Source organism: Devosia sp. P3_B2 (assembly GCF_056402875.1).
Genome location: NZ_JBFUGO010000006.1, coordinates 220519 through 276083 on the forward strand (window position 1 = coordinate 220519; position 55565 = coordinate 276083).

47 protein-coding genes and 3 tRNA genes (1 of these 50 running past the window's edge) are annotated in these 55565 nt (G+C 65.4%); 26 read left to right on the forward strand and 24 right to left on the reverse strand.

Features of this window, described 5'->3' with window-relative positions; translation table 11 throughout:
- Window positions 1–70, forward strand: partial view of a sugar phosphate isomerase/epimerase family protein gene (locus AC1DV8_RS11345; protein ID WP_477157536.1) — the 3' end only. The gene continues 986 nt to the left of window position 1, outside the view; only the last 70 of its 1056 coding nucleotides appear in the window; its start codon lies off the left edge, out of view; it ends in the stop codon at window positions 68–70.
- Window positions 71–80: 10 nt separating this feature from the next.
- Window positions 81–1232, forward strand: a complete 1152-nt coding sequence (locus AC1DV8_RS11350; RefSeq protein WP_477157537.1) for a Gfo/Idh/MocA family protein — start codon at window positions 81–83, stop codon at window positions 1230–1232.
- A 31-nt stretch (window positions 1233–1263) separates the two neighbouring features.
- Here AC1DV8_RS11350 and AC1DV8_RS11355 read toward each other — a convergent pair whose 3' ends face one another.
- The 4 genes from AC1DV8_RS11355 to AC1DV8_RS11370 all read right to left on the reverse strand — a co-directional run bounded on the left by AC1DV8_RS11355 (window position 1264) and on the right by AC1DV8_RS11370 (window position 3342).
- A complete protein-coding gene (locus AC1DV8_RS11355; protein WP_477157538.1) occupies window positions 1264–2007 on the reverse strand; it encodes a sulfite exporter TauE/SafE family protein in 744 nt (247 codons plus the stop codon).
- A 5-nt stretch (window positions 2008–2012) separates the two neighbouring features.
- On the reverse strand, window positions 2013–2933 hold the full coding sequence (locus tag AC1DV8_RS11360) for a TraB/GumN family protein (protein ID WP_477157539.1): 921 nt from the start codon (window positions 2931–2933) through the stop codon (window positions 2013–2015).
- Between the two features lie 11 nt (window positions 2934–2944).
- A complete protein-coding gene (locus tag AC1DV8_RS11365) occupies window positions 2945–3250 on the reverse strand; it encodes an ETC complex I subunit (protein WP_477157540.1) in 306 nt (101 codons plus the stop codon).
- Window positions 3251–3265: 15 nt separating this feature from the next.
- Window positions 3266–3342: transfer RNA gene (locus AC1DV8_RS11370), tRNA-Pro, on the reverse strand.
- A 103-nt stretch (window positions 3343–3445) separates the two neighbouring features.
- Between AC1DV8_RS11370 and AC1DV8_RS11375 the strand changes: the two genes are divergently transcribed.
- Window positions 3446–4180 (forward strand): phosphatase PAP2 family protein, encoded by a 735-nt coding sequence (locus AC1DV8_RS11375; RefSeq protein WP_477157541.1) that lies wholly within the window; start codon window positions 3446–3448, stop codon window positions 4178–4180.
- Here AC1DV8_RS11375 and metC read toward each other — a convergent pair.
- Window positions 4170–5360 (reverse strand): cystathionine beta-lyase, encoded by a 1191-nt coding sequence (metC, locus tag AC1DV8_RS11380; protein WP_477157542.1) that lies wholly within the window; start codon window positions 5358–5360, stop codon window positions 4170–4172. The genes AC1DV8_RS11375 and metC overlap by 11 nt on opposite strands.
- A 215-nt stretch (window positions 5361–5575) precedes the next feature.
- On the opposite strand from metC, the gene AC1DV8_RS11385 reads away from it, so the two are divergent.
- The 5 genes from AC1DV8_RS11385 (at window position 5576) to AC1DV8_RS11405 (ending at window position 11319) form a co-directional block, all read left to right on the forward strand.
- Window positions 5576–6607: an amino acid ABC transporter substrate-binding protein gene (locus AC1DV8_RS11385; RefSeq protein ID WP_477151093.1), complete on the forward strand. Its 1032-nt coding sequence runs from the start codon at window positions 5576–5578 to the stop codon at window positions 6605–6607.
- A gap of 119 nt (window positions 6608–6726) precedes the next feature.
- Window positions 6727–7914, forward strand: a complete 1188-nt coding sequence (locus AC1DV8_RS11390) for an amino acid ABC transporter permease (RefSeq protein ID WP_477151092.1) — start codon at window positions 6727–6729, stop codon at window positions 7912–7914.
- Window positions 7915–7923: 9 nt separating this feature from the next.
- The gene (locus tag AC1DV8_RS11395) at window positions 7924–9048 is read left to right on the forward strand and encodes an amino acid ABC transporter permease (RefSeq protein WP_477157543.1); all 1125 of its coding nucleotides are present in this window, start codon (window positions 7924–7926) and stop codon (window positions 9046–9048) included.
- Window positions 9049–9051: 3 nt separating this feature from the next.
- Window positions 9052–9852, forward strand: coding sequence for an amino acid ABC transporter ATP-binding protein (locus AC1DV8_RS11400; RefSeq protein ID WP_477151090.1), 801 nt, complete (start codon window positions 9052–9054; stop codon window positions 9850–9852).
- 411 nt (window positions 9853–10263) lie between these two features.
- The gene (locus AC1DV8_RS11405) at window positions 10264–11319 is read left to right on the forward strand and encodes an amino acid ABC transporter substrate-binding protein (protein ID WP_477151209.1); all 1056 of its coding nucleotides are present in this window, start codon (window positions 10264–10266) and stop codon (window positions 11317–11319) included.
- A 3-nt stretch (window positions 11320–11322) separates the two neighbouring features.
- Here the strand turns inward: AC1DV8_RS11405 and AC1DV8_RS11410 are convergent, their stop codons facing one another.
- Genes AC1DV8_RS11410 through AC1DV8_RS11420 form a run of 3 tightly spaced genes read right to left on the reverse strand, consistent with a single transcriptional unit; the run spans window position 11323 to window position 14143 of the window.
- A complete protein-coding gene (locus AC1DV8_RS11410; protein ID WP_477157544.1) occupies window positions 11323–12339 on the reverse strand; it encodes a WD40 repeat domain-containing protein in 1017 nt (338 codons plus the stop codon).
- A gap of 32 nt (window positions 12340–12371) precedes the next feature.
- Complete coding sequence (locus AC1DV8_RS11415; RefSeq protein ID WP_477157545.1) at window positions 12372–13094, reverse strand: alanyl-tRNA editing protein; 723 nt, start codon at window positions 13092–13094, stop codon at window positions 12372–12374.
- Window positions 13091–14143: a cysteine synthase A gene (locus tag AC1DV8_RS11420; protein WP_477151087.1), complete on the reverse strand. Its 1053-nt coding sequence runs from the start codon at window positions 14141–14143 to the stop codon at window positions 13091–13093. Before AC1DV8_RS11420 ends, AC1DV8_RS11415 begins: the two co-directional genes overlap by 4 nt.
- A gap of 395 nt (window positions 14144–14538) precedes the next feature.
- Here AC1DV8_RS11420 and cysD point away from each other — a divergent pair, with 395 nt between their 5' ends.
- From cysD to AC1DV8_RS11435, 3 genes are all read left to right on the forward strand, one after another.
- Window positions 14539–15456 (forward strand): sulfate adenylyltransferase subunit CysD, encoded by a 918-nt coding sequence (cysD, locus tag AC1DV8_RS11425; protein WP_477151086.1) that lies wholly within the window; start codon window positions 14539–14541, stop codon window positions 15454–15456.
- Window positions 15456–17372, forward strand: a complete 1917-nt coding sequence (gene cysN / locus AC1DV8_RS11430) for a sulfate adenylyltransferase subunit CysN (protein WP_477151085.1) — start codon at window positions 15456–15458, stop codon at window positions 17370–17372. Before cysD ends, cysN begins: the two co-directional genes overlap by 1 nt.
- Before the next feature lie 221 nt (window positions 17373–17593).
- Window positions 17594–19123 carry a peptidoglycan-binding protein gene (locus AC1DV8_RS11435; RefSeq protein WP_477157546.1) on the forward strand — a complete coding sequence of 510 codons (1530 nt, stop codon included), beginning with the start codon at window positions 17594–17596 and terminating at the stop codon, window positions 19121–19123.
- Between the two features lie 5 nt (window positions 19124–19128).
- Here the strand turns inward: AC1DV8_RS11435 and AC1DV8_RS11440 are convergent, their stop codons facing one another.
- The 13 genes from AC1DV8_RS11440 to AC1DV8_RS11500 all read right to left on the reverse strand — a co-directional run bounded on the left by AC1DV8_RS11440 (window position 19129) and on the right by AC1DV8_RS11500 (window position 35516).
- On the reverse strand, window positions 19129–19335 hold the full coding sequence (locus AC1DV8_RS11440; RefSeq protein ID WP_477157547.1) for a hypothetical protein: 207 nt from the start codon (window positions 19333–19335) through the stop codon (window positions 19129–19131).
- 220 nt (window positions 19336–19555) lie between these two features.
- Window positions 19556–20548 (reverse strand): alginate lyase family protein, encoded by a 993-nt coding sequence (locus tag AC1DV8_RS11445; RefSeq protein WP_477157548.1) that lies wholly within the window; start codon window positions 20546–20548, stop codon window positions 19556–19558.
- Between the two features lies 1 nt (window position 20549).
- Window positions 20550–23282, reverse strand: a complete 2733-nt coding sequence (locus AC1DV8_RS11450) for a tetratricopeptide repeat protein (RefSeq protein ID WP_477157549.1) — start codon at window positions 23280–23282, stop codon at window positions 20550–20552.
- A 20-nt stretch (window positions 23283–23302) separates the two neighbouring features.
- Window positions 23303–23944: an alginate O-acetyltransferase AlgF gene (locus AC1DV8_RS11455; RefSeq protein ID WP_477151080.1), complete on the reverse strand. Its 642-nt coding sequence runs from the start codon at window positions 23942–23944 to the stop codon at window positions 23303–23305.
- A gap of 15 nt (window positions 23945–23959) precedes the next feature.
- Window positions 23960–25282, reverse strand: a complete 1323-nt coding sequence (locus AC1DV8_RS11460; protein WP_477157550.1) for an alginate O-acetyltransferase AlgX-related protein — start codon at window positions 25280–25282, stop codon at window positions 23960–23962.
- A complete protein-coding gene (locus tag AC1DV8_RS11465; protein WP_477157551.1) occupies window positions 25279–26082 on the reverse strand; it encodes an SEL1-like repeat protein in 804 nt (267 codons plus the stop codon). Before AC1DV8_RS11465 ends, AC1DV8_RS11460 begins: the two co-directional genes overlap by 4 nt.
- On the reverse strand, window positions 26079–27182 hold the full coding sequence (locus AC1DV8_RS11470) for an alginate O-acetyltransferase AlgX-related protein (protein ID WP_477151077.1): 1104 nt from the start codon (window positions 27180–27182) through the stop codon (window positions 26079–26081). The genes AC1DV8_RS11465 and AC1DV8_RS11470 overlap by 4 nt, the downstream gene beginning before the upstream one ends.
- A gap of 10 nt (window positions 27183–27192) precedes the next feature.
- Complete coding sequence (locus AC1DV8_RS11475; protein WP_477157552.1) at window positions 27193–28623, reverse strand: MBOAT family O-acyltransferase; 1431 nt, start codon at window positions 28621–28623, stop codon at window positions 27193–27195.
- Complete coding sequence (locus AC1DV8_RS11480; protein WP_477157553.1) at window positions 28623–30143, reverse strand: right-handed parallel beta-helix repeat-containing protein; 1521 nt, start codon at window positions 30141–30143, stop codon at window positions 28623–28625. Before AC1DV8_RS11480 ends, AC1DV8_RS11475 begins: the two co-directional genes overlap by 1 nt.
- Entirely contained in the window at window positions 30136–31572 is a 1437-nt protein-coding gene (locus AC1DV8_RS11485) for a mannose-1-phosphate guanylyltransferase/mannose-6-phosphate isomerase (RefSeq protein WP_477157554.1), read from the reverse strand. Before AC1DV8_RS11485 ends, AC1DV8_RS11480 begins: the two co-directional genes overlap by 8 nt.
- 2 nt (window positions 31573–31574) lie before the next feature.
- Complete coding sequence (locus AC1DV8_RS11490) at window positions 31575–32591, reverse strand: hypothetical protein (RefSeq protein WP_477151073.1); 1017 nt, start codon at window positions 32589–32591, stop codon at window positions 31575–31577.
- 114 nt (window positions 32592–32705) lie between these two features.
- A complete protein-coding gene (locus AC1DV8_RS11495; protein WP_477157555.1) occupies window positions 32706–34193 on the reverse strand; it encodes a glycosyltransferase in 1488 nt (495 codons plus the stop codon).
- 3 nt (window positions 34194–34196) lie between these two features.
- On the reverse strand, window positions 34197–35516 hold the full coding sequence (locus AC1DV8_RS11500) for a nucleotide sugar dehydrogenase (protein WP_477157556.1): 1320 nt from the start codon (window positions 35514–35516) through the stop codon (window positions 34197–34199).
- An 801-nt stretch (window positions 35517–36317) separates the two neighbouring features.
- Here AC1DV8_RS11500 and AC1DV8_RS11505 point away from each other — a divergent pair.
- From AC1DV8_RS11505 to AC1DV8_RS11515, 3 genes are all read left to right on the forward strand, one after another.
- Window positions 36318–36737 carry a response regulator gene (locus AC1DV8_RS11505; protein WP_477151070.1) on the forward strand — a complete coding sequence of 140 codons (420 nt, stop codon included), beginning with the start codon at window positions 36318–36320 and terminating at the stop codon, window positions 36735–36737.
- Between the two features lie 99 nt (window positions 36738–36836).
- Entirely contained in the window at window positions 36837–37832 is a 996-nt protein-coding gene (locus tag AC1DV8_RS11510; protein ID WP_477157557.1) for an amino acid ABC transporter substrate-binding protein, read from the forward strand.
- Between the two features lie 13 nt (window positions 37833–37845).
- Window positions 37846–39459 (forward strand): L,D-transpeptidase family protein, encoded by a 1614-nt coding sequence (locus AC1DV8_RS11515; protein WP_477157558.1) that lies wholly within the window; start codon window positions 37846–37848, stop codon window positions 39457–39459.
- A gap of 21 nt (window positions 39460–39480) precedes the next feature.
- On the opposite strand, the gene AC1DV8_RS11520 is transcribed toward AC1DV8_RS11515, so the two are convergent.
- Entirely contained in the window at window positions 39481–39885 is a 405-nt protein-coding gene (locus tag AC1DV8_RS11520) for a DUF6165 family protein (RefSeq protein ID WP_477157559.1), read from the reverse strand.
- A 216-nt stretch (window positions 39886–40101) separates the two neighbouring features.
- Between AC1DV8_RS11520 and AC1DV8_RS11525 the strand changes: the two genes are divergently transcribed.
- Genes AC1DV8_RS11525 through AC1DV8_RS11535 form a run of 3 tightly spaced genes read left to right on the forward strand, consistent with a single transcriptional unit; the run spans window position 40102 to window position 44735 of the window.
- On the forward strand, window positions 40102–40530 hold the full coding sequence (locus tag AC1DV8_RS11525) for a hypothetical protein (RefSeq protein ID WP_477151066.1): 429 nt from the start codon (window positions 40102–40104) through the stop codon (window positions 40528–40530).
- A gap of 21 nt (window positions 40531–40551) precedes the next feature.
- Window positions 40552–43875: a glycosyltransferase family 9 protein gene (locus AC1DV8_RS11530; RefSeq protein ID WP_477157560.1), complete on the forward strand. Its 3324-nt coding sequence runs from the start codon at window positions 40552–40554 to the stop codon at window positions 43873–43875.
- A gap of 11 nt (window positions 43876–43886) precedes the next feature.
- The gene (locus tag AC1DV8_RS11535; protein ID WP_477151064.1) at window positions 43887–44735 is read left to right on the forward strand and encodes an FkbM family methyltransferase; all 849 of its coding nucleotides are present in this window, start codon (window positions 43887–43889) and stop codon (window positions 44733–44735) included.
- 61 nt (window positions 44736–44796) lie between these two features.
- Here AC1DV8_RS11535 and AC1DV8_RS11540 read toward each other — a convergent pair.
- Both AC1DV8_RS11540 and mobA read right to left on the reverse strand, forming a co-directional pair.
- Window positions 44797–44872, reverse strand: a tRNA-Asn gene (locus AC1DV8_RS11540).
- A gap of 81 nt (window positions 44873–44953) precedes the next feature.
- Entirely contained in the window at window positions 44954–45595 is a 642-nt protein-coding gene (mobA, locus tag AC1DV8_RS11545; RefSeq protein ID WP_477157561.1) for a molybdenum cofactor guanylyltransferase, read from the reverse strand.
- Between the two features lie 89 nt (window positions 45596–45684).
- Between mobA and AC1DV8_RS11550 the strand changes: the two genes are divergently transcribed.
- The 9 genes from AC1DV8_RS11550 (at window position 45685) to AC1DV8_RS11590 (ending at window position 55064) form a co-directional block, all read left to right on the forward strand.
- Window positions 45685–46314, forward strand: a complete 630-nt coding sequence (locus AC1DV8_RS11550) for an outer membrane protein (protein WP_477157562.1) — start codon at window positions 45685–45687, stop codon at window positions 46312–46314.
- 115 nt (window positions 46315–46429) lie between these two features.
- A tRNA-Cys gene (locus AC1DV8_RS11555) sits at window positions 46430–46503 on the forward strand.
- 109 nt (window positions 46504–46612) lie between these two features.
- Window positions 46613–47350 (forward strand): hypothetical protein, encoded by a 738-nt coding sequence (locus AC1DV8_RS11560; RefSeq protein WP_477151023.1) that lies wholly within the window; start codon window positions 46613–46615, stop codon window positions 47348–47350.
- Between the two features lie 112 nt (window positions 47351–47462).
- The gene (locus tag AC1DV8_RS11565; RefSeq protein WP_477151022.1) at window positions 47463–48116 is read left to right on the forward strand and encodes a protein-L-isoaspartate O-methyltransferase family protein; all 654 of its coding nucleotides are present in this window, start codon (window positions 47463–47465) and stop codon (window positions 48114–48116) included.
- Between the two features lie 207 nt (window positions 48117–48323).
- Window positions 48324–49655 carry a TolC family outer membrane protein gene (locus AC1DV8_RS11570; RefSeq protein WP_477151021.1) on the forward strand — a complete coding sequence of 444 codons (1332 nt, stop codon included), beginning with the start codon at window positions 48324–48326 and terminating at the stop codon, window positions 49653–49655.
- A 132-nt stretch (window positions 49656–49787) separates the two neighbouring features.
- Complete coding sequence (locus tag AC1DV8_RS11575; protein WP_477151020.1) at window positions 49788–50162, forward strand: hypothetical protein; 375 nt, start codon at window positions 49788–49790, stop codon at window positions 50160–50162.
- Window positions 50163–50340: 178 nt separating this feature from the next.
- Window positions 50341–51030: a PopZ family protein gene (locus tag AC1DV8_RS11580; protein ID WP_477151019.1), complete on the forward strand. Its 690-nt coding sequence runs from the start codon at window positions 50341–50343 to the stop codon at window positions 51028–51030.
- Between the two features lie 175 nt (window positions 51031–51205).
- The gene (locus tag AC1DV8_RS11585; protein WP_477157563.1) at window positions 51206–54052 is read left to right on the forward strand and encodes a valine--tRNA ligase; all 2847 of its coding nucleotides are present in this window, start codon (window positions 51206–51208) and stop codon (window positions 54050–54052) included.
- A gap of 10 nt (window positions 54053–54062) precedes the next feature.
- The gene (locus tag AC1DV8_RS11590) at window positions 54063–55064 is read left to right on the forward strand and encodes a CorA family divalent cation transporter (protein ID WP_477151017.1); all 1002 of its coding nucleotides are present in this window, start codon (window positions 54063–54065) and stop codon (window positions 55062–55064) included.
- Window positions 55065–55565: the final 501 nt, after the last annotated feature.

The window sequence follows — 55565 nt, forward strand, 5'->3', positions numbered from 1 at the left end:
GGCCTTTGACGACTTCGCGGCGTCGGGCACCGACAAGGCGGCCAACCGCAAGATTCTCGGTCTGAGCTAAGGGGGAAGAAATGGCAGAAAACGGCGCTCCGCGCATTCGCCTGGGCATGGTCGGTGGCGGCACCGGTGCTTTCATCGGCTACGTCCATCGTGTCGCCGCCCGCATCGACGGCGACTACGACCTCGTCGCGGGAGCCTTGTCATCCAACGCGGCGACGGCCAAGGAAAGCGGCAAGAACCTCGGCCTCGCCGAGGACCGCATCTACACCTCGTACGAGGAAATGGCAGCCAAGGAATCCGCCCGCAAAGACGGCATCCAGGCCGTCTCGATCGTCACCCCGAACCACGTCCACTTCGGCCCGGCAAAGGCCTTCCTCGAGGCCGGCATCCACGTCATCTGCGACAAGCCGATCACCTCGACGCTCGAGGACGCGCGCGCACTGGCGGCGATCAAGCCAAAGAAGGGCGCGAAGTTCCTCCTCACCCACAACTACACCGGCTACCCGCTGGTGCGGCAGGCCCGTGAGCTGGTGAAGTCGGGCGCCCTAGGCAAGATCCGCATCGTGCAGGTCGAGTACCCGCAGGATTGGCTGACCAATGCCGCCGACCCGGACAACAAGCAGGCCTCGTGGCGCACCGATCCCAAGCGCTCCGGCGCCGGCGGCGCCATCGGCGACATCGGCACCCACGCCTACAACCTCGCGCGCTTCGTCACCGGGCTGAAGACAGAGGCCGTCAGCGCCGAGCTCACCAGCTTCGTCAAGGGCCGCAAGCTCGACGACGACGTGCAGATCAAGCTGCGCTTTTCGGGCGGCGCCAAGGGCATGCTGTGGGCGAGCCAGGTGGCAGTGGGCAACGAGAACGGCCTGCAGCTGCGCGTCTACGGCGAGAAGGCCGGGCTCGAGTGGCGGCAGGACAACCCGAACTACATGTGGTTCACCGAGTTCGGCAAACCCAAGCAACTCCTGACCCGCGGCGGCGCCATCTCGGCCCCGCCCGCCGCCTCGATGAATGTCCGCATCCCGGGCGGCCATCCCGAGGGCTACCTCGAGGCCTTCGCCACGCTCTACAGCCAGTTCGCCCAGGTGATCCGCGGCGAAGGCAAAGATGTCGCCGGGCTCCTGCCCAGCCTCGCCGATGGCGTCGAAGGCATGGAGTTCATCATGGCCTCCGTCGCCTCGTCGAAGGCCGACGGCAAGTGGACCAAGCTCAGCGAAGTTTGAGCCAACTTAGGCCCTCGCCATCGGCGGGGGCCTACACCCAGGCCGCCACCGCGCCCCAGATCAGCACCAGCCCGGACGCGGTCAGCCCGACCAGCACGACGCGGCGGAAGCCGATCGTGGTCAGGCGCTTGAACACCAGCACGCCGAGGATCGCGAACGGCACCAGCACCACGCCGGTCAGCGCCAGCGCGCCGATCATCTCGGGCTGCAGCGTCCCCGCGATCAGGTAGACCGTCAGTGTCGCCGTGTGCATGGCGATGTTGAAGCCCTGCAGCACGCCGCGTTGCTCGTCCTTGCTCCAGCCGCGCAGTGTTGTCCACAGCGTCGGCACCGGCCCCGAGATGCCGGCCATGCCCCCGAGGAAGCCGCCGATCCAGCCCGAGAACGCATCGGCGACCCGCCCGCCCCATTGAAAGTTGAGATCGGGCCGCAACAGCAGCATCAGCGGGCAATAGGCGACAAGGAACAGCCCGAGCCCGAACTTGAAGGCGTTCGGATCGGCCGCGCCGACCAGTTGCGCTCCGATCGGGATGCCAACCAATCCGCCCGCAATGAAGGGCAGGGCCCGTCGCAGGTCGAAGCCGCGCCACACGAACGGCAACGTCACCAGTTGCCCCACCAGCGATCCGAACACCGTCAGCACCACAGCGAGCTTCGGATCGACACCCCAGGCCCAGATCGATAGTGACACCAGCGCGAAGGCGAAGCCCGACACGCCCTGCGCGAACCCCGACAGGGCCGCGCCCACCCCGATCAACAGCAGTGTTTGGTCCAAATCGGCTACCGGCGCTGCGGTGTCTTGGGATGCTGCTGTCCCGTCGGCGGACCCGCCGGCGGCGGCTCGTCCACCCGCTCGACCGTGTACCCCCGCTGCTCGAGCAGTTTTGGTACCCCACCGGACCCAACGAGATGTGCCGCACCGACGATGATCAGCGACTCATCGTTGTCGGCCAGGAGTTGCTCGATCGGCGTCAGCCAACGCTCGTTGCGCTTGGTGATCAGGGTGTCGTACGCCGCCTTGTCGCTAGCCTTGACCTGATCGTTGACGAGGGTGGCGAGCGCAACCGTATCCCCGCGTTCCCAGGCGTCGATCAGCGTATCCAGCGTATCGATCTCGCCCCTTTCGATGGCCTCGACTGCCGACATCAACCCCTCGATCTGCTCGTCGAGCGGCGTATCGGCGAGAAAGCCCATCTGCTCGGCCGCAGTCTCAAGGCTCCGCTTGCGCTCGGGAGCGATCTCGGCGTCCACCAGCGTTTCCACTCCGGCCATCTTCTTGGGCCCGATACCGCCCGCCAGCGTCATCGCCGCCAGCCACGGTTGCATGCGCTCCAGCACGACAATGTCCGATCCAACGGCGGCTGCGGCGCTGGTGAGGCGCTCGAACTCCTCAGGCTCCAGCAGGTCGGCTAGGGTCTTGCCGCCGCCCACCATGCCCCGGGTCAACGTGAACTGGGTGATCGCGCTGTAGGCCTCGAGGTCCATCACCACCTCGAAATAGACGTGCTCGGCCGAGTTCAGGATGCTGTCGAACTCGGGTGTGCGCCAGTCGACGTCGCGCGTGAACAGGTGAACCGAGCCGAACAGATAGATGTCGCTGTCGGCGTCGCTGACCTTCCAGATCGCGGGGTCGGCCAGCGCCGGGCCGCTGAGCGCAATGCCCGCGGCGAAGGTGAGCAGCAGGCGGCGGAGCTGTCTCACGCCGCCGACCCTCAGTGCGTCCAGGGCGTCTTGCGGTCGGAGCGGAAATTGTCCGAGTAGCTGGTGCGCTTCACCGTCGGGCTATGGTCCGGCAGCACCTGGTAGGCGATGCCATTCTTGTGCGCGTAGGCCTCGGCTTCCTCGAGCGTGTCGAAGGTGAGGCGGATCTGCGCCCGCGTGTCGGTGGACGAGGTGTACCCCATCAGCGGCTCGATCTCGCGAGGAGTGGCTGGCTCATGCACCAGGACCCACTCCTTGGACTTGCCGCGGCCGGACTGCATGGCGTTAGGCGCAGGCCGGAAGATACGTGCCGTCATCGCTTCCTCGTCAGATGGTCGGGGCAGAGTGATTCGAACACTCGACCCCCGGTTCCCAAAACCGGTGCTCTACCAGACTGAGCTATACCCCGAACTGTCGCCCTTCCGTTATCGGGAGTTGCCCAAAAGAGCAAGCTGGCCACCGCAGATGACACGAGGTTGACGGCGCTATCCCAATCCGCTGACAAGGACACGATGATCGATCTGAGCAAACCCTGGCCTTTCGGCTTGTCGCGCCGCAACGCGCTGTACTTTGTCCTCGGCTTTGCCGTGCTGATCGTCGCGCTTTATTGGCTGGATCGGCCGCTGTCGGTGTGGGGGCAGGGCCTGCCGGAAGGCGTCAGGGCCTTCTTCGAGTGGGTGACCCAGTGGGGCGAGTCCGACTGGATCCTGATTCCGACGTTCATCGCCTGGCTGGTTGCGTGGCTGCTCTCGCTCCTCACCCGTGACGCCATCAGGCAAGCGCTCGGCGAACTGGCTGCGCTCGCCGGTTTCATCTTCGTCGGTGTCGGGCTGCCGAGCCTCATCTCGACGCTGCTGAAACGCCTCATCGGCCGCGGCCGGCCCGAGACCTGGGTCGCGGAAACGCCGCTGAGCTTCCAGTGGCTCAACTGGAGCGCCTTCGAATACCAGAGCTTCCCTTCGGGCCACGCCACCACGGCGTTCTCGCTCGCGGCCGTCGTCGCCTTCATCTGGCCGAAAGTCTTCTGGCCGGCGATGGCCTTCGCCGCCCTCGTCGCCATTTCCCGCATCGTGGTGGGCGCGCACTATCCGACCGACATCACCGCCGGCGCGGTGCTGGGCGTGCTTGGCGCCTACGCGGTGCGCCAGTTCTTCGTCGCCCGGGGCTGGCTGTTCGCCGCCAACGACAAAGGTGGTACGGAGCGCCGGAAGTTCGCGGCGCTCCACGGCCTGTTCGTCAGGCGCTAACCGCGTGGTAGCGGCCCAGCGCCGCGCCCATGTCCGCCTGCAGGTCAGCGAGGCTCTCCAGCCCCACATGCACCCGGAACATCTGACCCGGGGCGTCCCACGGCACCGCCGTGCGGATATTGGTCGGGTCGAACGGGATGCAGAGGCTCTCGTAGCCGCCCCACGAATAGCCCATGCCGAACAGCCCGAATCCATTGACCATCGCCGCCAGCGCCTCGCGCGACCGCTTGTTCACCCGGAACGCGAACAGGCTGCCCGAACCCTTGAAATCACGCTTGAAGATGGCGTGGTCCGGATGGCTGGCAAGTCCGGGATGATAGACCTCCTCCACCCCTGGCTGGCCCTGCAGCCAGGCGGCAAAGGCCAGCGTCTGCTCGTTGTGATGCTTCATCCGCACCGCCAGCGTCCTGAGCCCGCGCAGCGTCAGGTACGAATCGTCGGGCGACACTGCGACGCCGAGGATCCGGTGCGTCCGCTTGAGCCGGTTCCAGTGCGTCTCGTTGGCTGAAACCGTGCCCACCATCGCATCGGAATGACCCACGAACATCTTCGTGGCAGCGTGCATCACCACGTCGGCGCCCAGCTCGAGCGGGCGGTGGAACAGCGGCGTCGCCCACGAGTTGTCGACGATCACGGTAATGCCGCGGGCGTGTGCCGCCGCCGCGATCGCCGGCAGGTCCTGCATCTCGAAGGTCAGCGAGCCCGGGCTCTCGACGAACACCGCCTTGGTCTTGTCCGTGAACAACTGCGCAATGCCCGCGCCGATCCGGGGATCGTAGAATCGCGTTGTTATGCCAAACCGCGTCAGGCCCTCGGTGGCGAACGTACGTGTCGGTTCGTACGCGGAATCGGTCATCAACAGCTCGTCGCCCGCCGAAACCGCTGCGAGCAGTGCGGTGGACAGCGCTGAAAGCCCCGATGGCGCGATGATCGTCCCCGCCGCCCCCTCGAGCTCGCTCACCAGGTCGCAAAGCGCCCGAGTCGTAGGGTTGTCGTTCCGCCCGTAGCGATACGGCGCCTTGTAATCCTCCAGTTCGTCCAGCGTCTTGAACAGGATGGTCGAACCGCGGAACACCGGCATGTTCACAAAGCCGAAATGATCGTCCGAAGCGCGTCCGCTATGCGTGAGAACGGTTTCCATGGACACGGTTTCGCCGGTTTTCCCGAGGTTTTTAGTCATTGCAAGTCCTGCTCAAATTGCAGTCACGGTGGGATTCTGAACAAAAAACAGTCAGGTCTGCTGCCCCATTTTGGCCATGGAGCTTGACGCAACCGGCAATTGCCGCTTCGATGCTTACCAGCATCACTCCCGCCCTCCAAGGCGGAGGTGCCGCCAGGCAGTAGGCTGGGGCCACGCTGCCTGGACGAACAGGGTCAGGAAACAAGGTAAAAACAATGATCAAATCGCTTCTTACCGTCGCGCTCGCGGCAGGCCTCGGCCTTTCCGCATCAGCTGCGTACGCTCAGACGACGACGTCCGCGACGCTTGATGCCGTGAAAGCCAAGGGCTACGTCCAGTGCGGCGTGACCGGCGGCGTCCCGGGCTTCTCCGCTCCGGATGCGAACAACAACTGGACCGGTCTCGAAGTCGACTACTGCCGCGCCATCGCGGCGGCTGTTTTCAACAATGCCGACGCCGTACGCTACACGCCGCTCACCTCGCAGGAGCGCTTCACGGCTCTCTCCGCCGGTGAAATCGACGTGCTGTCGCGTACCACCACCTGGACCATGAGCCGCGACACCCAGCTCGGCATCAAGTTCGTCGGCACCATGTTCTATGACGGCCAGGGCTTCATGGTCCGCAAGGCCGACAACATCAAATCGGCGCTCGACTTGAGCGGCGCCGCCATCTGCATCGAGTCCGGCACCACCACCGAGCTGAACGCGGCGGATTACTTCGCTGCCAACAAGCTCGAGTTCAACACCGTGGTGTTCGTCGATCAGGACGAAGTCGTGAAGGCCTACGAAGATGGCCGCTGCGACGTCTACACCACTGACTCGTCGGCTCTCGCCGCCGAACGTTCGAAGTTCGCCAACCCGGCTGACCACATCATCCTGCCCGAGATCATCTCCAAGGAGCCCCTCGGCCCGGTCGTGCGTCAGGGTGACGATGGCTGGTTCAACATTGCCCGCTGGACCTACTACGCACTGCTCGAAGCTGAAGAACTCGGCGTCAGCTCGGCCAACGTCGACGAGATGCTGGCTTCCGACAACCCGGCGATCAAGCGCCTGCTCGGCGTCGAAGGCGACTTCGGCACCCCGATCGGCCTGACCAAGGACTGGGCCTACCAGATCGTCAAGCTGGTCGGTAACTACGGCGAGGTCTACGACAAGCACGTCGGCCCGAACACGCCGATCGGTCTGGCCCGCGGCCTGAACGCGCTGTGGAAGGATGGCGGCATCCAGTACTCGCCGCCGATCCGCTAAGCCTTTCTGCAGCCCGGCGCTGATCTCCAGCGCCGGGCTGACCACTTCCTGGCGACGGCTTGGCGGAGCTATTGTTGCCACGATTATTCGTTCTCCTGGGCAGGGGAGATGCGCGACCCATGGCATCCTTAGACACGGCGCAAGCACCGCCGCGGAATTTCTCCTTCAATGACCCCGTGGTACGCGGCGTCATCTACCAGGTCGTTGTCGCGGTGCTGGTCGTCACGTTCGTGGTCTGGATCGTCAACAACACGGCGATCAACCTCAAGGCGCAGAACAAGACCTCCGGCTTCGACTTCCTCTGGAAGACGGCCGGCTTCGATATCAGCTTCGCGCTGTTCCCCTTCGATCGCACGTCCTACTACTGGCAGGCCTTCCTCGTCGGCCTCACCAACACCATTCTCGTCGCCGTCATCGGCATCTTCTTTGCGACGGTCATCGGCTTTACCATCGGCATCGCGCGCTTGAGTTCGAACTACCTCGTCTCGCGGCTGGCCACGGTCTACGTCGAAACCATCCGCAACATCCCGCTGCTGCTGCAGCTGTTCTTCTGGTACTTCGCGGTGCTGAAGACCATGCCGGCGGTGCGCGACTCGCTCGCCCTGCCGCTGAACACCTTCATCAACCAGCGCGGCCTCTTCGTGCCGCGTCCCGTGCCGTCCGAGCAGTTCGTCTGGGTCTGGGTGGCACTGCTCGTCGCCGCCGTGCTGTGGTTCGCGCTATCCCGCTGGGCCAAGGCGCGGCTCGAACGAACTGGCCGGCGCTTCCCCGTGTTCTTCGGCGGCTTGCTGCTCACCGCCGTGATCGTCGCCGTCATCTGGCTGGCAAGCGGTGCGTCCGTCACCTTCGATCCGCCAGTGCTCAACCGCTTCAACTTCAAGGGCGGGCTCGAGCTGCCGCCGGAGTTCGTGGCGCTGCTGTTCGGGCTCTCCATCTACACCGCCTCGTTCATTGCCGAGACGGTGCGCGGCGGCATCCAGTCGGTCAGCCATGGCCAGACCGAGGCGGCGCAGGCCCTCGGCCTGCAGGAAGGCGACCGGCTGCGGCTGGTCATCGTCCCGCAGGCCATGCGCGTCATCATTCCGCCGCTGACCAGCCAGTATCTCAACCTGACCAAGAACTCGTCGCTCGGCGCCGCCATCGGCTACCCCGAACTGGTGAACGTCTTCACCGGCACGACGCTCAACCAGACCGGCCGCGCCATCGAGGTGATCGCGCTGACCATGCTGGTCTATCTCATCCTGTCGCTGGGCACTTCAGCGCTCATGAACTGGTACAATGCCCGCGTGGCATTGGTTGAGCGGTAGGAGCACCCGATGACCGATATCGCCTTCGTCCGCTCCGAGATTGCCACCGCTCAACCCGCTCCGCGCCGCGAGAGCGGAGCGGTCGCGTGGCTGCGCAAGAACCTGTTCGCCAGCGTTTCGGACAGCATCCTCACCATCGTTGCCGCGCTGTTCCTGTTGTGGATCATCCCGCAACTCTACGGCTTCTTCATCGGCCGCGCCGTGCCGCCGGGCGGCACCGTCGAGCAGTGCCGCGTCGAGAATGTCGGTGCCTGCTGGGCTTACATCTCCAGCGAGATCGAGTTCTTCATCTACGGCTTCTACCCGATGGCCGAGTACTGGCGCCCCAACATCGTGTTCGCGATGCTGGCGCTCATCGGCCTGCCGCTGCTCTGGCCGTCCGCACCGTTCAAGATCGCCAACGCGGCGCTGTTCTTCGTCGTCTTCCCGATCGTCTCGGTAATCCTCTTGTCCGGCGGCATGTTCGGCCTGCGCTACGTGCCGACCGAGCAGTGGGGCGGCCTCCTCGTCACCCTGATCATCTCGGTGGTGGGCATCTGCCTGTCGCTGCCGCTCGGCGTCCTGCTGGCGCTCGGCCGGCAGTCCAAGCTCCCGATCATCAAGACGCTCTGCATTGCCTTCATCGAGCTGATCCGCGCGGTACCGCTGATCACCATCCTGTTCATGGCCTCGATCATGCTGCCGCTGTTCATGCCGCAGGGCACGACAGTCGACAAACTGGTTCGCGCCCTCGTCGGCGTGACGCTCTTCGCCTCTGCCTATATGGCCGAGGTGGTGCGCGGCGGCATGCAGGCGATCGGCCGTGGGCAGTACGAGGCGGCACAAGCCCTTGGGCTCGGCTACTGGAAACGCACCGGTTTCATCATCCTCCCGCAGGCGCTCAAGCACGTCATCCCCGGCATCGTCGGCAACTTCATCTCGCTGCTGAAGGACACTTCGTTGGTCTATATCGTCGGCATGAAGGACCTGCTCGAGGCCGTGAAGACCAAGAACGACGCCATCGAGTGGGCGTCCCCAACCCAGTCCATCACCGGCTACATCTTCGCAGCGGCGGTGTTCTGGGTGCTCTGTTTCTCCATCTCCCGTTACTCCCGATACTGGGAGCGCCGGCTCAACACCGGCCACAAGAGGTAGCTCATGTCAGACGTTTCCCCGGTAGTCGTTGATCGCGACATCGACACCTCGAACATGCAGGTGTCGAAGACCGAAGTGGCGGTCGAAATCATCGGCATGAACAAGTGGTTCGGCGACTTCCACGTGCTGCGCGACATCAATCTCAAGGTGATGAAGGGCGAGCGCATCGTCATTGCCGGGCCGTCGGGCTCCGGCAAGTCGACGCTGATCCGCTGCATCAACCGCCTCGAGGAGCACCAGAAAGGCCAGGTCATCGTCAATGGCGTCGAGCTGACCTCGGACCTGCGTCGCGTCGACGAAGTGCGCCGCGAAGTCGGCATGGTGTTTCAGCACTTCAACCTGTTCCCGCACCTCACGATCCTGCAGAACCTGACGCTGGCGCCGATCTGGGTGCGCGGCATCCCCAAGGCGCAGGCCGAAGAGACGGCGATGAAGTACCTCGAACGGGTGCGCATTCCCGAGCAGGCGTCGAAGTTCCCCGGCCAGTTGTCCGGCGGCCAGCAGCAGCGTGTCGCCATCGCCCGCTCGCTCTGCATGAACCCGCGCATCATGCTGTTCGACGAGCCCACCTCCGCCCTCGACCCGGAAATGGTCAAGGAAGTGCTCGAGGTGATGATCAGCCTCGCCGAAGAAGGCATGACGATGCTCTGCGTCACCCACGAAATGGGCTTCGCCCGCCAGGTCGCCAATCGTGTGATCTTCATGGATCAGGGCCAGATCATCGAGCAGAACGAGCCTGAAGCGTTCTTCTCCAACCCCCAGCACGAACGCACCAAGTTGTTCCTCAGCCAGATCCTGCACTGAAGCCTCTTGGTCCTCCCCCGCGTGGCGGGGGGGGACCATGCGAAGCATGGTGGGGGCGGCCAAACGCGCAGAAAGCGCCAAAACTCCGTTCATCTACCGTTCACGTCGATGGCAAACCGGCGGCCGGGCAGGGCAGCAACGCTGCCATACGCCACGTACCGGCCGGCCTCCTCCGTCGCCGCCACTCGCCAAAACCGTCCGCTTTGCCGGCCGTTCCCCACACTTGTCCCCGCCACTCACCGCCGGGCGATAATGTCTCGCGTCGAACAACAGCAGCGAGACACATCGGCACATGCACCAATTGAACGATCTTACCCGTAAGCGTTCAGCGACAGCGGCGCAGTGCCGCCTTGACCCGGCCACCCTCGATCGGGATATTGCGCCCGGGCGAGTTGGAGCAACGTTTTGACCATGACGGTTTCGGCCGTTTGGCGTGGCCTCGTCCGCGTCATCCTTTGTGTAGCGATCATGATGCCGGCCTTCGCCACGGCGCAGACCGCGCCGCCTGCTGCGGCCGGCCCGACGCTGCAGGCGATCCGTGACCGCGGTCACCTGATCTGCGCCACCTCCGATCCGCTGCCCGGCTTCGCCCAGCCCGGCACCGACGGCCGCTGGACCGGCTTCGACGTCGACTTCTGCCGCGCCGTCGCAGTCGCCGTGTTCAACGACGCCAGCAAGATGGAATTCGTCCCGCTCTCGGGCGATAGCCGCTTCGCGCAGCTACAGACCGGCAGCATCGACCTCATCGCCCGTAACGCTCCGTGGACCATGCGCCGCGATACCGGCTACGGCGCCAGCTACGTCGCCACCTCGTTCTACGACGGCCAGGCGATCATGGTGCCGCAGTCGCTCGGTTTCGTTTCCGCCTACGAACTCGACAACGTGCGGGTCTGCATCGTCGATGCGCCGGAGGAACTGGCCAACCTGCGCGAGTTCTTCTTCGGCACGCAGGCGACCTATACCGAAGTGCTCTACGAGGACCGCGAGGACCTGACCGTCGCCTACCGCGAGGGCCTCTGCAACGCCGTGTCGGCCTCGGCCAGCTTCCTCAACGCTATGCGCCGCAGCCTGCCCGAACCCGCGACACATCGCATCCTGCCCGAGCGCATCTCGAAAGATGCCTTCGGCCCCGTGGTCCGCGCCGGCGACGACCAGTGGTTCGATATCGTCGAGTGGACGCTGTTCGCACTGATCGATGCCGAGGAGGCCGGCGTCACCTCGCTGAACATCGGCTCGCTGGCGGCCGCCAAGACCCACCGCATCCGCCGCCTGCTCGGGCTCGAGGGCGACTTCGGCCCTACCATCGGCCTCGATCACATGTTCATTGCAAATGTCATCAAGGCTGTCGGCAATTACGGCGAGATCTTCGAGCGAAACTTCGGCCCCGCGACAGGTGCTGCCGTGGTGCGCGGGCAGAATGCGCTGTGGACCAATGGTGGGCTGATCTACGCCCCGCCGATCGAGTAGGCGTCAGGGCCCATAGCTGATCAGCGCGATCTCGCCAACGCGCGTATCGAGGTTGAAGCGCGTCGCCGCAACAGCCGGCCGGTCGGCAAGCCACGCGATGTGCCGCCACTCGGCGTTCCAGCTCGGCACGCGGGCGACGATGGCCCGATCATCGAGCCGCCACACGATCAGTGCCGAGTTATCCCGGCCCCATTCTCGCGGCGCGTCGAATGAAGCCGCGAGATAGCGGCCGTCCGGGCTGAAGGACAGTTCCGGTAACTGCTGATCGCCGAGCCGCCAGCCCTGAAGCGGGGCGACCAGCAATTGCCCGGCCCAGGAGGCGAAGGCAGCGTCCGCGATACGGACGCCGACAACGCCGCTGTCGTCGCGGGTCTCGAGATGCTGCGCGATGCGCGCACCGTCCGCCGACATGGCCGACGCAATGCCGTTGACGAAGATCGGCGCTGCGGCAGGCCCACTGATCTCTCCGGACTGTGTCCCGTCGAAGCCGTACACCTGCGCGACGCCCGATGCGGGCCGCTCGAAACTGCCGATACCGGGGTCGACGAGGAGACGCCTGTCGCCATCGAACCCAATGAAGCTCGGCCCGAACTGCTGGACGCTGCCCAGGCTTTCGCCGGTGCTCCTGTCGATGATGGTGGTGGGCAAATCCAGCGACGACACCGCCAGCAACCTGCCGTCGGCAGACACAGCAGCCTTGAGCCACGAGATCGCGGGCGGCAGCGCGGGCAGGGCGGTTTCGCCCACGTTTCGGCCGTTCGCATCGAGCTCTATCAGGCGTTGCGGCGCCGTGGGCTCAGGCCCATCACCCCGCGCGGCGGTCAGCAGCGTGCCGTCGGGCAGGGCAGCCAGCATCTGGAGTTGTGTCGCAGGGAAACTTGCGATGACCCGGCAGGTACTACCACCCAGCAGCCTGTCGATCGGGCCGCACGGGTAGAATGCACCCTGGCCCCAGGCGAAGACGGCCAAGCCGACGGCGCACACAACGACCAGGCTGCTGATGACGACCTTCCAGCTCATCGGCCCCGCTCCGCCGTTATCTGCCTGAGACGCTAGGCCGATTCTGTGTCGAACAGGACACTGACGCGCCGGTTGATGGCGCCCTTCTTCTCGATCTTGCCGAGCTTCAGGCGGCCGATCTCGCTGGTGTTCCTGACATGAGTGCCGCCGCAGGGCTGCAGGTCCACATCGCCGATGCGCACCAGCCGCACGCGGCCCTGGCCCATAGGTGGCTTGACGTTCATCGACTTGATCAGGCCGGGGTTGGCTTCGAGCTCCGCATCGGTGATCCACTCGGCCGATACCGGCAGCGCTGCTTCCACTAACGCATTGAGTTTGCGCTCGATTTCGGCAGCGTCCGGGACATCCGGCAGGTTGAAATCGACCCGCCCCTTGTCCTCGCCCACCGCCGCGCCGGTGATTGGGTAGGGCAGCACCACGGTTACGAGGTGCAGCGCCGTATGCATCCGCATCAGCTTGTGCCGGCGCTCCCAATCGAGGTGGGCGATAACCTCTTCGCCCTGCTGAAGCCCAGCTTGATCCGCCGCAGGCACGTGAAAGATTACCGTCTTATCGCCGTCAGGATGGATTGTTCCAGCGATCGACACGAACGAGCCATCGGCGCGTTCGAGCTTCCCGGTGTCGCCAGGTTGCCCGCCCGAAGTCGCATAGAAGATGGTCCGGTCGAGCACGATCCCGCCCTCGGGCGTGATCGCCGTCACCAGCGTCGGCAGCGAGCGGACATAGCTGTCCTCTCGAAAGATGAATTCAGTCACGCAACCGGCTCCGCCTCGACGACCGAATGCCAGTCTATGGGCGTCTTGGCCTCAAGCCAATGCGGCACCGGCAGGTTCTTCGAGCGGAGGAATTCCGGGTTGAACAGCTTGCTCTGATAGCGGTTGCCATAGTCGGCGAGGATCGTGACGATGGTCTTGCCCGGCCCGAGATCACGCGCCAGCCGCACCGCACCGGCAATGTTGATCCCGGAAGAGCCGCCGAGGCAGAGCCCCTCATATTCGAGCAGGTCGAAGACGTAGGGCAGGGCCTCGCTGTCGGGAATCTGGTAGGCCCGGTCCACCACGATGTCTTTGAGATTGGCGGTGATCCGGCCCTGGCCGATGCCCTCGGTGATCGAGTTGCCGGAGCTCTTGAGTTCGCCCGTCGTGTAATAGCTGTAGAGCGCCGCGCCCTCGGGGTCGGCGAGGCCGATCTGGATGTTCGGGTTCTTCGCCTTCAGCGCCATCGAGATGCCGCCAAGCGTGCCGCCCGAGCCGACGGCACAGATGAAGCCATCCACCTTGCCGCCGGTCTGCTCCCAGATCTCCGGGCCGGTGGTCTCGATATGCGCCTGCCGGTTGGCGACATTGTCGAACTGGTTGGCCCAGATGGCCCCGCCCGGCAGTTCCTTCGCCAGCTTCTCGGCCAGCCGGCCGCTCAGCTTCACGTAGTTGTTGGGGTTCTTGTAGGGCTTGGCCGGCACCTGGATCAGTTCGGCACCGAGCAGCGTCAGCGCGTCCTTCTTCTCCTGGCTCTGCGTCTCGGGGATCACGATCACCGATTTGTAGCCCAGCGCATTGGCGACCATGGAAAGGCCGATGCCGGTATTGCCGGCCGTGCCCTCGACGATCGTCCCGCCCGGCCGCAGCAGCCCCTTCTTCTCGGCGTCGCGCACGATGTAGAGCGCCGCTCGATCCTTCACCGATTGCCCCGGATTGAGGAACTCCGCCTTGCCCCAGATATCGCAGCCCGTCGCGTCGGAGACGCGGTTGAGCCGGATCAGGGGCGTATTGCCGATGGCGGAGATGACGTCGCGGTGGTTGGTCATGGGGTACGGGAGCTGGTGAAGGTGGCCCGAAACTAGGGGGCAGGCGGACCGCTGCCAAGGCTTAAGGCACGGAATGGTATGGGATTTCGAACCGGAGCGGATTGGTGGCAGGATTTCGCGGGGCGCGGTCGAAGCAGGGCAGGCCATTCCCGCCGTGCGCCCGGACGACATCGTCGCCTGCGACGAGAACAGTGACTTGGAATAGATTTTCCTTTCCTCGATGTCCCCGACGCAGCCGTTCTTGTCATGACGGTCATGCGACAAGCTCCACCTTTACAATGTCAGATACGCGCAAACAGGCGGAATAGTTCACTTTTTTGGTAGTCTAGTAGCGCTTGCCGCTCCCCTTCTGACCGCGTATTTGACTGCCGTTGCAACATGGTTCCCCAGCGCCAATGAGTTCAATCGGCCCGCGTGGCCTCAGCCACCTGAAGTCCCTCGAGTCCGAGAGCATCGAAATCTTCCGCGAAGTTGCGGCGAGCTTCGAGCGGCCGGTGATGATGTATTCGATCGGCAAGGACTCCTCCGTCCTGCTGCATCTGGCGCGCAAGGCCTTCTATCCCAGCCGCATTCCGTTCCCGCTGCTCCACATCGATACGAAGTGGAAGTTCCGCGAGATGATCGCCTTCCGCGACCGGATGGCGAAAGAGCACGGCTTCGAGCTGCTGGTGCACACCAACCCCGAAGGCCTCGCCAACAACATCAATCCGTTCGACCACGGCTCGGCGCGCTTCACCGACATCATGAAGACCCAGGCGCTGCGCCAGGCGCTGAACGCCGGCGGCTACGATGCAGCGATCGGCGGTGCCCGCCGCGACGAGGAGAAGTCCCGCGCCAAGGAGCGCATCTTCTCGCACCGGAACGCCCAGCACGCTTGGGACCCCAAGAACCAGCGCCCCGAACTCTGGCGCATCTTCAACACGCGGCTGGCGCCCGGCGAAAGCATGCGCGTGTTCCCGATCTCGAACTGGACCGAGCTCGACATCTGGACCTACATCTATTCCGAAGGCATCGAGATCCCGCCGCTCTACTTCGCCCGGCCGCGCCCGGTGGTCGAACGCCTCGGCACGTTGATCATGATCGACGACGACCGCTACCGGTTCGAACCCGGCGAGACGCCGCGCGAGGAAGTCGTCCGCTTCCGCACCCTCGGTGATTACCCGCTGACCGGCGGCATCCGGTCCGACGCGGCTGATCTTCCCTCGATCATCATGGAAATGCAGGCCTCCCGCACCTCCGAGCGCGAAGGCCGCCTGATCGACAGCGACCAGGCCGGCTCGATGGAAAAAAAGAAGCAGGAAGGGTACTTCTGATGGCCAGCGTACCCATGACCGCACCCTCGGCCGAAGTGGCGCTCGATCTCTGGCTTGCCGAGCAGACCGAAAAGGGCCTGCTGCGCTTCCTCACCTGCGGCTCCGTCGACGACGGCAAATCCACACTGATCGGCCGCCTGCTCTATGACAGCCAGCTGATCCTCGACGACCAGCTCGCGAGCCTCCGCAAGGAAAGCCGCAACCGCACCACCGGCGACGAAGGCATCGATTTCTCGCTGCTGGTCGACGGCCTCACCGCCGAGCGCGAGCAGGGCATCACCATCGACGTCGCCTACCGGTTCTTCTCCACCGACAAGCGCAAGTTCATCGTCGCCGATACCCCGGGCCACGAGCAGTACACCCGCAACATGGCGACCGGCGCCTCCAACGCCGACCTCGGCATCGTGCTGATCGATGCCCGCAAGGGGGTGCTGACCCAGACCCGCCGCCACAGCTTCATCCTGAGCCTCATCGGCGTGAAGCACGTGGTGCTGGCGGTCAACAAGATCGACCTCGTCGGCTACGATGCCGATGTGTTCAACGCCATCGAGACCGAATACCGCGCGTTTGCCAAGGATCTCGGCTTCGAGACCCTGCAGGCGATCCCCGTGTCGGCGCTGAAGGGCGACAACATTCTGAAGCCGAGTCCGCAGATGCCCTGGTACCAGGGCCCGCAGCTCGTGCCCTACCTCGAGACCATCGAGGTCGCGACCGACCGCGTCGAGCAGCCGCTGCGCTTCCCGGTGCAGTGGGTGAACCGCCCCAATCTCGACTTCCGCGGCTTCTCCGGCACGGTTGCCTCGGGCGCGGTGAAGGTCGGCGACGACATCCTCATCGCGGCTTCGCGGAAGCCCGCGAAAGTCACCCGCATTGTCACCATGGATGGCGACCAGCAGCGCGCCATCGCCGGCGAGGCCGTGACGCTGGTGCTTGACCGCGAGGTCGACATCTCGCGCGGCGACGTGCTGGTGCACCCCGGCGAGACGCCCGACTATTCCAACCAGTTCCAGGCCCGTCTCGTCTGGATGAGCGACGAGCAGGCCATTCCCGGCCGCTCGTATCTGCTGAAGCTCGGCTCCCAGTTGGTCCCGGCGTCGATCACCTCCCTCAAGTTCAGAACCAACGTCAACACGCTCGAAGAAAGCGCTGCCAAGACTCTGGAATTGAACGAGGTGGGCACCGTCACTATCGCCACCGACAAGCCGATCGCCTTCGACAGCTACCGCGACAACTCCCTCTCCGGCAGCTTCATTCTGATCGACCGCATCACCAACGCCACGCTCGGCGCCGGCGTCATCGAGTACGGGCTGCAGCGCGGCAAGAACCTGAGCTACCAGTCGTTCGACGTGAACCGGAAGGTGCGCGCCGAAATGAAGGGCCAGACGCCCCAGATCGTCTGGTTCACCGGTCTCTCCGGTTCGGGCAAATCCACGGTTGCCAACCTCATCGAGAAGCGGCTCACCGCCGAAGGCCGCCACGCCTACATCCTCGACGGCGACAATGTCCGCCACGGCCTCAACAAGGATCTCGGCTTTACCGACGAGGCGCGCGTCGAGAACATCCGCCGGGTCGCCGAGGTCGCGCGGCTGATGGCCGATGCCGGCCTGATCGTCATCGTCTCGTTCATCTCGCCGTTCCGCAACGAGCGCCGCCTGGCGCGCGAAGTGGCTGGTGACGTGAAGTTCACCGAGGTCTTCGTCAACACCCCGCTCGAAGTCTGCGAGGCCCGCGATCCCAAGGGTCTTTACGCCAAGGCGCGGCGCGGCGAGATCAAGAACTTCACCGGCATATCGAGTCCCTACGAAGCCCCGGAAAAGCCCGACATCGTCCTGCATGGCGCGCTCCAGGACCCGGTTCAGATGGCCGATGACCTGTACGCCCGCGTCTTCGAGTGGGACACCGGGTACTCGATCTAGGATCGATCCCTGCCTCGGTCTCACCTTCCGCAGGTGATGCGAACTGCCTTCTCCCCTTGTGGGAGAAGGCGGAACGGTGGTTGCCATCGGCACATACGAAGGCTCGCCGCAAGCAGACGACCGATGGGCTGCGGCAACACACTCTGTGAACACCTCGCCACCTTCTGGCGCCTCACCCAATTCGATGCGACAATGCCGATGGGTTGATTGGCTAGTTCATCATGCGCAACGCGTTCCGGCTTCTGTTCTGGCTGCTGCTGCTTTGGGCGCCGGCTGTTGCTGCGCACGCCTCCTTCGATGATTCGAAGGTGTGGTTCGAGCGGCTGAGCAACGACGAGCGCTCCTCGACCCAGACCGACCTGATCCTCCTCGGCCACTATCAATACCTGGTCGACGGTCAGTTCGGCCGCGGCACGTTCGATGCGATCGCCGCCTTCCAGAAGAGCCAGGGCCGCGCCACCACCGGTGTCCTCACCGATTTCGAACGCCGCTCGCTGCGCGACCTGGCGGGGCAGGTGGACAGCAAGCTCGGCATCGAGCTGGTCAGCGATACGCCCGCTCACGTGGCGATGATGATCCCGCTGCGCCTGCTCTCGATCCGAAACCCCACAGACGCCGGCACGTCCTATGTCAGCGAGGACGGCGAGTTCTCGCTCGAGACCATGCACGTCTCGCTCACCGACCAGTCGTTCGAGGCGCTGTTCGACTTGATGACCAGCCCCGATCCCGAGCGCACCGTCACCTATCGCAGCTTCGGCGCCGGCCGCTTCGTGGTCTCCGGCCAGATCGGCGACTACTCGTTCTACACCATGTTCGTAAGCGCCGCCGGCGAGGCCATCGGCTACTCGCTGGCCTGGGGCAAGACCTACGAGAACGAGGGCGCCATCACCTCGGTCTACCTCGCTTCGCACTTCACCCCGCTCGGCAGCCTGCCGCCGCCCGATGAACTGAAGAAGGCGGAGGGGACTGGCGGGGCTCCGCCGCGCGGCGCCTTCAGCCTGCCCGAGGACCAGCCCGACCTGATCGTCCTCAACGCCGACATCACCGAGAGCACTCCCGACGAGTTCGACCGTGCACTGGCGGCCCGTCCGGACGTCCGGATTGTCGCCCTCAACAGCCCGGGCGGCTCGGTCGATTCCGCCCTGCGCATGGCCTACGAGATCAAGAAGCGCGGCCTGACCACGTTTGTGCCGCGCGACATGGGCTGCTACTCGGCCTGCGCCTACATCTTCTTCGCCGGCGCCAACCGGCAGGCCGAAGGCGAGCTCGGCGTGCACCAGATCTCCGCCGAGGTTGCCGACCTGGTGCTGGCGCAGACGACCCTCGGCGATGTGCTGGATGCGCTGCAGGATTTCGGCGTCCACCAGCAGGTGGTCTCGCACATGCTGCGCACGCCTCCCGACGACATGTACGTTTTCACCCGAGCCGAGCTGGCCGATCTCGGCATCGACCGCGGCGATCCGCTGTCGATCACCGTTGCCCTCGAGCAGCCGGCGGAGCCCGCGAACAGCGGCGGCACCGCCTTCGTGCATCTTTCGAGCCAGTCGAGCGCAGCCGAGGCGGAACGCTCACGCAGCTATATCGAGGGGCGTTGGAGTTCGCTGTTCGGCGAAGCAAAGCCCGAGATCGCAACCTCGGGCGACGTCTATCGCGTGCAACTGCCGACCCCCTCGCTCGAACGCGCCAACGCCATTTGCGCGGCCATCAAGGCGGACGGCGGCGGCTGCTACGTTACCGCTGCCGGGAGCTGAGTGAACTAGTGGTCGCCTGCCGTGACGGGCTTTTCGTCGGCGTCGACCAGTTTGGTCTCGACGTCGTGGTCGATGCCCCAGTCCAGCGCCTCGAGCTTCAAGGTCTCGAACAGCGCATCGGCGCTGACCCTGCGGCCATCAAGCTTAGCGAGGACAGATGAAAAACGCGCACCGAGATCAGACGGTGCATCAACAGCTGTTGCAGGGACCACGGCCACACTTTCCACGAGCGAGCGACGAAGTCGGACGAGCCCCCGACTGTTCGGGCGCGGGCCTACTGCAGAATCCTTTAAGGAATGTCTCTTGGACAAAGTACAATTTCGCTTTCATTCGGAAAGCGCGCTGTGGGCCAAGCAACAGAGCTTTAAGCGCAGTTTTCTACCGCGCTCTAACGGTATCCACCTGAACTGGGAATGAAAAGCGCCGCCTGCCTCATATTGGGCCGTGAGCCAGCGGTCGCAGGTTTTCGACGAAGGCGTCGGTCGCCGCATCGGGGGCGTGACGCAGCAATGGCTCCACCCAGGCCAGCATGAACGGCTCCAGCGCCTGCTTGCCGGTCTGGAACGTCTGCTCCTTGCCGTTGATCTTCTGGACGATCGACGGGTCCTCGATTGCCTTGAGGCTGAACGCGGCGATGGTGCTGAGCTTGCCGTCGCAGGCGGCATAGCCATCGTAGCCGGTGGCCTTCAGCAGGTCGGCGGTGACGATCAGCGGCGCGGTCGCGTGCAGTTGGTAGTTCAGTGCCTTGTCGGCCCGCCCCATCTCGAGCGGCAGGCTGCCATCCGGCGAGGCCTGGCAGGTCACCAGCTCGAAGCTGCCTTTGGCCCAGTCAAGCATCGCCTTGTCGCCGTTCAGCCGTCCGATCGCCGCCGCAGCCAGCCCCGCCCAGGCGCGCAGGTTCGCCTTCTTGGCATTGCGCGGTGCATCGTTGTCGAAGAACTGCTCCATCGAAGTGGCCACACCGGTGAGCCACGTGACCACGCGCTGCCGCTTGTCCGGGTCGAGGGGGCCGGCGGTCTCGGCCTGCAGCAGGGCGATTGCCAGCCCCGCGTAGCGGGCCCCGATCGCCAGCTTGACGTTCAGCGTCTCGAGTTCGGTCAGCGCCCCCGCGGCCGCCCACTGGTCGAGCCAGTCCAGCACGCATCCGGCTCGCGCCGTGTCACCGTCCATCAACGCCGTGTTGGCCATCTTCATCAGCTCGCCGATGAACTTCTCAACCGGCTGCAGTGCGCGGTCGACTTCGGCGTTCGATGCCTCGTCGATATCCGAGCGGGTCTTGCTGTCATCGGTGTAGCGGCTGCCGAAGGTCAGGCTGACCACCGGGGCAGGGGCTACGGGGCAGGCAAAGGGCTTATCCTCGGCGCGAGGAGCCGTCGCACCGAGGAGGAGGGTCATCGCGGTCGCGATGCCGAAAGCAGTCCGCATCTCAGTTCTCCACCGCCATCGAGGCGAGTAGCCGCTGCGCCTCGGGGTTGCCGAGCCCCGCGGCATCCTTGAGCAGCACCGTCGCCTGCTGGATCGAAGGCTCGATACCGATGCCCATGGCATAGGCCTTGGCCAGTTCGACCATCGCCACGGCATCGCCTGCCTCGGCTGCGCGCTTCAGCCACGAACTGGCATCGCGCGCTTCGGCAACAGTCGTGCCGGTCGAGCGAAGATAGAGCGCCAACTCGCGCATGGCCACCGCATCGCCCGACGCCGCCGCAGCAGCATAGCGTGCCGACCAGTCGACCTCATCCATGACCGCGGTCTGGATCGCCGGCGGCGCCTTCAGCACCTTCTCGCGGATCTTGCCGAGGTCAGCCACCGGGGCATCGTCGATCATCCGCTTGAACATCGCCACTGCCTTGGTCGGCGCGAAGTCCTCGCTGTCCGGATCGGCATAGATCTTCACCAGCCGGCTCACCGCCGTGTCGTCGCCGAGCGCCACCGCCTGGTCGAACAGCTCGATTGCGGTCTTGGCCCGCTCTTCGCCGCCCATCGCCATGTAGCGGTCGGCGATCGCGGTGTGGCGCCAGCCGTCCTCGCCGGCGAGTCGGAGGCTCACCTGCAGCCAGTGCTCGGTTTCGGCATCATCCGCCGTCGCGACGAACGCACCGGCCAGCTTGATGGTGTTCTCGAACGTGCAGTCGACAACGCTGGCCGCGCGATAGAGATAGTCGTGCCGCTGCGCCTCGTCGTTGGTGTTCGCAGCCGCAAAGATCAGCGCATCGGCATCGCCACGATCCTCGATCGCCTGGTGGTATTGCTGGAGCAGTTGGGTGTCGCTGACGCCCTGCGCCTGCATGATCGGCAGCAGCCGCAGGATAGCGTCGCCCTGGCCCTGCTGGGCGGCCTCGGTCAGATAGCCGATTGCCTCCTTCTGCTTTTCCGCATCGTTGGGGAAATAGTCGAGCAGCACGGAGCCGAGATCGACCGCCGCCCGCGGCAGGCCATCGGCGCGCGCCTTCTTGAGCGCGGCGATTGTCTCCTCGATCACCGTCGGCGTTGGCGCCACGGTGAGCCGATGCCGCGCCAGCGCGTCGACGGTCGCCGGCACCGGGTCGATGCGCGACTGCCAGAACTCCAGCATCTCCGGCGAAGCGCCGTTGCGGCTCAGATAGTCGACGTAATAGGCGACGGAATTGGGCCGGCCATACAGCGCGTGCGTCTGCAGCTTGGCGAGCGCGATCGGATCGGCGGCAGGGTCGAGGGCACCGATTTCGTCGGAGTCCATGAACTCGGTCGAGTTGCCGGCCGCGTCTTCCGTGCGCTGCCAGAAGCTGGCGAGGCGCATGTCGGCACCCTTCGGCGCACGGCAGAGATAGGCCTGTCGCAGATCGGTCATCGGGTCGATCTTGCCGGCGTAGGTCACGGCGAACCCGAGCAGCTCGGTTGCCCGTTCGAACACGCCGGGCTCGTCCCGGTGGCGCAGCAGGATGAATGCCAGTTCCTGCGCCGAATCAGCGTCTTCGAGCGTCACGCCCTTTTCGAGCAGAGCCTTTGCCTCGGCTTCACCGGCCCAGCGCCCCTTTTCCTTGAGCACGAGCTTGGCAAGCTTGGAGAACGCCCAACCCGGCGGCTGCGGCATGCTGACCAGCTGCGTCAGCGTCGCCTTGAAGTCCTGGCGCTTCTCGGGGATCGCCTCTTCCGTCTCCAGCAGCGTCGCCAGCCGGAACAGCGCGTTGCGGCTCCCGAGCTTTGCTGCCTCGCGGTAGTATTTCTCCGCCTCGTTCAAATCCAGTGGCAGCAGCGCGCCGGCCTCGTAGAACTTGCCGATTTCCACCTGCGCCGCCGGCACGCCGCGATCCGACGCGAGGTTCAGGTATTTCAGCAGCGTGTCGTTGTTCTTGACGATCAGCTCGCTCTCGAGATGGAGCTGCGCCACCTTCCAGGCCGCACCGGCGTCGCCGAGATCGGCGGCCAGCCGCAGCCACTGCTCGGCGATATTGTGGTCCTGCTTGACCACCAGGCCCTTGGAGTATTCGCGCGCAATGCGGCCGATGCGGTCGCAGATCTCGGGGTCGAGCTTGCCGACCAGGGCGCCGAACGCCATGGTCACGGCGAGCTTCGGGTCGAGCTCCCAGCCCGGCACCTGCTGGCCCTCGATATTCATCGAGGCGAGGCGGAGCAGGGCGTCGGCATTGCCACCCATCGCGGCGCGCGTCAGGTAGCCGAGACCCTTGTCCTTGTCCTTCTTCACCACCAGCCCATCGAGATAGAGCGTCGAGAGCAGGTTGAGCGCCTTGGGCGCCAGGCTGTCGGCATTGGCTTCCAGCGCGGCGATAACACCGGTGTCGCGCAACTGCGGCACCTTGCCGGCCTTGAGGTAAAGGTTGATCCGGTCGATCGAGACGTCCGGCACCTTTGGTGCCGGCATCTTGCCGACGATCGCCAGCATCTTGTCGACCAACTCGAAATTGGCGATCGGGTTGAGGTCGCGCAGCCGCCGCGCGTCCTGCAGCACCAGATCCGGGTCGCCTTCGGGAACCGATACCCCGTCCCACGCCTGCCAGCGCGCGACCACGTCCGGGTCGGCCTTCTTGGCGATGCAGACCTCCTGCGCCGGAATCTCCGGCGGCAGGAATGTCACCTCGACAGGCGCGGCCAGAACGGGGCTCGCGAAGCTGACGCCGATGAGGAGGGCAGCGGCGGTGAGGCGTGAGACGGGTGTGGGCATATTTGCCTCCTGGTAGCGCCTTACTCGGCGCGGAAGAACGCGTTGTCGACGGCGGTGGCGGTGTAGCTGCCGTTCGAGCCAGTGAAGATGATCGACACGCCGCCGCGGCGCTTGAGATCGAGCGCGGCCACGGTGGCCACCGACTTGCCGTCGGCCTGCACTTCGAAATCGAGCGTCAACGGCGCCTTGAGCGCTACCGACTTGGTGGTGTCGCCGGCCACGCCCTCGATTGCCTTGGTCTTGGCGGTGGGCACGAACAGGTCGACGCTGGCGAGGTCGGAGAGGTTGTAGAAATAGACCGTCGCCTTGCTCGGATCCGACGCCGGCTGGTCCTGCAGCACCAGCGGCTCACCCTCTACGCTCCAGGCGTAGGTGTAGTAGGCGCCCGGCGAAGTAGTCACCGAACCCGACACGTCGCCGGCCGAAACCGGAATGTCGCCCGGCTGTACGTTCACATAGGCCGAGAGGCCCTCGGTGATGTTGTCGACCGTGGTGCCGTTGACCACCGCCACAGCGGCGCCAGGCACCAGCACGCGCACGAACGCCGAGTTCGGATCGACCGGCGCATCGTAGAGCCCGTCGTCCTGGGCGAAAGCCGCAGGGGCGGCGCTGAGCAGCATCAGGCTCGCGATGGCGATGAGTTTGGGGGTTGAGCGCAGCATTGTTGGCTCTCCTTCCTAGGTGTTGCAGAGGGATATCGCCGCCGTCTTCTCCGAGAGGCGATCGAACTGGATCGAGACCTTCGAGAGCTCGAGGCTGTCGAGGGATTCGAGCGGGATAAAGAACCGGCCGGTGGCCCGGAACCGGTCGCCGCGGTGGACCTCGCGGGTGAACGTGCGGCCGTCGGTGCTCTCGAAGTTCAGGACCACGTCGCGGCTGCCATTGTCGCCGGCATCGGCCAGCAGCACCTGGTTCGGCGCGATCGGCGTACCGGTGAGGTCGGCCTGGTAGAGGCCCTTGCTGCCATCGATCACGGGAGCGTTGCCGACCGGCTTGCAGTCGTTGCGCGCCGCCGCGATCAGCTCGGTGATCGAGCCGGTGCCGAACTGGGCGAGGTTGTTGTAGATCGGGTTTTCCCACACGAGGAACTTCGGCCGCTTGGCCTGGAACTCGCGCGAGGTGAGGTACGAGGTGACGGCGCCGAACTGGTTGCCGCCGGTGATCGCCATGTTGGCGACCGGCAGGCTCGAATACTGCGCGAGGAAGCCCGAGAAGTTCGGCACCAGGGCGTCCGAGAAGCTGGTGCCGACCAGCGCGATCTCGTCATTGGTCGCGCCTTCCTCGGTGCCACCGCTATCGCCGAAGATATCGACGCTGGCGTCCGCACTGGCGACTTCAACCGTCTCGTAGGCGGTGCTGATCACCGGAGGCAGGCTCAGCACGCAATAGGCCTGCAGCTCGCGGCGCATGCCCGAGACGGCGAGTTCAGCACCGGTCGCCTTGGTCTCGTAGGTCACCGGCGTCACATCGGCGTAGGCCGGCAGCTGCTTGATCAGCCCGCCGATCGTCTGCGCCGCCGTCTCCGCGCCCTTCGACGTCCAGTGGAAGTCAGACCGGAAGAAGGGCGGGTTTGTCCCGTCGGTGGTGCGCAGTGCCGACAGCAGGTCGACGGCGATCACGCCCTTGTCGTTGAGCCGCTTGACTTGGTCCTCGTAGACCGCCGTCGCGACGTCGAGGTTGAAGCCGAAGAGGTCCGCCTCCGCGGGGAGGAAGGTCGGCAGCGTCACGCTCTTGGTGGGGATCGGGACGTAAAGCATGGTCGTGCCGTGCGCCTTCAGCGCCTCGGCGAGCTTGCCCATCTGCGTCGTCGTATCCTCGGTGAACGGGTGCTGCATGCGCAGGTCGGCGAAGATGCGGAAGAAGAACCCGTCCTTGCCTTCCACCGCCGCGAGGGTCGGATTGTCTTCCAGATGCTTGCAGCCATAGGCCGAAGTCGCGAGCACCGGGCTCGCCGACAGCGTCGCAGCAAGTGCTGCGCCCACGAGCAGGGTCTTGTTCATTGTACTGTCTCCGTCGAGGCGGTGAGCTGGGGTTCGAGAGTGCGGAGCAGGTTCTCCGCCATGGTCCGGATGTTGAGGGTGTCCGACGCGGCGGCGATCTTCAGGTAGCCCTTGGCCTGTTCGATCTCGGCCGGCTCCGGGACGCCCGCGAGCAGCGCGAAGGCGAGATCGAGCGCCGCCTTGCTGTCGCCGCCCTCGGCGGAGGCAACCAGCAATTCGTCGGCCCGCGCGGCGTTCGGCCCGAACGGCTTGCCGGCGCGGTACATCGCGATCAGCCCGTCGCGGGCCACCGGATCACCCTTGGCGGTCAGCTTCTCGAGCAACTTCTGCGACTCGGCCAGGTTCTTCGACTGGTCGTCGAGAACGCCAGCATTGAGCAACCGGATCAGCGGCCGCACCGCGGACGTGCGCCCATTCTCAGCCGCGCGCCGGTAGTACCGAGCTGCCGCGTCGAGCGTCGCCGGGTCGTTGTCGGCCTCGATGCGCTTGGCGAGGTTCATCTGCGCCAGATCGTCACCGGAATCCGCCAGCCGCTGCAATTCCTTGAAGCTGACCTCCTTGCCGGCAATCATCCGGTTACGGATGAGCTTCAGCGGATCAACGGCCTTCGGCGTCTTGGCGTTCTTCTGCTTGATCGGACCACCGAAGATCGACGCCTTGAAGTCCAGCATCACGGGGCCGTTGTGCTCGGAGTCGCTGGCGAGCGACGGCATCACCCGCTGGAACGCCGCCGAGGGGCCGACAGTGCCGGCGAGTATCAGGGCGCCAAGTGCCAATGTTGAAACGAGGTGTCGGGTCATTTCTCCGCCTCCTCGTTCCAGAGCTTGGTCTGGCCGAGGTAGCGCACCGGGAACTCCCAGATCACCACTTCGGGCGGCGCATCGCGCAGCGTTTCGCTCTTGAGGAACGCCCGCATGGGCGCCACCGGACCCTTGCCCTCTTCGGCGAGGTTCAGCACGTCCGACCCGAGCGAGACCTTCAGGCTCTCGCCGAAGCTCCACTGCGGATTGGCGCTGTAGCTGGTGCCGGTCAGGACGAACGGAATGGAGGAGGGTCCGAAGATGTCGGTTGACGAGGCTGCAGGGGGCGCAGTGGCCTCGCGGGGCACGACAGTCTCCGGACCCAGACCGACGAGAGGTGCCAACCCGCCGGTAACGATGAATTTCGAGAGGTCGCCTTCGCGCGGCACTGGCGCTGCGTCGGCGATGGTGTAATCGGTGTCGCGCTTGCCCAGCGCCGTGCCCACCGCGTCCGCCACCACCTCGGCGCCAAGCGGCGTCCAGTGCGTGTCGGTGGTGAGGAACAACTGGCCCTTGGCCTTCGCTTCGAGCAGCGGCGCGCGCGTCTCGATGTTCTTGATCCCCGCTTTGTCGAGCACGGTGCGGAAGTCCTCGTACAGCCGCTCGAGATCACCCGGGATCGCCGCGTAGCTCACATGCTCGCGGTAGATGTCGGCCTTGGCGGGCAGGGGCACCACCACCAGCTCGATACCCTTTGCCGCCAGCTGATCGCGCACCGCCACGACGCCGGCCGCGGCTTCAGCCAGGTTCGGCGTCCGCTTCAGCGTCGCCTCGAACTCTTCCTTCGAGAACAACCAGCCATCGTCGCCGACCACCACGCCCGGACGCCCCTCGCGGAACGCCAGGTAGCGCGCAGCCCCCATCGCATCGATCGAGGGTAGCCGGTGCGGCATGATCTTCTTGTAGTAGGTGTCGATCTGGATGGCGGCTTCGCCGTTCAGATACTCGGCCGCCGACTTCGGCATCTCAGCGATGTCGCGACCGAGCCCGGTGACGAACTCGTAGTTGGCGACCACCGCATAGCCGAGGAACAGCACCGGCAGGGCGAAGGCGGGGGCGGCGGACGCGAGGCTCTTGGCGCTCAGAGTGATAGCGGGCATCGATGCCTCCTCAGAACTGGAAGTAGAGGAACGGGGAGTAGGTCTGCTCGGCGAGGCGCATCAGGCAGAAGATCGCCAGCGCGCTGAGGGCTCCGGCCTTCACGAGGCTGGTGGCCGCCGCCGTTGCCGTCCCGTCGGCGTTGACGGTGATCTGCGGCTCCCACAGGTGCCGCATCCGCGGCTCGGCAATGGTGATGGCGATTGCGATGGCGAGCATGGTCATCGCCTCGCGGCTGACCATCCAGGCCACTTCCGGCCGGATGCCGATACCGTTGAAGCCGAACATGCCGGCATACATCTGGAACGCCTGGCCGACATCGGGAGCGCGGAACATCACCCAGCCGAGCACCACCGCAACGAAGCAGAGCGGCAGGCTCCACCAGTAGTTCTGCGCGGTCTTGTCGTAGCCGGTGAGCCGCTCGACGACGAGGATGCCGCCGTGCCACACGCCCCACAGGATGAAGGTGAACGCGGCGCCATGCCACAACCCGCCCAGCAGCATCACCAGGAACAGGTTCACATAGGTACGGACCGTGCCCTTACGATTGCCGCCCAGCGAGATGTAGAGGTAGGTGCGCAGCCAGGTGCTGAGCGAGATGTGCCAGCGCCGCCAGAACTCGGTGATCGAGCGGCTGATGTAGGGCATGTTGAAGTTCTCGGCGAAGCGGAAGCCGATCATCAGCGCCAGCCCGATCGCCATCGCCGAGTAGCCGGCGAAGTCGAAATAGAGCTGCATCGAGTAGGCGATGGCGCCCAGCCAGGATTCGGCCATGGTCGGGTTGGGGGCCGAGAACATGGCGTCGGCGAGCGGCGCCACCGGGTCGGCGATCAGCACCTTCATCGACAGGCCAATCAGGAACCGCTGCCAGCCGGCGTTGAACAGTTCCCAGCTGTGCTCACGGTGCTCGAACTGCGGCGCGAGATCCTTGTAGCGCAGGATCGGACCGGCCACGAGCTGCGGGAACAGCGCGAGGAACGCCGCGAAATCGATGATGTTGCGCGAGACCTTGGCGTCGCCCCGATAGACGTCGACCAGGTAGCTGATCGAGTGGAAGACGTAGAACGAGATGCCGATCGGCAGCAGCAGCTGCCAGTGGATCCCGAGCGCGTCCGGGGTGGTGCCCCACAGCTCGGCAAAGCTGTCGACGAAGAAGTTCAGGTACTTGAACACCCCGAGCACCAGCAGGTGCCCGGTGACCCCGATGGCCACGAACAGCTTGGCGCGCGGCGTGCCCTGATACTTCTCGACCAGCAGTGAGAACACATAAGCCCACAGCGTGTTGGCGCACAGCAGCACCAGAAAGTCGAAGCGCCACCAGCCATAGAACAGGTAGGATTCGATCAGTAGCGTGATGTTCCGGTACTTGACCGGCGTTAGGTAGTACGCCGCGAGGAAGATCGGCAGGAACAGGAACAGGAACGTCTCTGACGAGAAGACCATCAGGCATCTCCCTCGAAGGTACAGCTGGTGGGGCGCAGGGCGCCGGTTGGGGTAAGCTTGGCGCCGGCCTTGAGCTGCAGGCCGTCGATGATCGTCGGCGTGCTGTCGGTAGCGCTGAGGTTGAAGAAGCGGTCGGTGAACTGCACGAGCTCGCCATCGAGCAGGCGCGGGGCCTGTCCGGTGAAGTCGTTCATCGCGAAGGCCAGCCGCGCCGTGGTCGAGCCCTTAATGCCGACGCGGTTGCCGTCGAGCTGGTTCGAGGCGATCTCGATCACTCCGTAATCGGGCTGATGCGTCACGCTGATCCCGGCATTGCCGTTGTCGATCAGCCGGTTGGCGCTGACCTTGAGACCGGCGCTGTCGCGCACCGCGAGGCCCGATTGAGCGTTCTGCAGCAACAGGTTGCCGGCAACATCGATGCAGTCGGCCGAGGCCACGGAGACACCAGAGCGCTTGCTGCCGGCGATCAGGTTGCCCTCGATCGTGAGGTTCGCGGCGCCCGCATCGGCAAAGATGCCGTTGAGCCCTGCTTCGATGACGATGTTGCCCGAGAGCTCAACCGTGTTCGCCCCGCCGGTGACCTTGATCCCGTGCGCTGCCGATCCGGCTAGCACCACGTTGCCGCGCGCTGCGATATCCTTGCCGCCGCTCAGCAGCAGCGCCGGGCCGCTCGAAGCGCCGAAGACGTTGCCGTCGACGATCGCTTCGTCCGCATCGACCAGCGCCAGCGAGCCGACGTCGTCGAACCGGCTGTCGCGTACGATGGACGGCGACGGCTTGGCGTAGAACCCACCCTCGAGAATGGTCACCCCGGTCAGCGGCGGGAACAGCCCGTAGCCGAGATCGGCAAACGTCATCCGCTCCAGCCGTGCGCTGCCCGAGAGGGCGACCACGACGAACGGGTTGAAATCCTTGAGGCGCGGGTTGGGCTCGCCAGTGCTGGCGATCCCCGCGGCATCACCGATCAAGTTGCCTGAGGCAAGGAGGAAAGCGCCGGTGGAGCGGTCGAGCAGCAGCGTCTCGCCTGGCTGCAGCGACAGCGTTGCGCCGTTCCACACCGCGATCGGCAGATGCGCGACATAACCGGCATCGGTCTTGTCGATGAGCCCAGTGAGCTTGGCCGCGGTAACCGCCTCATAGAGCTGTGCAAGGCTGGTGACGCCAGCCTCGACTAGCAGCACTTCAGGCTTCGCCTGCGCCTGGCGCAGCGCCACGTGGTAGTTGGCACCGGCCTGCAGGGCCAGCTGGCTCAGCACCAGGTCGATCGATACGACGCTGACCTTCACCCCGCCGAGCGCCAACTCCTCGGCCGGCTTCGTCTCGGCAGCCGTGTAGCTGAAACCGAGAGGCGCGGCCGCCGACTGGAGGTCGGAGGCCGGACGGCCGGCCTCGACCATCGCCGCAAGTGCGGCGACGGTCTTTTCATAGGCGAGGGTCCGCGCGTAGTCGGCCCCCGAGGCGGCCCAAGGGAGCGAGCATGCCGCGGCGGCAAGACCTGCGCAGACCCACGCCTTACGCATGTTCGCGGCTCCCATCGGCCACCGCTGCAAGTTCGAGCAGCGGGGTAAGGTGCGTCAGGGGACCGTCCACATGGCAGGCGACCTCGATGACCTGCATCGGGCCTGTGCCGTCATTGATCACTTCGGCGGTCTGCTCAGGGCCGATCTCGAAGGTCGCGCCAGCGCGGATCTCGCGGCGGCGGCTGCCCATGTGCAGCATCCCGCCACCCGAGGCGACGACCATCAGCCGCCGGAACTCCGAGCCGCTCTCCACCGGCAGCGTCGAGCCGGGGTTCACGGTGAGGTGCCGGAGCATGTAGCCGGCGCCCGAAGCGAGCTTGCCCTGCTTGCCCCAATCGGTGGCGCCGAACGAGTGGTCTTCGGCCTCGCGGCGGTTCTGCGCCTTGAGCTGCTCGACGATCTTCTTGACGTCCTGCGACTGGTCGCGGGTCGTCACCAGCAGCGCATCGTGCGTATCGACGACGACGAGATTGTCGACGCCGACCACCGCGACCAGGCGATCCGACCCACGCACATAGGTGTCGCGGGAGTTGACCATCATCACGTCGCCGCTGACGACATTGTTGTCGTCCGACTTCTTGCCGATGGTGTGGAACGCAGCCCAGGCGCCCACGTCGTCCCATTCGACATCGGCCGGAGCCAAGGCCACGGTCTTCGATTTCTCGAATACCGCGCGTTCGGTGGGAAGGCTCTCGGCCGAGCCGAAGCTCGCTTCCTCGAGCACCAGGGCGCCGTCTTCGTTCACCGCATTGGCGAGCGAAGCGCTGACCGCACCGAAGGTCACCGGATCGAACCGGCGATACTCTTCGATCACCGTGTCGGCCCGCATCAGCGAGATGCCCGAGGCCCAGTAGGCGAGCCCGGTCTCGATCAGCGACTGCGCCGTCTGCGCATTCGGCTTCTCGATAAACTTCTCGGCCCGATGCACGCCGCGGTAGTTGGAGAACTCGCCGCCATCGATGATGTAGCCGTAGCCTGTTTCGTTGTAGCGCGGCTTGATGCCGAAGGTGACGATAAGTCCGTCCGAGGCGGCCTTATGCGACTCCCGGATGCGGGAGTTCAGGTCGCCGTCGATCACGTGGTCTGACGGGCAGATCAGCATCACCGCGTCGGGATCGGTGCGAGCGATCAGCAGCGCCGCTGAGAGCACTGCCGGCCCGGTATTGCGCGCCACCGGCTCGGCGATGATCCGGGCGTTGCGCTGCACATCGCGAAGCTGGCGACGGACAGTGCCGAGGTGTCCGACGGCAACCGACACCACGGGATCGTGGAACAGTTCGCCCCGGTGCCGCTGAACGGTGGTCTGGAAGAAGGTGATCGAGCCCTCATGGTCGATCGGCTGGAACTGCTTCGGCTGCTGGCTGCGGGACAACGGCCAAAGCCGCGTGCCCACGCCCCCGCAAAGAATGACTGGATGGATGGCGTTCATCTTTAGTGGCCCTCGTTCGCCGGTCCGTTGAAGGAGAAGAACCGCCCCACCGCCGCCAGCGGGTCGGATTTGATCAGCACGTCGACCGGCGACCCCACGGTGCTCTGGTCGAGCGCAGTGGCCGGCACGAGCGTGACCGGGATGGCCGTGCCGTCAGTGGCACTCCTCAGCAGTCCCGGCAGTTCCTTGGCGTCGAGCGTCGCGGTGGTGACGACACCGTTCGGCATGTGCACTTCGGCATGCGCGCCGGAGGCGAGGGCCCTGAGGCCGTTGCCGTCGACCTTCGACGAGATCACCACCGGCGCGTCCTTGGGAGCGACGGTCATCACCGTGTCGCCGGCCAGCACCGTGGCGCCGCCCTGGGCCGAGCCCGGCGCGACCACGCAGTCGCACGGCATCGACACCGCGAGCACTTCGCCCGACGTGGTGCGGATGGCGAAAGCGATATCGCCCTTCACCGCCGCCGGATTGACGAAATCGAGCTGGCCCGGGCTGATTGCGCGCAGGTCCATGCCGTCGAGAGTGATGGTCGAAAGCCCGGTCACCGGCAGCACGAACAGCCGCTCGTAGAGCTTCACGCCGACGAACCCGACCAGCAGCAGGCCGAGGCCGACGAAGGCGCCCCAGCGCAGCCCGGTCATCACGCCCTGGGCCGCCGATGGCTTGAGCCTTGGCGCCTCGGTACGAATGGTCTCGACCTTTTCGCCGGTCCGGATCATCCCGTCGACGCCGACCAGATCTCCGCCGACGAACGAGTTGAGGATGTAGCGGAGCTGCGGCAGATGCGGGCCGGTCGGCTCGAGGAACCGCAGCGTCACCGTCCCGGCCTCAGGAGAACCGGCACCAATCGCGGCATCGACCGGCAGGCTGATCGCGTAGCCGGGGAAGTTGAAGACCAGCGTCACCAGCTGCACGCGGCCGTGGAGCTGCGGGTCGATCAGCCCGGTGGCTTCCGCCCCGACGATCGACAGGCCCTGGCCTGCGAACGAGCGACCATTGATGACCACGTTGAATGGCATCCGGATAACCGGGTGTTCGCTATGGCCGGCGAAATCCGGTGAGGGCGCGCTTCTGCTTGCCGCGACTGTTGGTTTGTCGATTTCTGCATGCGCTTCGGTCATTGGTTTGAGCCCTCAGTTGGCATGGATAGGGAAGGGGCTGAGGAGCCCCGTGACGAAGATCACCCCGGCCACGAGCAGGCCCAGGGCGAGCACGTGCATGTAGCTGGAGGTAATGGAGCGAACCCGGCCCGCGCCGCCGCCAAGCCCGCCGGTGCCCGTGGCCGACTGGCGGGTCCAGCGCTGGCGATCGAGGCGGAACATGACCGAGGTCTTGATCGCCGCGCCGAACAGCTGGCCGAAGTAGAGCAGGAACGGGTAGGTGATCGGGAACGGCCCGCCGAAGCTGGCAAGCAGCCAGCAGTAGGCGTAGCGGGTCGCCATCACCCAGGCGATGTAGGCCACCGCGATCAGCGGATCGACGAAGATCGAGAACAGGATGATGCCGACCGGTGCCGTCAGCGTCGTCCACATCGAGACGCGCTGGTCGAGGATCGACCACCAGGCGAACGGCCCGATCTTGGCGGGCGACAGCGCCAGGGCGCGGCCGTTGGTGCGCAGCATGTTGCCGAACCAGCGGCGCATCAGGGTGACGGCGCTCTCGACGAAGCCGGGCTTGGGCTGGGTCTCCATCGAGACGCAGGAGACGTCCGGCAGATAGGCCATCTCGTAGCCGTTCTTCAGCAGCCAGAACCAGGTGGACTTGTCGTCGCCGGTAAGGAACTTCACCCGGCCCAGGCGCCAGTGGTCAATGTAGTCCTGTTCGACCGAGGCGATGAACTCGGGGTTGGTCGCGAGGTCGGCGCGGAACACCGACATGCGGCCGGTGAGGGTGAGGACGCGGCCGCCCAGGGCCACTGCCGACATCATCATCTGGCGCTGGGTGAAGCGCAGCTTGAACCAGTCGCGGAAGAGGGGAGCGTCGTCGATCTCGGCGCGTTCATGTGTGGTCAGCGCGCCAACCTTGCCGTTGGCGAAAAACGGCGCCGAGCGTTCAACGATGTCGGACGGAATTTGCGTGTCGCCGTCGATCAGCAGCACGACGTCGTCGGCGCTGGGGTAGCGGCGGGCGATGGAGCGGAGCGAGGTGGCGAGCGCGTCGCGTTTGCCGGTGCCATCAATGCGATCGATCACCACTTCGACGGTGTCGATGCCTTGCAGCACCTGTGCTGCGACGGCCCGGATCAGCCGCTCATCGGCCACATCCACCACCGAGGCAACCACTGTCGAGCCGCCCGGCGAGCGGCGAGCCGCCTGGAAGATCGAACGATAGACCCGCGCGGTGATCGCGGAGTCGATCTTGTAGCTGGTGGCGAGGAAGAACGCGTGCGCCGGGCGCTTGGTGGCATAGAGGGCCTCGGCGGCGGCGCGCCGCCGAGGATAGAAGATGCGGATATAGAGATGCGCGCGGGCGAAGTTCACGAACGCCCAGCTGTAACGCCAGAGCCCGATCACCCCGAGGGTGAGGAACACCCCGGCGCCGCCCGAAAAGGCGGCCGCCGGTACGGTGCTGGCGATTGCCGCAGCCAGGAGAATGTAGAGACCGTGCGCGATGAAGTTCATGGCTTACCAGCAGATGCCTTCGTACGTGCCGTTGGAGCGGAGCGAGGCGTTGATGCGCGTCAGGTCCACCAGCGAGCGATACTCGGAGACGGCGTTGAGCGGCGCGATCGCCTCCTCGTAGCGATTGCCCACGAGGATCACGTCGGCGCCGGCGATCAGGTCTTCGATCTTGCCGACCAGGCGGGACGGCAGGTCCGGCACCACATCGTTGCCGCGGCCCATGGCGCTGACGCCGCCGGCAACCGCTTGCGACACGTACGGGTCGTAGACCTTGAGCTCCATGCCCTTCGAGATCAGCCGGCTCGCGAGCTCCGCCAGCGGGCTCTCGCGCAGGTCGTCAGTGCCCGGCTTGAAAGCGATGCCGACCAGCCCGACCGACTTGGCGCCGGAATTGTGGACCATCTTCTCCGCCCGATCGATCTGTGCGGCATTGGCCAACAGCACCGAGTCGAGAAGCGGGGAGGGGACGCCCTTCTTGGCCGCGAGATGCTGCAGCGCCCGCACGTCCTTGGGCAGGCACGAGCCGCCGAAGGCGAAGCCCGGCTTCATGAAGTAGGGCGAGATGTTCACCTTGGTGTCGGCGCAGATGAGCTTCATCACCTGCTGACCGTCGACACCCGAGGCCTTGGCGATGTTGCCGATCTCGTTGGCGAAGGTCACCTTCACGGCGCGCCAGGAGTTCGAAGCGTACTTCACCGCTTCGGCCGTCTTCAGCGTCACCACGTGCGACGGCACCGGCATCTGGGCGTTGATGTCCTTGAGGATCGCCTCGGTGCGCGGCTCAAGCGCGCCGAACACGATCAGACCCGGATCGTAGTAGTCGGCGATCGCAGTGCTCTCGCGTAGGAATTCCGGGTAGTAGCCGACGCCGAAATCCTGGCCGGCGATCATGTTGGAGGCTTCTTCGAGCACCGGGATGCAGGTCTCGTCCATCGTGCCCGGCACGATCGTCGAGCGGATGATCACCGAGTGGAAGCTCTGCTTGTGCCGGATCGCCTGGCCGATATCGGCGCAGACGCCCTTCACGTATTTGAGCCCGACAGCACCGGTGTCGTCGCTCGGCGTGCCGACGCAGACGAAGCTCGCATCGGTATCGAGCACCGCCTGCTGGCCGTCGGTGGTGGCGCGCAGCCGCCCCGAGGCAACAGCGCGGGCGATGATTTCATCGAGCCCGTTCTCGACGATCGGCGACAGCCCCGAGTTAACGGCGCTTACCTTTGCTGGGTCGAGGTCGACCGCGATGACCTCATGACCATCGTCCGCGAGGCACGCTGCGGAAACGACTCCAACATATCCGATTCCAAAGACGCTAATTCTGGCCACGACAGTCCTCTTTCAGAAGTGTGAGCAATATTGTTCTCGCCCTACGGGCGAGTTGTTGTGTAGCTACCGAGTACAGAACGCCGAGCTATGTGCTCGTTGGCCCCGTTACGCTAAGTGACATCACACGTACTCTCCACCGCTGGAGTGATCGCTTCTGACGCTTAGTATTGGCATTCTTGCCGGTGGTTGGCCGTTGTTCGCCATCCGATGTGTGAAAGCCTGTTCGCTGGTCCGGAATCTGAGAAGCAATGGGGACTCATACGAGCCATGCGATTGGCGCATGACGTACGGTCGTCATAGGATTGCAACTTTTGGCCTAGGACTGCGCAAAACCGTACGCAGCCTGCGGCATCCCGCCTTGTGGCCGCCGATCCGATCCGTGCCCGAAGCATGTTCGGATTACGGCAAAACCGTGCCTCCCTCTCGGGCTCACGGCCGCGTGATGCTTTTTTGGGCAGTTTTTGCCCACGCGGCGCCGGATGACGACCAGGTGACAACGCTGCCAAATCGCCCTCGGAACCGAACGGTCTTGTCGCTGCGGCCCGCCGAAACCCAAGCAAAACAAGGGTCGTAGCGAATTTGTTCGAGGCTTTATCTAATCGTCGTCTGATTTCCGCGAGGATTCGTTAGGTGTTTGTGCGCACCTCGCACCCCTGTACGGGAGCCGCGCCACTGGCCGCGCTTTTGCCGTCGTTGAGCGAAAGGATTCGCATGGGCCGAGTCGAAGGTGCCAACTCTTCGCCTCGAATGCACGGCCGTGAGAACGCCGTGCGATAGGGTGTTAAATGCGGGTCGTAATAATTGACATCAACCGGAAGCAGCCGGCCACTGGTCCTCGTCGTCGAGGACGAACCCATGATCATGCTGGGGGCAGTGCAATTGTTCGAGGCGGCGGGGTTCGAAGCCCTCGTCGCCTTCAGCTCCGACGAAGCAGTAGCGCACCTCGAGGGGCGCTCGGGGATCGTCGTGGCATTCATAGAGTATGACGTGCCGGGGACGCTCGACGGGGCAGGGCTCGCCGAGACCATTCGCAACCGCTGGCCGACGCTGGAGATCATCGTCGTGTCGCGGCCGCGGCCCGGCGAGACCCCTGATCTGCCCCTCGGCGCGCGCTACTTCGAAAAGCCTTACACGCACGCCGAGATAGAACGCGCGCTCGATCAGTTGGGCCTCACCGGCACTGTACCCCGGGCGAGGACCAATCTGCCGCCGCGCGGCTGACAACGATCCCGTAACGGCGGCATCCCGCACAGGACTTGTGCCGCCCCGCCGTTACGGACAACACTTGCCAACCAGCATCTCGCCATGAGGGGTGGCCAAATGCACCGAGCGCATCTAGCGGCGGCGACGCTCGCTCTTCTCGCTTCAACCTCGGTCGGCCACGCCGGCACGCTCGACGACGTCCGCACCCGCGGCAAGCTGGTCTGCGGCGTCAGCGAGGGCCTTGGCGGGTTCTCCGAACAGGATGGGGCAGGGGGCTGGCAGGGTTTTGACGTCGACTTCTGCCGCGCCGTCGCCGCTGCGGTGCTGGGAGATACCGAGAAGGTCGACTACGTGCCGCTCTCGGCCGAAGCGCGCTTTGCCGCGCTCACCGACGGCAAGATCGACCTGCTGTCACGCAACAGCACCTGGACCATGTCGCGCGACCTCGATCTCGGCCTCGACTTTCCCGGCACCAGCTATTTCGACGGCCAGGGCTTCCTGATCCCCGCCATCTTCGGCGCCATCAGCCCGCTCGAACTCGACGGCGCGACCATCTGTGTCGTCAGCGGCACCACCACCGAGGCCAACGCCGCCGCCTATTTCGAGAAGGCCGGCCTCACCGTCTCCTTCCTGAGCTTTGCGGAACGCCCCCAGGCCCGCGCCGCCTACGCCGCTGCCAAGTGCGACGCCTACACCGCCGACCGCTCCGCCCTTGCCGCGGAACGCGCCGAGCTGCCGGTGCCCGAGGACCACGTCATCCTCAAGGACGTCATTTCCAAGGAGCCGCTCGGCCCTGTCGTCCGCGACAGCGATCCGCAATGGACCAGCCTGATCCGCTGGACCCTGTTCGCGCTGATCGACGCTGAGGAGCAGGGCCTTGGCGCCGCTGCAATGGCTGGCGCCGGCTCGGACGATGCGAAGCGAATGGGTGCCCCTGCGGTCAAGTCGCTCGGCCTCCCCGAGGACTGGCTGGTGAAAGTGCTGGCCGGCGTTGGCAACTACGCCGAGATATTCGATCGCAACCTCGGCGAAGACACGCCCATGCAACTGAGCCGCGGCGTCAACGCCCTCTGGACCCAAGGCGGGATCCTCTATGCACCGCCCATGCCGTGACCTGATCCGCAACTTGCTTGTTGCGCTTCTGGCGCTGTTCTTCGCCGCCCCGGCCATCGCGCAGGATCGCGTCGACCTCTCGCCCCGCGACCTCGCGGTGGTCCGCATCAATATCATCGACCTGCTCGCCAATGAGCCGCGCCTGCCGCTCCCCATCAAGCAGCGCCGCGATGTGCTCCGCACCTACTATGAAGAGCAGAGCGGCGATCTGCTGTGGCTCAACAGCGCGCGCGCCGGCGCAATGGTCTCGCGCCTCGTCAACGCCACCGACGACGGCCTCAACCCCGACGACTATCCCGGCCAGCAACTCGCCAGCCTGATGACCGCCGCAGGCGAGACCGACAAGCGCAGCCTCGCCATCATCGAGCTCTACTTTTCCGCCGCCTTCCTCGAGTATGCCTCCGACCTGAAGGTCGGCCGGTTCCTCCCCAACAAGATCGACCCCAACTTCTTCCTCACCCCGCGCACCATCGACGAAGCCGCGGCGCTCGCCGGCGTCGCCAAGGTCGCCGACGTCGAGACCGTGCTCCACGCCTGGGAGCCGCAGAACGCCGAGTATCAGGCGCTCCGCAAGGCACTCGATGACTACCACGCGCTCGCCGTGCTCGGCGGCTGGGGCACCGTGCCGCTTGGCGACACATTAAAGCCGGGGATGACCGATCCGCGCATCCCGGCGCTCCGCGCCCGCCTCGCCGTCACCGACGGCGCCGCCGTGACGGCGCCCGGCGAGCCCGAGTTCTACGACGACACGCTGGTCGAGGCGGTGAAGCACTTCCAGGCGCGCCACGGCCTAGATGTCGATGGCGTCGTCGGCCCTGCCTCCCTCGTCGCCATGAACGTGCCGATCGAGGACCGCATCGAGTCGATCGATTTCGCCATGGAGCGCTGGCGCTGGATGCCGGACGATCTCGGCAGCCAGTACATCATCGTCAACATCGCCGGCTTCGAGCTCCGCCGCATCCGCGACGGCGAGATCAAGGAGAAGATGGCCGTGGTGGTCGGCAAGCCCTACAGCCGCACCCCCGTGTTCAGCGACGCCATCCGCTACCTCGAGTTCAACCCGTACTGGAACGTTCCGGCCGGGCTCGCTGCCAAGGAAGAGCTGCCCAAGTTGCAGAGCAACCCCGCCGCCGTTGCCGCTGCCGGCTTTGAGGCGGTGCGCGGCAAGGATGTCTACGACGTCCGCCAGGTCGATTGGGCCCAGGTCACACCCAGCCGCTTCCCGTTCCAGCTGCGCCAGAAGCCGGGCACCAACAATGCGCTGGGCCGCGTCAAGTTCATGTTCCCCAACGCCCACGATGTCTACCTGCACGACACGCCGTCACGCAGCCTCTTCGGCCGCGCCGAGCGCGCCTTCAGCCACGGCTGCATCCGCCTGTCCCGTCCGCTGGAATTGGCCGATCAGGTCCTCGCCGCTGGTGGTGTCGACGGCTGGTCCAACGACCGGATCGACTCGGTCGTCGCCTCGCTGAAGAATACCGTGGTGAACCTGAAGACGCCGCTCCCGGTCCACATCACCTACCTCACTGCCTGGGTCGAGGCCGACGGCGTCCACTTCAGCTCCGACATCTACGGCCACGACGAAAAGCTGCTGGCGGCGCTGGACGGCAAGTCGCTGGCCTGGTGAGGCACGCTCGGGCGGGGGCCCTCAAGCGTAGTCCTTCACTTCCACGATCTCGGATCCCAGCGCCTCGTTCAGCTGCCGCTTGATCGCTGCGCGGCGATCGTTGGTCCGGTAGACCGAGCGGGCCAGCGCGATGAACTCCTCGTCGAACGCAGCGTGCTGCTCCTTGATGCGGATGGCATCCTCGATGTCCCACAGCGCCTCGTTCACCTGCCGCAACTCATCGCAGAGGTTTGCGAGCGCCGGCGTGTCCACCCCCTGATTAGCGAGCAAGGCGCTCAGCAAAGCCAGCTCGTGCGCGGCCAGGGCACGCTTGTCCGGATTGCTGATCCGCTCGGTCTTGATCTTGAGGATCGAGATCTTGTCGAGCAACTCACCCATCGATACCGGCGCGAGGATCGCGTGTCGAACCTGCTGTCCATTCAACATTCAAAAGTCTCCTGTACGAAAGCGCACATGTAGCGTAGCAAATGGAGCTATAGTTGCGTAAAAAGCCGACTAGATAGGAAGCAACGATAGCCATCATTTGGCAACTAACGTCGAAATGTTGGAATGGTTACATGAAATAACCCCAATTTAAGTGGAACAGATAGTGGTGCCCCCACGTTCAAGGGCGTGTCTGTAGCTAGACCATAGGAGCCCAAGATGTTTGCCACTCGCTTGGCCCGACTGCTCTCCATATTGATAACCTCGACCGCCTCGGTGGTTCTGCCGGCGCCGATCATCAGTCCCGCGACGGTCGCCCAGGAAGCGAGCTGCTTTGTCGGTGTCGACTTTGCCGCCATGTCGCACGATCAACTGGCGGCGGTAGTGACTGAGGCGGTGCAGGGCATGCCGCCCGGCACGTCGGACGCCGATATCGTTGCGGCTATCGGCTCTCAGATCGGGGCGAACGCTGCCGGCTGCAGCCCGGAACAGCTCGCCGCCGTCGCCCAGAACGTCGCAGCCGTGCTGGAAGAACTGGGCATCACTGTCAACGGCAACATGGCTCAGCTGCTGCTGGTCGCGATGGTCACGCCAGCACCACCGATCCTACAGGGGCCGGGTGTCTCTACCGTCGCGTCCGTCTACTGATCAGCACTGGCGACCACGACGATGAGTTCACGCAGACTTCAGGCGCTGGTCGCCAGTTTTACGACCCAGACGCTGGCGTCGCCCAAGGCGCCGGCGCCCACACCTCCCCTGTCGGCGGACCTGCCGGCGGGCATATCGCAGCAGCTGGCTGACGCGGCTTTCGCTCAGGGCCAGTGGCAGCAGGCGTGGGGATACTTCTTCTCCGCGCTGCAGTCTGGCGAGGCGGTGGTCGACATCGCCCACTGCCTGCTGTTCGGCGGCCGCTGCGCCCTCTACCTCGGCGACTACAACACCGCGCAAGTGCTGCTCTCCGACTACGTGGACCGCTTCCCCACCGATCCCGAGGCGTTGTTCTATCTGGGCAAAGCCTATCAGGGTGCGCATCGCGATTTCGAGGCGCTGGCGTCCTTCAACGCTGCCGCGCTGGTCGGCGCCGGCAAGCCCAAATACCTGGCCGCGGTTGCGCAGGCGGCGCACAGCCTCGCCTTCCAGGGCTTCGGCTACGCGTCCGACACCATGCCGGCCACCTATCTCGCAGTGGCACACGCGGCCCTCGACGCCGCTCTCGCCAAGGACCCGAACCATCTCGAGACGCAGACGACATCGATGCTGCTGTCGCTCGATACCGGCGACATCGACAAGGCGCTCGCGACAGCCCGCAGCATCGTCGAGAACGAGAGCAAGCATGGCGCCGAGCGGGTAGGGGCCGCCACCACCAGTCTGGCCCTCGCCCTCACGCGCGGCGGCGATCTCGCCCGGCTCGAAGAGCTTCCGTACCTCAAGACCTATCCCGCCGGCCGTCGCCTGCTCGGGCGGGCGCGCGGATTGCACGCGGCGAGCCAACCACATCCGTCCCCCGCATCCCTCCGCGCCGTCGTCCACGATCCCAGGGCCGATCGCTGGACCCTCGAAGCCCTTGGCGCCCCGAAACTGCCCTGGCCCCGCGCCCGCCATACAGTCGGCCGGGCGGCCGAGACGATCTCCATCGATTGCGATCTGGCTGTCCCAGTCCATTACCAAAGCCGCGGTGAACTGGCTGGCTTGGCCATGCGCCTCCATCGGCTGCCCTCGCACTTTGCCGGCCTCGTTGTCTTCGCGGCATCTGCGATCCCCGGCAATCGCGATCCGCAGGCGGTGTCGAGCCTCCTTCTCCGCAAGGCGGCCTGGGATGAGTTGGTGGCGCTGCACCCGCATGCCGACCGGCAGGCGCTGGTGGCCGCCGCCCTCCAACGCCTGCGGCTCTACGCGGTGCCGAGTTCCACCAGCATCGCAGTGCTAGACTGGCCTCAGGCCGCGGCTTCGGCCGCCGCGCCGCGCGTCGTCGTGTTGTCGCGCCACGGGCCGCGCCTCGTCGGCGGGGGTGAGCAATTCCTCCGCATCGCCGGCCAGACTTACGCCGCCGAGCAGGGCGCCGACGTGTTCTTTGCCGGCCTGACGACCGATTGGAGCGAAGCCGTGACTCAGTGGCCGGGTGCCGGAACCGGCTTCACCGAAGGCTTCGTCTATGACGACGCCGACGCCTTCCGCGCCTTCTGCCTCGCCAACGGCGTCACCGCGGTCCACGTCATCTCGGGCCTCGGCGAGTTCGTGCTCGACGCCACCGCCGGCCTCGATATCCGCCTGGTCTACGGCGTCCATTTCTGGCGCGAGTTCATCCCCGCCCGCGTGCTCAGCCGTCCGTATTATCCCAATGTCGGCCTCGATGACGCCAAGCCCTTGCCGGCCATGGAGGATCTGCTGGCCCGCGGCGACTACCTCTACGTCAACTCCGACTTCTGCGCCGACATCGCCCGCAAGGCCTACGCCTGGTCGCCGCCGGTGATCTACTCCGTCCCCGTCGACGAAACCGGCGCCGAGCTGTCCGACCCCTCGCAGCCGGCCGTCTGGCCGCGCGATTTCGTGCTGCTGGTGAACGCCCGAGCCGACAAGGGCTGGCATCTCTTCCTCGATATCGCCGAACGCCTGCCGGAGCAGGGCTTCGTCGCCATCGCCAGCCAGTCCGACCGCCAGGCGGCCCTTGCCGAGGTGCAGCGCCGCGGCCTGCACAATGTGCGCGTCATCGATCGCACCGACCGCATGGACGAACTCTATCGCGCCGCCCGCGTCGTCGCCGTCCCCAGCTTCACCTTCGTCGAGACCTTCTCCCGCGTTGTGATCGAGGCGGGCCGGCTCGCGCGCCCGGTGCTGATGGCCGATAGCGGCAACCTCGCCTATCTCGGCGCCGGCACCAGCCTGGTGCTACCCAACGATCCTAAGGTCTGGGCAGCACGCATCGCGCAACTCGCCTCCGACGCCGCGGCTTACGATCAGACGGTCGCCGAAGTCGTCGGCATCGCCGAGCGGCACTCCGCCGATGCCCTCATCGACAAGCTCCGCACCATACCGCTCCGCGCCGACCGCCCACGGGCGCTCGTCTGCGTCGGCTCCGGCATCGGCAACATCTGCCACACCAGCCCGATGATCCGCCACCTCTCGGGCTATCTCGGTGCGCCGGTCGATGTGCTGGTAGCCGGCGATTTTCCAGGCAGCGCCGCGGCGATGGCCGGATCACGCTACGTCGGGCAGGTGTTCGAACGCTTCGCCCATGTCGAGCAGCGCCCCTACGACGTCGTCCTCGTTACCCACTGTTTCGGCACACTGATCCCCGCCTTCAACGCGCCGCGCGTGCTGTCGAGCCGCGATTTCATGCAGTTCGACCCGGCCGGCTCATTGCACGAGGCCGAGTTCAATCTCGCCTTCCTCGAGGCGGCAATCGGCCTCGGCTACGCCCCCGAGGATCGGCTGAACTACTTCTTCGGCGGGCTCGATGACGTCGTCGTCCGAGCGGCCACCCGCCGCAAGCCGCGCATCGCGCTGCATGCCGGCTCGAAAGGCGGCATCTGGGCCGCCAAGCGCTGGCCCGGCTTCGCCCAGTTGGCTGGTGAGCTCACGCGCGCCGGCGCCGATGTCATCAGCGTCGGTGTCGCCAGCGAGTATGTCGAGGGCACCCTCGACAAGACTGACCTCAGCATCGCCCGCATGGCCGAGGAACTCAGCGCCTGCGACGCGCTCGTCACCAATGACAGCGGCGTCATGAACGTCGCCAATGCCCTTGGCCTGCCCATCGTCGCGATCTTCGGCCCCACCAACCCGGCAACGCGCGGACCACTGAAATCGGCGGTCCGCATCCTCGCGCCACCGACCGAGTGCGCTCCCTGCGAAGCCGATCCGCGCTACAAGTCCCGCTTCGACGAAGGCGCCTGCCGCTGCATCTCGCTCATTGGCACGCCCCAGGTCATCTCGGCCCTGCGCGAACTCAACGTGTTGCGCCGAACCCGCCGGCACAGCACCCGCCGAGCGGCCTGACGGAGCGCGCGGTGGATTTCGCCATTACCCGCAGGCAGAAGGCGCGCCTCCAGGACATCCCAACGCCCTGGGGCACGCTGATCGGCGTCAAGGCCGATCGCATCACCCGCACCATCCTCGCCGACGGCCAGTACGAGTGGGCCGAGACGGCGATCGTCGCGCAACTGCTGCGCGCCGGGGCGACCGCCATCGATGTCGGCGCCAATATCGGCTACTACACCGCACTGTTCCGCTGCCTGGTCGGCCCGCGCGGCGCAGTCCATGCCTTCGAGGCCAACCCCTTCACGGCAGCCCTCCTGAAGCTCGGCATGGCCCGCAATGGCTGGCACGATATCGTGATCAACGCCAAGGCGCTGGGAGATGCCGCGGGCACCCTGCAAGTGCGGCAGATGGACCTCGACCTGGCCCTGACCGATGACGCCCTCAATCTCGGTGGCTGGTCGCTGCACGAGGCCACGTCCGGCGCGTGGGAGATCCCCGTACTGCCGCTGGATCAGTACGTCCGCGACCACCACATCGAGAAGGTGCATTTCCTCAAGGCCGATGTCGAGGGCTTCGAGCTGAAGGTACTGCAGGGCGCCAAGACCGTCGTCCGCAAACTCAGGCCCTACATCATGTTCGAGATGCGCGCCCCCGTCACGGCCGACCGCCTGCGCTGCGAGCAGATGGTGGAGCACCTCGAGCACGACGGTTACGTCTGCTGCCGCATCGTCAAGCGCCCGTTCCCGCACTTCCGGATCCTCGCCCGATCAGACCTCGAGGAGGAGCGGTTCCACTTCAACCTGCTGGCCATGCCGGCCGCCCGCTACCGCGAGTTCTTCGCCAGCGTCGCCGGCCGCATCATCGAGACGCCGGCCTGACGCGCGGCACCGCACGACAACGCAACGTTGTCGCTGGTCGTCATGATCTGTGAGGGAAAAGTGGCTCCGCGACTTGGACTCGAACCAAGGACCATTCGATTAACAGTCGAATGCTCTACCAACTGAGCTATCGCGGAACACGAGCCCTCCGGGGAAGGCAGCGCCCGTTTAGCGCTTTTGATTTCCTTTGCCAAGCCCGAATTTCCGATCTGGAAAACTCAATCCCGCTGTACCGCCGCGATGGCCGAGCGACGCTCCATTTCGGCTAGATCCCCGGGCGTATTGACGTTGCCGAACGGATCGCCTCCAGCGGCAACCGGCCACTCGACCTCGATGCCGCCGGCCTCGCTACACAGCGATTTGAGGCTGCGCGGCGCGCTTCCCGCCGCAATGCGCTCCGGCAGGTCACGGAATCGCGCTACGCGCCAGATCGAGTTGGTGGGGTAGGGCTGTCCCCCATACGACGCGATCGCTGCCGGCGCTTCGCCGAGGCCATCAACCAGCCGCCCGACGAAGTCCTCCGGCAGGAAAGGTGTGTCGACCGCCACGCTGATCAACAGCTCCGGCACCCCCGCCAGCCCATTGAGATAGGCGATGGCGCCGGCCAGTCCAGCCAGCGGCCCCGCATAGTCGCCATCGAGGTCGGGAACGGCCATCATCCGCGCCTCGAGCCCCAGCAGCGCCGGCTCGATTCGCCCGTGTGCCACCAGCAGCGGCGCGCAGCCGGCGAGCCGGCTCGCGACCCGCTCCAGCAGCCTCACGCCGCCGACCACCAACTCCGATTTGATTGTCCCCCCGAGCCGCTCGCCGCGCCCACCGGCGAGGATCAAGCCTGCCGTAGTGTGTTGATTCTGCACCATATCTCGCCGCCCAATGGCTCGCTCCCTTGACAATCTTCCGGCCACCATAGAGGAGCGGCGTCGGGGGGCTTCAGTCTACTGGAGTCTATATGACTACGCGTATCTTTGGCGCCCTGGCGTTTGCCGGGCTGCTCACCGGCACCGCAACCGCTGCCGACCTCTACGTTCCAACGCCCGATGAGGCAATCGTCACCGCAAGCCGCGACTGGACCGGCTTCTACATCGGCGCACACGCCGGCTATTCTGACTTCGATGCTGCGCACGACGGCGATGACACCGATCTCGCCACCCTCAACGGCTGGCTCGGCGGCGTTCAGGCCGGCTACAACTTCCAGGCGGACTCGCTAGTGTTCGGCGTCGAAGCGGATCTGTCGGCTGCCGGCATTCTTGAAGGTGACGACACCGACCACTGGGACGAAGACGACGGCATCAAGGGCCTCGCCACGCTCCGTGGCCGCCTCGGCTACGCGGTCGGCGACCTGCTGCTCTACGGCACCGCCGGCCTCGCCGTCGCCAATCTGGACGTGTCCGACGATCAGCAGTTCATCGGCGGTTGGGTCGCCGGTGTCGGTGCCGAGTACATGGTCAGCGAAGCCGTCTCGCTGAAGGCGGAGTATCTCTACACCAATTTCGGCAGCGTCGATGTCGTGGGCTATGGCGGTGATCGCTTCGACATTGCCGGGTCCACGGTCAAGGTCGGCGTAAACTTCCACTTCTGATCACCACCGGGTGCATCAACCGGGTCCCGCACGCGGGCCCCGGTCATTTCCGCTGACATCCCTCGCCGTTCAGCTTGCAGAAAGAATTGCTCTGCCATATGAACCGCGACGGTGGGGCCACATGGCGGAGTGGTTACGCAGCGGATTGCAAATCCGTGTATTCCGGTTCGATTCCGGATGTGGCCTCCAATCCTCTCCCTAAATGGCTGTCGATGCTGCCGGTGCTTCATCACCTGAACGCGTGTTGTCTTCTGTCCCGGTGCGCAATAGTATCGTCTTGCGGCTTCGAGGGTCGAAGATGAGCGCACGCGACGACGCCTACGAGCGTGTGTCGGGGGAGGTTCCCGATCGGACCCTGACGTTCTCGTCCGTGATGCTGCTCCTCACATTGCTGGTCGCGGCGGTTGCACTCACCGTCGCGTACTTTGTCACCAGCCGCTATCTGCATACCGACGTCGAGGTCGAACGCTACTGGCGTCTGATGTTCGATATGAACGCGGAGGGCACCGTCCCTTCCTGGTTCAGTTCGGCCCTGTGGATGCTGTCTGCAGGGCTGGCTGCGGTTGCAGCTGCCGGGGACAGGCAGGCGGGACGTGCCGTCTGGCATTGGCTCGGCCTTGCCGCGGTATTTGTGCTGTTGTCGCTCGACGAGGCGGCTTCACTCCATGAGAATATCGGCGCGCTGCTCGATCTGGTCGTGCACATGGAGGGTGTGCTCGCATGGTCCTGGGTGCTGTTCGGCGGAGGGCTGTTTATCGCTGTCGCTGCCGTGTTCGGCAGGTTCATTCTGACCCTGCCACCCGCAATAACCGCCACCTTTGCCGTGGCCGCGCTGGTGTTTCTCGCCGGCGCCCTGGGCGTCGAAATGTACGGTGCTTCGGTTGTCGAGGGCCAGGCGCAGTTCCCCTCCTGGCTGAACTGGACCCGAGTCATCGCCCTGGAGGAACTGCTGGAAATGCTCGGGGTCATCATCAACGTGGCGGCCCTGCTGCAGGTTCTTCGCGGCCAGTCGCCGATCCGGTTGGGCTTCCGATAGCCGGAGCGGGATCGCGCCGCCGTTTGCCGGTGCAGCGTCGTCCGCGCCTCCTTGAAGCATTCATCTGTGGGCGGTATGCACCTGCCTGACGCCTCCAACCAAGGGAGCCGAGATGGCCGACTTCGCTACTGCCCGCCTCAGGATGGTCGACAACCAGCTGCGCACCAGCACCGTTACCGATCATCGTCTGCTGTCTGCGATGGGCGAAGTGCCGCGCGAAGCGTTCCTGCCGGCCGATCGCGAGGCGCTGGCCTATGCCGATGTGGTGCACGCGCTCGGCGGCGACCGGTACCTTGGGGCGCCGGCGCCGTTTGCCCGGCTGGTCCAGCTCGCCGAGATTGCCGCGACCGACCACGTACTCGATGTCGGCGCCGGCACCGGCTATTCCACTGCCGTATTGTCGCGGCTGGCAGCCGAAGTGACGGGCCTCGAACCCGACCCGGAACTCGCCGACAAGGCCCGCGCCAATCTGGCTGCCATCGGCGTTGCCAATGCGACGATCGCTGTCGGCGGCTTCGATGGCTCCAGCCTGCCGGTCGACCACTTCGACGCCATCGTGGTCGAGGGCACGTTGCGGGCTGAGCCCACCTCGCTGTTCCATCTGCTCCGCGATGGCGGGCGGCTGGTCGCACTCATCAGCGCCGACGGACCATCAGTCGCCCATGTCTTCGTCAAATCAGGCGGCGAAGTCGCCGGCCGCAGCGAGTTCAACACCACCCTGCCGCCTTTGGCCGCAGAGCCGCGCGCCGAAAATTTCGTGTTTTAAAGGCGCGGCAAGACTACTGGTTCATAACTGACCCGCGGTTCGGCAGTGTTGCCGCTCAATCACGCGGCTAAACATTTCAAAGGTTAAAACGTCGCAACACTTGAGTTGCGAGGTTGTGCGTCCCATGTGCCCGGCATATCGTCGGTAGGCTGTCGGAGGTTTTGGACTATGCGTTACCTGGGGGCAATGCGGGCGGGCGCCCTTGCCATGGCTATTAGTCTGCTGGCGACGGCGGCACATGCGGAGAGTCTCCGCTCGGCGCTCGAGAGCGCCTATCAGAACAATCCCGAAATCATGTCGGCGCTGCTGAGCGTGAAGGCGAGTGCCGAGAACATCGCGCTGGCCAAGTCGGGCAAGCTGCCCGCCATCGCGGCTTCCGGCACCGTTGGCGGTTCCTGGTCCGCGCCGCAGGGCGGCGACCTTTCCACTGCCTTCTCGTCCACCGCGGGGATCAACTACAGCCAGACGCTGTTCGACAATTTCAAGACCGACGCCGACATCGAGCAGGCGCGCGCCGGGACCGAGGTCTCCAAATACGCGCTGCGCAACACCGAGCAGAACGTCCTGCTGGCGGTTGTGCAGGCCTACTACGGCGTGTTGCGCGACACCCAGCTGGTGCAATTGCGCGCCGACAACATGAGCTTCTTCGATGCGCAGGTGAGCTCGGCCGATGATCGGCTTCGTCTTGGCGAGGGCACCAAGATCGATGTCTCGCAGGCCAAGGCCCGCCAGGCAGCGGCCGTTTCGTCCTACCGGGCGGCTATCGCCTCGCTGCAGACCAGCCAGGCGAGCTACGAGCGCTATGTTGGCCACAAGCCCAAGGGCCTGTCGTCGGACTTCAATTTCGGCAAGTCGCTGCCGGCCTCCATCGACAGCGCCATAGCCTCCGCCGAGGATCGGCACCCGGCGCTGCTGTCCGCCCGCGCCGCCATCCGTGTCGCCCAGGCAGGGTCGGACGCGGCGAGCGCTGCATTCGGCCCCACGCTCAGCCTGATCGGCGGCATCGAGGCTCAGATGCAGTACAGCAGCATCACCGATGCGACGACCAGCAGCCTCGGTGGTTCGGCCCAGCTGAAGCTCTCGATCCCGATCTATTCGGGCGGCGCGCTGTCGGCCAGCTTGCGCAAGGCCAATATCGAGCAGATCCGGAGCGAAGTGGATGCGCTCTCGGCGCGCGACACCATCCGGGAAGCGGTGATTTCCTCCTGGTCGACGCTGCAGAACGCCACGGCCCAGATCACCTCTGCCGAGGCGGCAGTCGCCTCCAACCAGCTCGTGGTCGAAGGCACCATTCAGGAGCGCGATGTCGGCCAGAAGACGACCCTGGACGTGCTGAACGCGCAGGCGGAACTGACGACCGCCCGCGAGTCGCTGATCACTGCCCGCTCGACCCGGATGATCGCCGCCTTCTCGCTGCTTTCTGCCGCAGGCAAGCTGTCCCCCGAAGTGCTGGGCCTTAACGTGCCGGTGCATTCGGCCAACGGTTACATTGCGACCGTCGAGGACGTCTGGGCAGAACTGCGCGCGCTCGACGACTGAGTTCGTGCTCGGGGTAGCGTGGACCCCGGCGAGGCAGTGGCCTAACCTTCCGAATCAAGCCGCGACGCGAGTCCCGCGTCGCGGCTTTTCTGTGCGGGCTGCGAGGGGCGGCCCGCCGTTTTGGGGGAAGCAATGAAGTCACTACCGTTCTGGTTCATCGCCATCGGCGCGCTGCTGGGGCTCGCGGGCATGGCGTGGGGCATCCAGATGGCCATCACACAGGACCACGCGCTGTCGCCTGGGCACGCCCACAACAACCTCGTGGGCTTCGTCACGATGGTGATCTATGGCGTCTACTACAAGCTGGTGCCCGCCGCGGCGCAGACCCGAGTGGCGCTGGTGCATTTCTGGGTCGCACTGCTCGGCGCGCTGACCATCGGCATTGGTGTTGCCATGGCCACCTCGGGGCAGGGCGAGTGGTTGGCACAGATCGCCTCCATCGCCACCATCATCGGCATGCTGATCTTCGTCTACACCATCTTCCGCAATCGGGCGGCGCTGGCCTAGGTCAAGCCGCTACATTGGGATCTTCCCCCGGATTTGTCTGGGGGAAGACTTCTACTGCTGGTGTGCCGCCGATTCACAAAGCGCCATCGCTTGCACTAGATTGAGTGCAGCCGATTCGGTTTGTCGCCGAGTCTGCCCAAAGTGCGGCCGCGTATCTGGCGGGTAATGTGAGGCAGTTATGAACAAGCCGGCGCCCAAAGAGCCCTCGATGGACGAGATCCTGTCCTCGATCCGACAGATCATCGCCGATGATGACGCTGGGGCAGCGCCGAAAAAGCCGGTAATGCCCGCACCGCCGCCGGCCCGCAGCTTCGTGCCGCAACCGCGCCCGGTCGAGCCGGAGCCCGAGCCGCTGGCGCTGTCGCCTGAGCAGATCCTGCGCGACACCGCTGCCGAGGACGAAGCCAAGCCCGGCCTCAGCTTCTCCGAACTGCTCGGAGGCACCGCTCCGGCGCCCGATCTCGATGCCACGCTCATCGATCCGGACGACATTTCCTTCGACCAGGAGGAAGATGAGCCCGCGCCGGTGCCGGCCTACGTGCCGCCGCCGCGTGTTGCCGCGCCCGCCTACGAGCGCCCGGCACCGCGCCCGGCCGCCGCCGTAGCCATGGCCGCGCCGATGCCCGATCCGACCCTTTCGTCCGATCTCGCGGAAGAGCTGCTCGAGCCGACCACGCAGTCGGCGGTGAAGAGCACCTTCGCCCGGCTCTCGGGCCTCTCGACCGTCACCAGCGGCGTCACCATCGAAGACATGATGCGCGAAATGCTGCGCCCCATGCTGAAGGAATGGCTGGACGAGAACCTCCCCTCCGTCGTCGAGCGGATGGTGGAAAAGGAAATCGCCCGGGTCTCGCGCGGCGGCAAGTAGTCGATCGCTGACGACTGGCGGCCGTCACCGGCCGCCCCTTGCGCTGCATACCTCGTCGTCACCACATGGCTTTGTGTTGACTTCCCCCTCACGCCTTTGCTTTAGACCTAGCCACTGAGTTCTGGGGCCCGCCGGCACTTTGGTGCGCGCGGGCCGTTGCCGTTGGAAACCACCGATGCTTGAGAAGACTTACGACCCCGCCGCCGTCGAGACCCGCATCTACGAGCAGTGGGACAAGGCCGGCACCTTCAAGGCAGGGGCAGGGGCCAAGCCCGGCGCCGAGACCTTCTCGATCGTCATCCCGCCGCCCAACGTCACCGGTTCGCTACACATCGGGCACGCGCTCAACAACACCATCCAGGACATCCTGATCCGCTTCGAGCGCATGCGCGGCAAGGACGTGCTGTGGCAGCCCGGCACCGACCACGCCGGTATCGCCACCCAGATGATCGTCGAGCGCCAGCTGGCCGAGCGCCAGCAGCCCGGCCGTCGCGAGATGGGCCGCGAAAAGTTCCTCGAGCGTGTCTGGGAGTGGAAGGCCGAATCCGGCGGCACCATCCTCAACCAACTCCGCCGCCTCGGCGCCTCCGCCGACTGGTCGCGCGAGCGCTTCACCATGGACGAGGGCCTCAGCGAGGCCGTCCGCAAGGTGTTCGTCACGCTCTACGAGAAGGGCCTGATCTATCGCGCCAAGCGCTTGGTGAACTGGCACCCCGGGCTCGAGACCGCCATCTCGGATCTCGAAGTCGAGAACATCGAGACCAATGGCAAGATGTGGCACCTGCGCTACCCCATCGAGGGCAGCGAGGAGACCATCACCGTCGCCACCACGCGCCCCGAGACCATGCTCGGTGACGTCGCGGTTGCCGTGCATCCCGAGGACGAGCGCTACAAGCACCTCATCGGCAAGCACGCCATCCTGCCGATCGTCGGCCGCCGCATCCCGATCATCGGCGACGAGTATGCCGACCCGGAACTCGGCTCCGGCGCGGTGAAGATCACGCCGGCGCACGATTTCAACGACTTCGAAGTCGGCCAACGCCACGGCCTGAAGCCGATCAATATCTTCACCACCACGGCCAAGCTCAACAACACGGTTCCCGCCGAGTACCGTGGCCTCGATCGGTTCGACGCGCGCGACAAGATCGTCGCCGAGCTCGAAGCGTCGGGCGTCCTCGTCTGGGTCGACGACAAGAAGATCATGGTCCCCTACGACGAAAAGTCGAAGCTGATCGTCATCGAGCCGTTCCTCACCGACCAGTGGTTCGTGAAGGCCGACATCCTGGCCGAGCCGGCGCTCGCCTCGGTGAAGGAGGGGCGGACCAAGTTCGTCCCCAAGAGCTACGAGAACACCTATTACGCCTGGATGGAGAACATCAAACCCTGGTGCATCTCGCGCCAGCTCTGGTGGGGCCATCAGATCCCGGCCTGGTACGGCCCGCGCCTCAACACCGATCCGGATTTCAACAACCGCGACGCCGGCCTCAAGTGCTTCGTCGCCGACAACGAAGCCGAAGCCATCATCCAGGCGCAGGCCTACTACGGCAACCGCAAGATCCAGGTCTACGGCGGCGGCGCTACCGCGCCCGACTACGTCAAGGCCTTCACCACCTTCGACACCACCCAGCGCGACCGGCTCAATGCCGACACCTGGAACATGCGTAAGCACAAGGACCCGTTCGCCGAACTGAGCGACAGCAAGGTCCCGCTGCACCGCGATGAAGACGTGCTCGACACCTGGTTCTCCTCCGCCCTGTGGCCGTTCTCGACCATGGGCTGGCCCAACCAGACCCCCGAGCTCGCCAAGTACTATCCGACCGATGTGCTCGTCACCGGCTTCGACATCATCTTCTTCTGGGTCGCCCGCATGATGATGATGGGCCTGGAGTTCACCGGCACCGAGCCGTTCCACACCGTCTACATGCACGCCCTGGTCCGCGACGAGAAGGGCCAGAAGATGTCGAAGACCAAGGGCAACGTCATCGACCCGCTCAGCCTCGTCGACGAGTACGGCGCCGACGCCACCCGCTTCACCCTCGCCGCCATGGCCGCTCAGGGCCGCGACATGCGCCTCGCCATTTCGCGCGTCGAGGGCTACCGCAACTTCGTCACCAAGCTCTGGAACGCTGCGCGCTTCCTCGAAATGAACGGCTGCGCCCGCGTCGAGGCGTTCGATCCGAAGAAGAACACCCTGGCGCTCAACCGCTGGATCATTGGCTCCACCGCCCGCGCCGTGGCCAACGTCACCGCCGCCATCGCCGACTACAAGTTCAACGAAGCCGCCAACGCCGCCTACGATTTCGTCTGGGGCACCTTCTGCGACTGGTACATCGAGCTGGCCAAGCCCGTCTTCACCGGCGAGGACGAGGCCCATAAGGCCGAGACCCAGGCGACTGCCGGCTTCGTTCTCGATCAGATCCTCAAGCTCCTCCACCCCTTCATGCCCTTCGTCACCGAAGAACTGTGGGCGGAAACCGGCAAAACCGGCCCGGCGCGCGAAAAGCTGCTGATCATCTCCGAATGGCCCGAACTCGCCGGCCTCGAAGACCCCGATGCGCAGGCCGAGCTCGATTGGCTCGTCGCCCTGATCTCCGGCATCCGCTCGGTCCGCCAGGAAATGAACGTCCCCGCCGGCGCCAAGGTGAAGCTCCTGGTCGTCGGGGCAGGGGAGACCACCGGCACCCGTATTGAGGCCAACCTGTCGGCGCTCACCCGTCTCGCCCGCCTCGAAAGCGTCGATTACACCTCCGACGTGCCACGCGATTCCGCCCAGTTGATCCTCGGCGAGGCCACCTTTGTGCTGCCGCTCGCCGGTGTCATCGATCTGGATGCAGAACGCACTAGACTGAAGCGCGACATCGCCAAGGAAACGGTCGAGATCGAGAAGATCGACAAGAAGCTGGGCAACGAGCAGTTCCTTGCCAAGGCTGCCGAAGAGGTCATCGAAGAACAGCGCAGCCGCCGCGCCGAGGCGGAGGATCGCCGTGCGCGCCTCATCGAAGCGCTGTCGCGGCTGAGCTAACGGAGCCCCGATGGGCGACACCTTGCCTTCCAGCAGTCACCGCCAGCCCATCAAGGACTGGATGACCATCGTCCAGTTCGACGGCCGCGGCGGCGTCCGCAAGCTCGAAGAGGCCGAGGAGGCGGATTTCGCCACCCCGGCCAAGGGCTTCGCGCTGATCTCGGGCAATTCCCGGGCGCCGGAGTTCAAGGTCTGGCTCAAGCGCCAGCTCGGCGACTTCAATGCCGACCTGATCACGGTGCCCTCCACCCGCAGCCGCTGCACCGTGCTCGACGACCGCGCCCTGGTAGTGCTGCGCGTCGCCCGCCCCGGCGCCGATCCCGAGGATGTCGGCCGCCAGCTGCTGAGCCTCTGGATCGAGAAGGGCCGGGTGATCATCGCGTCCGAACTCAACATCGTCGAGTTCCTCGGCATCACCCAATGGCAGCAGACCCATCACGCCCCGGTCTCGCCGGCCGATCTGGTCGCACGCCTCGCCCTGCGCGCCGCCGATCGTATCGAGCCGCTGATCGAGCGGATGGGCGATAGCCTCGACACCATCGAGGAAACGCTGATGCTGAACCGCAGCGGCGACACCCGCTCCCGCCTCGCCCACCTGCGCCGCACGCTCATCAACATGCGGCGCCTGATCTGGCCGCAGCGCGACGTGCTGACGACGCTCGAAATCGAAGACCTGAGCTTCTTCACCACCCGCGACCGCGTCCGCCTGCGCGAGGCCGCCGCGCGCACCGCCCGCCTCGGCGACGAAATGCAGACCCTCTCCGAGCGCGCCGTGCTGGTGCACGAACAATTGCTCGATACCCGCGCCGAGCAGATGAACCAGACCATGCTGCTGCTTGCCGCCGCCACTGTGGTGCTGATGCCGCTCACCGTCATCAGCGGCATTTTGGGCATGAACGTCGACGGCATCCCCTTCCACGACAGCCCCTACGCCTTCTGGATCGTCACCGGCTTCCTCTGCGTCCTCGGCGTCGCCATCTACCTCTTCATGCGCAAGAAGAAATGGATGTAAGGGGCTGACGGGCCGCTAGATTCCGTATCTCCCCACCAGCCGTCATCCCGGCGAAAGCCGGGACCCACTGCTCGGACCGTTGGTGCGGCACGAACCGCGCCGGTCCATCACAGATGGGTCGGACGTGCTCGCGCGGGTGGATCAGCCGGTGCACTGGGTCCCGGCTTGCGCCGGGATGACGGCCGGCGAGGTTGGCTCGATGGTCCCCCAAACGCGATGCGGCACCTCCCCCTCTGACGGGGGAGGATGGGAGGGGGTGAGTGGAGCCACAATCACGAGGCCGGGCAAGGCGTTGCGAGAATCTTGCGCCGATCTATCCCCCCTCTCCGCCACCATGCGATTCTCCCACCCATCCGCTGCACCGAAGCGAGATCATGACGAGTGGTTGGTGCGGGGGAGACCGGGTGGGCTGCGGGTCGCTGCAGTTCAGGCGGAAACCATCACGGCAAGGACCGGTTCGCCGGTCAAGCCGCTATCACGCGAGGGTTGCTCGATGCGGAG

Excerpts from the sequence above, each read along its gene's own strand:
- AC1DV8_RS11350 (WP_477157537.1), top strand. The coding sequence starts at position 81 with ATGGCAGAAAACGGCGCTCCGCGCATTCGCCTGGGCATGGTCGGTGGC.
- AC1DV8_RS11365 (WP_477157540.1), bottom strand. The coding sequence starts at position 3,250 with ATGACGGCACGTATCTTCCGGCCTGCGCCTAACGCCATGCAGTCCGGC.
- AC1DV8_RS11375 (WP_477157541.1), top strand. The coding sequence starts at position 3,446 with ATGATCGATCTGAGCAAACCCTGGCCTTTCGGCTTGTCGCGCCGCAAC.
- metC (WP_477157542.1), bottom strand. The coding sequence starts at position 5,360 with ATGACTAAAAACCTCGGGAAAACCGGCGAAACCGTGTCCATGGAAACC.
- AC1DV8_RS11385 (WP_477151093.1), top strand. The coding sequence starts at position 5,576 with ATGATCAAATCGCTTCTTACCGTCGCGCTCGCGGCAGGCCTCGGCCTT.
- AC1DV8_RS11390 (WP_477151092.1), top strand. The coding sequence starts at position 6,727 with ATGGCATCCTTAGACACGGCGCAAGCACCGCCGCGGAATTTCTCCTTC.
- AC1DV8_RS11395 (WP_477157543.1), top strand. The coding sequence starts at position 7,924 with ATGACCGATATCGCCTTCGTCCGCTCCGAGATTGCCACCGCTCAACCC.
- AC1DV8_RS11400 (WP_477151090.1), top strand. The coding sequence starts at position 9,052 with ATGTCAGACGTTTCCCCGGTAGTCGTTGATCGCGACATCGACACCTCG.
- AC1DV8_RS11405 (WP_477151209.1), top strand. The coding sequence starts at position 10,264 with ATGACGGTTTCGGCCGTTTGGCGTGGCCTCGTCCGCGTCATCCTTTGT.
- AC1DV8_RS11410 (WP_477157544.1), bottom strand. The coding sequence starts at position 12,339 with ATGAGCTGGAAGGTCGTCATCAGCAGCCTGGTCGTTGTGTGCGCCGTC.
- AC1DV8_RS11420 (WP_477151087.1), bottom strand. The coding sequence starts at position 14,143 with ATGACCAACCACCGCGACGTCATCTCCGCCATCGGCAATACGCCCCTG.
- cysD (WP_477151086.1), top strand. The coding sequence starts at position 14,539 with ATGAGTTCAATCGGCCCGCGTGGCCTCAGCCACCTGAAGTCCCTCGAG.
- cysN (WP_477151085.1), top strand. The coding sequence starts at position 15,456 with ATGGCCAGCGTACCCATGACCGCACCCTCGGCCGAAGTGGCGCTCGAT.
- AC1DV8_RS11435 (WP_477157546.1), top strand. The coding sequence starts at position 17,594 with ATGCGCAACGCGTTCCGGCTTCTGTTCTGGCTGCTGCTGCTTTGGGCG.
- AC1DV8_RS11445 (WP_477157548.1), bottom strand. The coding sequence starts at position 20,548 with ATGCGGACTGCTTTCGGCATCGCGACCGCGATGACCCTCCTCCTCGGT.
- AC1DV8_RS11450 (WP_477157549.1), bottom strand. The coding sequence starts at position 23,282 with ATGCCCACACCCGTCTCACGCCTCACCGCCGCTGCCCTCCTCATCGGC.
- AC1DV8_RS11455 (WP_477151080.1), bottom strand. The coding sequence starts at position 23,944 with ATGCTGCGCTCAACCCCCAAACTCATCGCCATCGCGAGCCTGATGCTG.
- AC1DV8_RS11460 (WP_477157550.1), bottom strand. The coding sequence starts at position 25,282 with ATGAACAAGACCCTGCTCGTGGGCGCAGCACTTGCTGCGACGCTGTCG.
- AC1DV8_RS11465 (WP_477157551.1), bottom strand. The coding sequence starts at position 26,082 with ATGACCCGACACCTCGTTTCAACATTGGCACTTGGCGCCCTGATACTC.
- AC1DV8_RS11470 (WP_477151077.1), bottom strand. The coding sequence starts at position 27,182 with ATGCCCGCTATCACTCTGAGCGCCAAGAGCCTCGCGTCCGCCGCCCCC.
- AC1DV8_RS11475 (WP_477157552.1), bottom strand. The coding sequence starts at position 28,623 with ATGGTCTTCTCGTCAGAGACGTTCCTGTTCCTGTTCCTGCCGATCTTC.
- AC1DV8_RS11480 (WP_477157553.1), bottom strand. The coding sequence starts at position 30,143 with ATGCGTAAGGCGTGGGTCTGCGCAGGTCTTGCCGCCGCGGCATGCTCG.
- AC1DV8_RS11485 (WP_477157554.1), bottom strand. The coding sequence starts at position 31,572 with ATGAACGCCATCCATCCAGTCATTCTTTGCGGGGGCGTGGGCACGCGG.
- AC1DV8_RS11490 (WP_477151073.1), bottom strand. The coding sequence starts at position 32,591 with ATGCCATTCAACGTGGTCATCAATGGTCGCTCGTTCGCAGGCCAGGGC.
- AC1DV8_RS11495 (WP_477157555.1), bottom strand. The coding sequence starts at position 34,193 with ATGAACTTCATCGCGCACGGTCTCTACATTCTCCTGGCTGCGGCAATC.
- AC1DV8_RS11510 (WP_477157557.1), top strand. The coding sequence starts at position 36,837 with ATGCACCGAGCGCATCTAGCGGCGGCGACGCTCGCTCTTCTCGCTTCA.
- AC1DV8_RS11520 (WP_477157559.1), bottom strand. The coding sequence starts at position 39,885 with ATGTTGAATGGACAGCAGGTTCGACACGCGATCCTCGCGCCGGTATCG.
- AC1DV8_RS11525 (WP_477151066.1), top strand. The coding sequence starts at position 40,102 with ATGTTTGCCACTCGCTTGGCCCGACTGCTCTCCATATTGATAACCTCG.
- AC1DV8_RS11530 (WP_477157560.1), top strand. The coding sequence starts at position 40,552 with ATGAGTTCACGCAGACTTCAGGCGCTGGTCGCCAGTTTTACGACCCAG.
- mobA (WP_477157561.1), bottom strand. The coding sequence starts at position 45,595 with ATGGTGCAGAATCAACACACTACGGCAGGCTTGATCCTCGCCGGTGGG.
- AC1DV8_RS11550 (WP_477157562.1), top strand. The coding sequence starts at position 45,685 with ATGACTACGCGTATCTTTGGCGCCCTGGCGTTTGCCGGGCTGCTCACC.
- AC1DV8_RS11560 (WP_477151023.1), top strand. The coding sequence starts at position 46,613 with ATGAGCGCACGCGACGACGCCTACGAGCGTGTGTCGGGGGAGGTTCCC.
- AC1DV8_RS11565 (WP_477151022.1), top strand. The coding sequence starts at position 47,463 with ATGGCCGACTTCGCTACTGCCCGCCTCAGGATGGTCGACAACCAGCTG.
- AC1DV8_RS11570 (WP_477151021.1), top strand. The coding sequence starts at position 48,324 with ATGGCTATTAGTCTGCTGGCGACGGCGGCACATGCGGAGAGTCTCCGC.
- AC1DV8_RS11575 (WP_477151020.1), top strand. The coding sequence starts at position 49,788 with ATGAAGTCACTACCGTTCTGGTTCATCGCCATCGGCGCGCTGCTGGGG.
- AC1DV8_RS11580 (WP_477151019.1), top strand. The coding sequence starts at position 50,341 with ATGAACAAGCCGGCGCCCAAAGAGCCCTCGATGGACGAGATCCTGTCC.
- AC1DV8_RS11585 (WP_477157563.1), top strand. The coding sequence starts at position 51,206 with ATGCTTGAGAAGACTTACGACCCCGCCGCCGTCGAGACCCGCATCTAC.
- AC1DV8_RS11590 (WP_477151017.1), top strand. The coding sequence starts at position 54,063 with ATGGGCGACACCTTGCCTTCCAGCAGTCACCGCCAGCCCATCAAGGAC.